This window comes from Kitasatospora sp. NPDC001547 (assembly GCF_042894165.1).
Classification (GTDB): domain Bacteria; phylum Actinomycetota; class Actinomycetes; order Streptomycetales; family Streptomycetaceae; genus Kitasatospora.
In genome coordinates this window covers 57,264-114,736 of sequence record NZ_JBIAVL010000003.1, presented here as the reverse complement: position 1 = coordinate 114,736, position 57,473 = coordinate 57,264, and the positions used below count along the sequence as shown (strand labels likewise).

General features: G+C 73.4%; 46 protein-coding genes and 3 tRNA genes (2 of these 49 cut by a window edge). 11 read left to right on the top strand and 38 right to left on the bottom strand.

What is annotated here, in order from left to right; translation table 11 throughout:
* On the bottom strand, positions 1–1,186 hold the 5' portion of the coding sequence (locus tag ACFY0X_RS06295; protein ID WP_387749561.1) for a sensor histidine kinase. It extends 83 nt beyond the left edge of the window; 1,186 of the gene's 1,269 nt are visible here — the first part of the coding sequence; its start codon is at positions 1,184–1,186; its stop codon lies beyond the left edge, outside the window.
* 259 nt (positions 1,187–1,445) lie between these two features.
* On the opposite strand from ACFY0X_RS06295, the gene ppc reads away from it, so the two are divergent.
* Entirely contained in the window at positions 1,446–4,244 is a 2,799-nt protein-coding gene (gene ppc, locus ACFY0X_RS06290; RefSeq protein WP_387749558.1) for a phosphoenolpyruvate carboxylase, read from the top strand.
* An 87-nt stretch (positions 4,245–4,331) separates the two neighbouring features.
* Here the strand turns inward: ppc and ACFY0X_RS06285 are convergent, their stop codons facing one another.
* The 6 genes from ACFY0X_RS06285 to ACFY0X_RS06260 form a co-directional block, all read right to left on the bottom strand.
* Positions 4,332–4,613 (bottom strand): hypothetical protein, encoded by a 282-nt coding sequence (locus ACFY0X_RS06285; RefSeq protein WP_387749555.1) that lies wholly within the window; start codon positions 4,611–4,613, stop codon positions 4,332–4,334.
* Between the two features lie 185 nt (positions 4,614–4,798).
* Positions 4,799–5,377, bottom strand: a complete 579-nt coding sequence (gene pth, locus ACFY0X_RS06280; protein WP_387749552.1) for an aminoacyl-tRNA hydrolase — start codon at positions 5,375–5,377, stop codon at positions 4,799–4,801.
* Positions 5,378–5,486: 109 nt separating this feature from the next.
* Entirely contained in the window at positions 5,487–6,077 is a 591-nt protein-coding gene (locus ACFY0X_RS06275) for a 50S ribosomal protein L25/general stress protein Ctc (RefSeq protein WP_387749549.1), read from the bottom strand.
* 279 nt (positions 6,078–6,356) lie between these two features.
* Positions 6,357–7,334, bottom strand: coding sequence for a ribose-phosphate diphosphokinase (locus ACFY0X_RS06270; RefSeq protein WP_387749547.1), 978 nt, complete (start codon positions 7,332–7,334; stop codon positions 6,357–6,359).
* Positions 7,335–7,536: 202 nt separating this feature from the next.
* Complete coding sequence (gene glmU / locus ACFY0X_RS06265; protein ID WP_387749544.1) at positions 7,537–8,991, bottom strand: bifunctional UDP-N-acetylglucosamine diphosphorylase/glucosamine-1-phosphate N-acetyltransferase GlmU; 1,455 nt, start codon at positions 8,989–8,991, stop codon at positions 7,537–7,539.
* Positions 8,992–9,134: 143 nt separating this feature from the next.
* Positions 9,135–9,205, bottom strand: a tRNA-Gln gene (locus tag ACFY0X_RS06260).
* A 249-nt stretch (positions 9,206–9,454) separates the two neighbouring features.
* On the opposite strand from ACFY0X_RS06260, the gene ACFY0X_RS06255 reads away from it, so the two are divergent.
* Together ACFY0X_RS06255 and ACFY0X_RS06250 are read left to right on the top strand one after the other, a co-directional pair.
* Positions 9,455–10,534 (top strand): acyl-CoA desaturase, encoded by a 1,080-nt coding sequence (locus ACFY0X_RS06255; RefSeq protein WP_387749541.1) that lies wholly within the window; start codon positions 9,455–9,457, stop codon positions 10,532–10,534.
* Between the two features lie 212 nt (positions 10,535–10,746).
* Complete coding sequence (locus ACFY0X_RS06250; RefSeq protein WP_387749538.1) at positions 10,747–11,349, top strand: TetR/AcrR family transcriptional regulator; 603 nt, start codon at positions 10,747–10,749, stop codon at positions 11,347–11,349.
* 56 nt (positions 11,350–11,405) lie between these two features.
* Here ACFY0X_RS06250 and ACFY0X_RS06245 read toward each other — a convergent pair whose 3' ends face one another.
* On the bottom strand, positions 11,406–12,221 hold the full coding sequence (locus ACFY0X_RS06245; RefSeq protein ID WP_387749535.1) for a methyltransferase domain-containing protein: 816 nt from the start codon (positions 12,219–12,221) through the stop codon (positions 11,406–11,408).
* Positions 12,222–12,332: 111 nt separating this feature from the next.
* On the opposite strand from ACFY0X_RS06245, the gene ACFY0X_RS06240 reads away from it, so the two are divergent.
* Entirely contained in the window at positions 12,333–12,830 is a 498-nt protein-coding gene (locus ACFY0X_RS06240; protein ID WP_387749532.1) for a MarR family winged helix-turn-helix transcriptional regulator, read from the top strand.
* A gap of 80 nt (positions 12,831–12,910) precedes the next feature.
* On the opposite strand, the gene ACFY0X_RS06235 is transcribed toward ACFY0X_RS06240, so the two are convergent.
* The 8 genes from ACFY0X_RS06235 to ACFY0X_RS06200 form a co-directional block, all read right to left on the bottom strand.
* Positions 12,911–13,948, bottom strand: a complete 1,038-nt coding sequence (locus tag ACFY0X_RS06235; protein ID WP_387749530.1) for a LuxR C-terminal-related transcriptional regulator — start codon at positions 13,946–13,948, stop codon at positions 12,911–12,913.
* A 353-nt stretch (positions 13,949–14,301) separates the two neighbouring features.
* Entirely contained in the window at positions 14,302–15,279 is a 978-nt protein-coding gene (gene galE, locus ACFY0X_RS06230; protein WP_387749528.1) for a UDP-glucose 4-epimerase GalE, read from the bottom strand.
* Positions 15,280–15,420: 141 nt separating this feature from the next.
* A complete protein-coding gene (locus ACFY0X_RS06225) occupies positions 15,421–16,089 on the bottom strand; it encodes a LuxR C-terminal-related transcriptional regulator (RefSeq protein ID WP_387749525.1) in 669 nt (222 codons plus the stop codon).
* Between the two features lie 170 nt (positions 16,090–16,259).
* A tRNA-Thr gene (locus tag ACFY0X_RS06220) sits at positions 16,260–16,335 on the bottom strand.
* A 150-nt stretch (positions 16,336–16,485) separates the two neighbouring features.
* Positions 16,486–17,832 carry an MFS transporter gene (locus ACFY0X_RS06215; RefSeq protein ID WP_387749522.1) on the bottom strand — a complete coding sequence of 449 codons (1,347 nt, stop codon included), beginning with the start codon at positions 17,830–17,832 and terminating at the stop codon, positions 16,486–16,488.
* A 147-nt stretch (positions 17,833–17,979) separates the two neighbouring features.
* On the bottom strand, positions 17,980–19,395 hold the full coding sequence (mycP, locus tag ACFY0X_RS06210; protein WP_387749518.1) for a type VII secretion-associated serine protease mycosin: 1,416 nt from the start codon (positions 19,393–19,395) through the stop codon (positions 17,980–17,982).
* A 92-nt stretch (positions 19,396–19,487) separates the two neighbouring features.
* Positions 19,488–21,044, bottom strand: coding sequence for a WXG100 family type VII secretion target (locus ACFY0X_RS06205; protein WP_387749515.1), 1,557 nt, complete (start codon positions 21,042–21,044; stop codon positions 19,488–19,490).
* A 94-nt stretch (positions 21,045–21,138) separates the two neighbouring features.
* A complete protein-coding gene (locus ACFY0X_RS06200) occupies positions 21,139–21,621 on the bottom strand; it encodes a hypothetical protein (protein ID WP_387749512.1) in 483 nt (160 codons plus the stop codon).
* 556 nt (positions 21,622–22,177) lie between these two features.
* Between ACFY0X_RS06200 and ACFY0X_RS06195 the strand changes: the two genes are divergently transcribed.
* A complete protein-coding gene (locus ACFY0X_RS06195) occupies positions 22,178–24,232 on the top strand; it encodes an FUSC family protein (protein ID WP_387749510.1) in 2,055 nt (684 codons plus the stop codon).
* A gap of 66 nt (positions 24,233–24,298) precedes the next feature.
* Here ACFY0X_RS06195 and ACFY0X_RS06190 read toward each other — a convergent pair whose 3' ends face one another.
* The 7 genes from ACFY0X_RS06190 to rsmI all read right to left on the bottom strand — a co-directional run bounded on the left by ACFY0X_RS06190 (position 24,299) and on the right by rsmI (position 32,435).
* A complete protein-coding gene (locus tag ACFY0X_RS06190; RefSeq protein ID WP_387749507.1) occupies positions 24,299–26,170 on the bottom strand; it encodes an ABC-F family ATP-binding cassette domain-containing protein in 1,872 nt (623 codons plus the stop codon).
* 241 nt (positions 26,171–26,411) lie between these two features.
* Positions 26,412–27,329, bottom strand: a complete 918-nt coding sequence (locus tag ACFY0X_RS06185; protein ID WP_387749504.1) for a 4-(cytidine 5'-diphospho)-2-C-methyl-D-erythritol kinase — start codon at positions 27,327–27,329, stop codon at positions 26,412–26,414.
* Complete coding sequence (rsmA, locus tag ACFY0X_RS06180) at positions 27,326–28,246, bottom strand: 16S rRNA (adenine(1518)-N(6)/adenine(1519)-N(6))-dimethyltransferase RsmA (RefSeq protein ID WP_387749501.1); 921 nt, start codon at positions 28,244–28,246, stop codon at positions 27,326–27,328. The genes ACFY0X_RS06185 and rsmA overlap by 4 nt, the downstream gene beginning before the upstream one ends.
* Before the next feature lie 69 nt (positions 28,247–28,315).
* Positions 28,316–29,194 carry a TatD family hydrolase gene (locus ACFY0X_RS06175; RefSeq protein WP_387749498.1) on the bottom strand — a complete coding sequence of 293 codons (879 nt, stop codon included), beginning with the start codon at positions 29,192–29,194 and terminating at the stop codon, positions 28,316–28,318.
* Between the two features lies 1 nt (position 29,195).
* Entirely contained in the window at positions 29,196–30,818 is a 1,623-nt protein-coding gene (gene metG / locus ACFY0X_RS06170; protein WP_387749495.1) for a methionine--tRNA ligase, read from the bottom strand.
* Between the two features lie 86 nt (positions 30,819–30,904).
* Entirely contained in the window at positions 30,905–31,330 is a 426-nt protein-coding gene (locus ACFY0X_RS06165) for a hypothetical protein (protein ID WP_387749492.1), read from the bottom strand.
* Between the two features lie 235 nt (positions 31,331–31,565).
* The gene (gene rsmI, locus ACFY0X_RS06160) at positions 31,566–32,435 is read right to left on the bottom strand and encodes a 16S rRNA (cytidine(1402)-2'-O)-methyltransferase (RefSeq protein WP_387749489.1); all 870 of its coding nucleotides are present in this window, start codon (positions 32,433–32,435) and stop codon (positions 31,566–31,568) included.
* Between the two features lie 97 nt (positions 32,436–32,532).
* On the opposite strand from rsmI, the gene ACFY0X_RS06155 reads away from it, so the two are divergent.
* Together ACFY0X_RS06155 and ACFY0X_RS06150 are read left to right on the top strand one after the other, a co-directional pair.
* A complete protein-coding gene (locus ACFY0X_RS06155) occupies positions 32,533–34,323 on the top strand; it encodes a dolichyl-phosphate-mannose--protein mannosyltransferase (RefSeq protein WP_387749486.1) in 1,791 nt (596 codons plus the stop codon).
* A 187-nt stretch (positions 34,324–34,510) separates the two neighbouring features.
* The gene (locus ACFY0X_RS06150) at positions 34,511–36,268 is read left to right on the top strand and encodes a penicillin-binding transpeptidase domain-containing protein (protein WP_387749483.1); all 1,758 of its coding nucleotides are present in this window, start codon (positions 34,511–34,513) and stop codon (positions 36,266–36,268) included.
* 108 nt (positions 36,269–36,376) lie between these two features.
* On the opposite strand, the gene ACFY0X_RS06145 is transcribed toward ACFY0X_RS06150, so the two are convergent.
* The 4 genes from ACFY0X_RS06145 to ACFY0X_RS06130 form a co-directional block, all read right to left on the bottom strand.
* Positions 36,377–37,819 carry a glycosyltransferase 87 family protein gene (locus tag ACFY0X_RS06145; RefSeq protein WP_387749480.1) on the bottom strand — a complete coding sequence of 481 codons (1,443 nt, stop codon included), beginning with the start codon at positions 37,817–37,819 and terminating at the stop codon, positions 36,377–36,379.
* A 128-nt stretch (positions 37,820–37,947) separates the two neighbouring features.
* Positions 37,948–39,507 (bottom strand): amino acid permease, encoded by a 1,560-nt coding sequence (locus ACFY0X_RS06140; protein WP_387749477.1) that lies wholly within the window; start codon positions 39,505–39,507, stop codon positions 37,948–37,950.
* A gap of 226 nt (positions 39,508–39,733) precedes the next feature.
* A complete protein-coding gene (locus ACFY0X_RS06135) occupies positions 39,734–40,417 on the bottom strand; it encodes an ABC transporter (protein WP_387749475.1) in 684 nt (227 codons plus the stop codon).
* Positions 40,417–41,283: an ATP-binding cassette domain-containing protein gene (locus ACFY0X_RS06130; RefSeq protein ID WP_387749472.1), complete on the bottom strand. Its 867-nt coding sequence runs from the start codon at positions 41,281–41,283 to the stop codon at positions 40,417–40,419. The genes ACFY0X_RS06135 and ACFY0X_RS06130 overlap by 1 nt, the downstream gene beginning before the upstream one ends.
* A 163-nt stretch (positions 41,284–41,446) precedes the next feature.
* Between ACFY0X_RS06130 and ACFY0X_RS06125 the strand changes: the two genes are divergently transcribed.
* Both ACFY0X_RS06125 and ACFY0X_RS06120 read left to right on the top strand, forming a co-directional pair.
* On the top strand, positions 41,447–42,775 hold the full coding sequence (locus ACFY0X_RS06125; protein ID WP_387749469.1) for a VWA domain-containing protein: 1,329 nt from the start codon (positions 41,447–41,449) through the stop codon (positions 42,773–42,775).
* A gap of 2 nt (positions 42,776–42,777) precedes the next feature.
* Positions 42,778–43,659 (top strand): peptidase, encoded by an 882-nt coding sequence (locus ACFY0X_RS06120; RefSeq protein ID WP_387749466.1) that lies wholly within the window; start codon positions 42,778–42,780, stop codon positions 43,657–43,659.
* Positions 43,660–43,724: 65 nt separating this feature from the next.
* On the opposite strand, the gene ACFY0X_RS06115 is transcribed toward ACFY0X_RS06120, so the two are convergent.
* The 10 genes from ACFY0X_RS06115 to ACFY0X_RS06070 form a co-directional block, all read right to left on the bottom strand.
* Entirely contained in the window at positions 43,725–45,344 is a 1,620-nt protein-coding gene (locus ACFY0X_RS06115) for a DUF2079 domain-containing protein (protein WP_387749463.1), read from the bottom strand.
* Positions 45,345–45,387: 43 nt separating this feature from the next.
* Complete coding sequence (locus ACFY0X_RS06110; RefSeq protein ID WP_387749460.1) at positions 45,388–46,587, bottom strand: glycosyltransferase 87 family protein; 1,200 nt, start codon at positions 46,585–46,587, stop codon at positions 45,388–45,390.
* Positions 46,588–46,949: 362 nt separating this feature from the next.
* Positions 46,950–47,023, bottom strand: a tRNA-Ala gene (locus tag ACFY0X_RS06105).
* A gap of 92 nt (positions 47,024–47,115) precedes the next feature.
* Positions 47,116–48,111 carry a hypothetical protein gene (locus ACFY0X_RS06100; protein ID WP_387749457.1) on the bottom strand — a complete coding sequence of 332 codons (996 nt, stop codon included), beginning with the start codon at positions 48,109–48,111 and terminating at the stop codon, positions 47,116–47,118.
* A 150-nt stretch (positions 48,112–48,261) separates the two neighbouring features.
* Entirely contained in the window at positions 48,262–48,846 is a 585-nt protein-coding gene (locus ACFY0X_RS06095; protein ID WP_387749455.1) for a GNAT family N-acetyltransferase, read from the bottom strand.
* Between the two features lie 38 nt (positions 48,847–48,884).
* Positions 48,885–49,418, bottom strand: a complete 534-nt coding sequence (locus ACFY0X_RS06090) for a molybdenum cofactor biosynthesis protein B (RefSeq protein ID WP_387749452.1) — start codon at positions 49,416–49,418, stop codon at positions 48,885–48,887.
* Positions 49,415–49,855, bottom strand: a complete 441-nt coding sequence (moaC, locus tag ACFY0X_RS06085; RefSeq protein WP_387750568.1) for a cyclic pyranopterin monophosphate synthase MoaC — start codon at positions 49,853–49,855, stop codon at positions 49,415–49,417. Before moaC ends, ACFY0X_RS06090 begins: the two co-directional genes overlap by 4 nt.
* Positions 49,856–49,982: 127 nt before the next feature.
* Positions 49,983–51,329, bottom strand: coding sequence for a gephyrin-like molybdotransferase Glp (glp, locus tag ACFY0X_RS06080; RefSeq protein ID WP_387749450.1), 1,347 nt, complete (start codon positions 51,327–51,329; stop codon positions 49,983–49,985).
* A gap of 34 nt (positions 51,330–51,363) precedes the next feature.
* Complete coding sequence (gene galU / locus ACFY0X_RS06075; RefSeq protein ID WP_387749447.1) at positions 51,364–52,284, bottom strand: UTP--glucose-1-phosphate uridylyltransferase GalU; 921 nt, start codon at positions 52,282–52,284, stop codon at positions 51,364–51,366.
* A gap of 51 nt (positions 52,285–52,335) precedes the next feature.
* A complete protein-coding gene (locus ACFY0X_RS06070; RefSeq protein ID WP_387749444.1) occupies positions 52,336–53,256 on the bottom strand; it encodes a GGDEF domain-containing protein in 921 nt (306 codons plus the stop codon).
* Between the two features lie 63 nt (positions 53,257–53,319).
* Between ACFY0X_RS06070 and ACFY0X_RS06065 the strand changes: the two genes are divergently transcribed.
* Positions 53,320–53,910, top strand: a complete 591-nt coding sequence (locus ACFY0X_RS06065; protein ID WP_387749442.1) for a 5-formyltetrahydrofolate cyclo-ligase — start codon at positions 53,320–53,322, stop codon at positions 53,908–53,910.
* Between the two features lie 73 nt (positions 53,911–53,983).
* Here ACFY0X_RS06065 and ACFY0X_RS06060 read toward each other — a convergent pair whose 3' ends face one another.
* Positions 53,984–56,701, bottom strand: coding sequence for a penicillin acylase family protein (locus ACFY0X_RS06060; protein WP_387749439.1), 2,718 nt, complete (start codon positions 56,699–56,701; stop codon positions 53,984–53,986).
* Between the two features lie 238 nt (positions 56,702–56,939).
* On the opposite strand from ACFY0X_RS06060, the gene ACFY0X_RS06055 reads away from it, so the two are divergent.
* Positions 56,940–57,473: the start of a potassium/proton antiporter gene (locus ACFY0X_RS06055; RefSeq protein WP_387749436.1), read on the top strand. It continues 951 nt past the right edge of the window; the window shows 534 of its 1,485 coding nt (coding positions 1–534); its start codon is at positions 56,940–56,942; its stop codon lies off the right edge, out of view.

Below are 57,473 nucleotides of genomic sequence, written 5' to 3'. Positions count from 1 at the left end.
AGGAGAAGGTGCCGCCCAGCGCGATCACCCGCTCCCGCATCCCGACCAGCCCGTTGCCCCCGCTGGGCAGCTTCGCCGCGCCGTCCTCGCCGCCCGGGCAGGCGTTCACCACGGCCACCCGCACCCCGTTGGGCGCATACGAGAGCAGGACGGACACCTGGGCGCCGCCGGCGTGCTTGTGCGCGTTGGTCAGGCCCTCCTGGACGACCCGGTAGGCGGTCTGCTCGGCCTCGCCGCTGAACTCCTGCCGGCTGCCGCTGACGGTCAGGGTGACCGCCATCCCGGCCGCCCTGGACTGGTCCACCAGCCGCGGCAGCCCGGCCAGCGAGTCCGGCTCCGGCTGCCGCTCGTCGTCCATCCGCAGCACCCCGAGGATCTCGCGCAGTTCGTTCAGCGCCTGCCGGCCCACCTCGCCCATCAGCTTGGCGCTCTGCGCCGCCTTGGCCGGGTCCTTGCCGGCTATCCGCTCCAGCGCCCCCGCGTGCACCACCATCAGCGACACCCGGTGCGCCACCACGTCGTGCATCTCCCGGGCGATCCGGGTGCGCTCCTCCAGCCGGGCCCGGCGGGCGCGCTCCTGCGCCTGCTCGGCCAGCAGGTCCAGCTCGGTCTCCAGGCCGTGCGCGCGGTCCTTGAGCGAGTCGATCAGCCGCCGCCGCGCGCCGACGTACAGCCCGGTCACCACCGGGGCGACGGTCAGCCCGACCGACACCAGCAGCGACAGCAGGATCTGACCCCACAGCGGCGGCGGGTCCACCGGCGAGTCCTCGGGCGTCATCAGCGACACCGCCATCACGGCGGCCGCCTCGGCGAAGGCCAGCGCGGACAGCGCCACCACCCGGCGGCGGCGCGAGGGCCACTCCCAGGTCGAGGCCAGCGTGTACAGCGCCACCACCAGCAGCACCACGCCCAGCATTCCGGGCATCACCAGCAGCGTCACCAGCACCGGGACGGCCGGCCAGCGCCGGCGCACCACCAGCGAGCCGCCGGCCAGCGTGCCGAGCACGGCTATGCCGACCGCTCCCGCGGTGGTGACGTGGATCCGGGCGGAGAGGAAGGCGATCGTGCTGGTCGCGCACTCCACCGCGGCGAGCAGGGCCAGCCCGATGTCCAGGAAAGCGCTGCGCGGCCGCTTCCACCACCAGAACGACCGGACCGGCACGCGCTCCCCAGGCGACTTGCTCATGCCCCACAGCGTAAGCGGCAACCCGCTCCCCTCCCCACCGGGATTGCCCGGTACACCCCCCGAAGCCGCCAAGTGGTCCAGACCACAGGTGGTTTTCGGCAGGCCTGTCCGCCATCCGGCCACCTCTCGGACACCGCCCGCCCCGACACCTATGCTGGTCGCGTCGGACAGCGCGGTCCGCACGCGTCACACCCGCCACACGCGTGTGGACCTGTGACGATGAGCCGTTGCCGAACCCCACCACCACAGGGAGCCAGCCGTGACCGCTCCGGTCCCCACCCCGGCGGACAACCCCACGCCCGTCACCGCCGACAACGCCGCCCTGCGTGCGGACATCCGCCGTCTCGGCGACCTGCTCGGCGAGACGCTGGTCCGCCAGGAGGGCCCCCAGCTGCTGGGCCTGGTCGAACAGGTCCGCCTGCTGAGCCGCACCGACGGCGAGGCCACCGCCGAACTCCTCTCCGACATCGACCTGGACACCGCCGCCAAGCTGGTCCGGGCGTTCTCCACCTACTTCCACCTCGCCAACGTCACCGAGCAGGTGCACCGCGGCCGCGAGTTCGCCACCCGCCGCGCCCGGGAGGGCTCGCTGCTCGCGCAGACCGCCGACCAGCTCGCCGAGGCCGACCCCAAGCACCTCCGGGACACCCTGGCCCACCTCGCGGTCCGCCCGGTCTTCACCGCGCACCCCACCGAGGCCGCCCGCCGCAGCGTCCTCAACAAGCTGCGCCGGATCGGCGAACTCCTCGACCGCATCCACCGCGACGAGGTCACCTCCGGCCTGGCCGCCGCCGACCAGGCCCGCACCAGCAGCGCCAAGCGCTCCGCCGACCGCCGCCTGGCCGAGGTCATCGACCTGCTCTGGCAGACCGACGAGCTGCGCATCGCCCGCCCCGAGCCCACCGACGAGGCCCGCAACGCCGTCTACTACCTGGACGAGCTCTACCGCGAGGCCGTCCCCGAGGTCCTGGAGGAGCTGCACGAGGAGCTCGCCCGGGTCGGCCTGAACCTGCCCGACGGCGTACGGCCGCTCACCTTCGGCACCTGGATCGGCGGCGACCGCGACGGCAACCCCAACGTCACCCCGCAGGTCACCTGGGACGTCCTCAACCTCCAGCACGAGTACGGCATCAAGGACGCGCTCGCCGCGATCGACGACCTGCGCAACACGCTCTCCACCTCCGAGCGGCTGGCCGGCGCCTCGGTCGAGCTGCTCGCCTCGCTCAACACCGACCTGCACCTGCTCCCCGAACTCAGCCCGCGCTACAAGCGGATGAACGCCGAGGAGCCCTACCGCCTCAAGGCCACCTGCATCCGGCTCAAGCTGGAGAACACCCGCGAGCGGCTGGCCGGCGGCACCCCGCACGTCGCGGGCCGCGACTACCTCGGCACCCGCGAGCTGATCGCCGACCTGCGGCTGATCCAGGACTCGCTGCGCGCCCACCGCGGCGAGCTGATCGCCGACGGCCGCCTCGCCCGCGCCATCCGCACCGTCGAGGCCTTCGGGCTGCAGCTCGCCACCATGGACGTGCGCGAGCACGCCGAGGCCCACCACCACGCCCTCGGCCAGCTCTTCGACCGGCTCGGCGAGGAGGCCTGGCGCTACGCCGACATGCCCCGCGAGTACCGGCAGAAGCTGCTCGCCAAGGAACTCCGCTCGCGCCGCCCGCTCGCCCCCACCCCGGCCCCGCTGGACGAGGCCGGCACCAAGACCCTCGGCGTGTTCAACACCATCCGCGGGGGCTTCGAGCGCTTCGGCGACGAGATCGTCGAGAGCTACATCATCTCCATGTGCCAGGGCGCCGACGACGTCTTCGCCGCCACCGTGCTGGCCCGCGAGGCCGGCCTGATCGACCTGCACGCCGGCATCGCCAAGATCGGCATCGTGCCGCTGCTGGAGACCACCGACGAGCTCCAGCAGGCCGACCGCATCCTCGACGAGATGCTCTCCGATCCGTCCTACCGCCTGCTCGTCTCGCTGCGCGGCGACGTCCAGGAGGTCATGCTCGGCTACTCCGACTCCTCCAAGTTCGGCGGCATCACCACCTCCCAGTGGGAGATCCACCGCGCCCAGCGCCGACTGCGCGACGTCGCCCACCGCTACGGCATCCGGCTGCGCCTGTTCCACGGCCGCGGCGGCACCGTCGGCCGCGGCGGCGGCCCCTCGCACGAGGCCATCCTGGCCCAGCCCTGGGGCACCCTGGAGGGCGAGATCAAGGTCACCGAGCAGGGCGAGGTCATCTCCGACAAGTACCTGCTCCCCTCGCTGGCCCGGGAGAACCTGGAGCTGACCCTCTCCGCCACGCTCTCCGCCTCCGCGCTGCACACCGCCCCGCGCCAGGCCCCCGAGTCGCTGGCCCGCTGGGACGCCGCGATGGACCAGGTCTCCGAGGCCGCCCACACCTCCTACCGCGCCCTGGTCGAGCAGGAGGACCTGCCGAAGTACTTCTTCGCCTCCACGCCGGTCGACCAGCTCGCCTCGCTGCACCTGGGCTCCCGCCCGTCCCGCCGCCCCGACTCCGGCGCCGGCCTGGACGGCCTGCGGGCCATCCCGTGGGTGTTCGGCTGGACCCAGTCCCGGCAGATCGTCCCCGGTTGGTACGGCGTCGGCTCCGGCCTCGCCGCCGCCCGCGCGGCGGGCCTGGGCGGCGTGCTGGACGAGATGTACGGCGAGTGGCACTTCTTCCGCAACTTCCTGTCCAACGTCGCCATGACGCTGGCCAAGACCGACCTGCGGATCGCCGCCCACTACGTCGAGCAGCTGGTGCCCGGCGAGCTGCACCACGTCTTCGACCAGATCAAGGCCGAGCACGCGCTCACCCTGCGCGAGGTGCTCCGGCTCACCGGCGAGAGCGAACTGCTGGAGCACAACCCGGTGTTGAAGCAGACCTTCGCCGTCCGCGACGCCTACCTCGACCCGATCTCCTACCTCCAGGTCGCGCTGCTGCGCCGCCAGCGCGAGGAGCTCTCGGCCGGGCGCCAGGACGACCCGCTGCGCGCCCGCGCGCTGCTGCTGACCGTCAACGGCATCGCCGCCGGCCTGCGCAACACCGGCTGACGCCCGCCCCCGGCGAGCTCCTCGGCCGGGGCTCGGGAACGACCGAGGGGCCGGTGTCCGGGACACCGGCCCCTCGTCGTCGGGTTCCTACTCCGCGCCGTCGCCCGCGCGCCTGCGCTTCAGCCACAGCGCCGCTCCGCCGGCCGCCACCACCAGGCCGCCGCCGACCGCCAGCAGCCCCGCGTCGGGGCCCATCGAGTCGCCGAGCACCGGCCCGAACTGCGCCGCCGCCGGCTCCGGGGCGACCGCCGGGTCCGACTCGGCGACCGGCTCCGCGTGCGCCACCGCACCGCTCGACAGCAGCACCCCGGCCGCTCCCAGCGCACCGGCCGTACCGACCCGCCGTCCGAGCCGCTTCAGCTCGACCACCCGGCTCCGCCGCACTCGGCGGACCGGACGCAATCCCCGCATCGAGAACTCCCCAGGACTGGTTCGCGTACCAGGCCGACGCTATCCGATCCGGCACGGGGTTCTCACACCGATTCAGGTGCGGACGGGCAAGCGTTGTACGACCGTTGCGTACCCGTGCCCGGTCCTGACGAGCGGTCAGCCGGTCAGGAGTTGTACGTCCCCTGGGCCCGCTCCAGCCCCTCGGACAGCAGCGCCTCCACCGCGTCCGCCGAGCGGTCCACGAACCACTCCAGCTCCTTGCGCTCGGCCGAGGAGAAGTCCTTCAGCACGAAGTCCGCGACCTCCATCCGGCCCGGCGGACGGCCGATCCCGCAGCGCACCCGGTAGTAGTCCGGGCCCAGCGACTTGGTGATCGACTTCAGCCCGTTGTGGCCGTTGTCCCCGCCGCCCAGCTTCAGCCGCAGCGCCGCGTAGTCGATGTCCAGCTCGTCGTGGACCGCGACCAGCGCCGAGGTCGGCGCCTTGTAGAAGTCCCGCAGCGCCGTCACCGGCCCGCCGGAGAGGTTCATGAAGGACATCGGCTTGGCCAGCACCACCCGCCTGCCCGCCAGCCGCCCCTCGGCCACCTGCGCCCGGCTCTTGTGCGCCTTGAACCTGGCGCCCATCCGCTGCGCCAGCAGGTCCACCACCATGAAGCCGATGTTGTGCCGGTTCCGGGCGTACTGCTCCCCCGGGTTGCCCAGGCCCACCACCAGCCAGGGGCCGTCGTAGTCCTCAGCCATTCCTCAGCTCCTCGCCTTCGCGCTTGTCGTCATCATCCCGGACACACCGCTGCCCCGGGCGCTCCGACGGGAGCGACCGGGGCAGCGGCCTCAACTAGCGGTGCGAGGCTCAGGCCTCGGCGGCGGCCTCGGCGGCCTCGGCGTCGGCGTCGGCCTGCGAGGCCTGGGCGCCGATGACCTGCAGCACGACGGTGTCGGCCGTGACGGCCAGCGAGGTGCCCTTGGGCAGCTCGATGTCGCCGGCGGTGATCGAGGCACCGGCCTCCAGGCCCTCGACCGAGACGGTGACGGCCTCGGGCAGGTGGGTGGCCTCGGCCTCGACCGGCAGGGCCTGCAGGACGTGCTCCAGCAGGTTGCCGCCCGGGGCGAGCTCGCCCTCGGTGTGGACCGGGATCTCGACGGTGACGGTCTCGCCGCGCTTGACCAGCAGCAGGTCGACGTGCTCGATGGTGCGCTTGATGGCCTCGCGCTGGACGGCCTTCGGCAGGACGTACTCGTCCTTGCCCTCGATCGGAACGACCAGCAGGGCGTTCGGGGTCTTCAGGGCCATCATCAGGTCGTGGCCGGGCAGGTTCAGGTGAACCGGGGCGTGGCCGTGGCCGTAGACGACACCGGGGACGAAGCCGGCGCGGCGGGCGCGACGGGCGGCACCCTTGCCGAACTCGGTACGGGTCTCAGCGGCAAGACGGATCTCGGACACGACTGCACTCCTCGTGGAAATGGCGCGGGGGTGCAGGCAACGCGAAAAACCGCCGGGACCACACCCTCAGTACGTTCGGGGGTCACTCGGCGGCAACGGCCTGCCGGGCGGACGTTGATCCGGCACCGGCAGCGCGTCGATCACGGAGCGGGCACCCGGCGAGCGGGCGCACGGCATCCCTCGCCGAGCAGTTTCACGAGTCTAACCGCACGGGCGGCCTCTCGCGAAATCGGCGGCGGCCCCGGTCCGTCCGGACCGGGGCCGCCTGCGCGGGCTTCGTCAGTGCACGCCCTCGAAGAGGCTGGTCACCGAGCCCTCCTCGAAGACCTCGCGGATCGCGGCGGCGATCGACGGGGCGATGGACAGCGTGGTGATCTTGTCCAGCTGGAGCGAGGCCGGGGTGGGCAGCGTGTTGGTGAACACGAACTCGCTGACCCGCGAGTTCTTCAGCCGGTCCGCGGCCGGGCCGGAGAGCACACCGTGGGTGGCCGCCACCACGACGTCCGCGGCGCCGTTGTCGAACAGCGCGTCGGCCGCGGCGCAGATCGTGCCGGCGGTGTCGATCATGTCGTCGACCAGCACGCAGACCCGGCCCTTGACGTCACCGACGACGTCGGCCGACAGGATGGTGTTGGCCTGGGTGATGTCGCGGCGCTTGTGGATGATCGCCAGCGGGGCGTCCAGCCGGTCGCACCACTGGTCGGCGACCTTCACGCGGCCGGCGTCCGGCGAGACGACGGTCAGCTTCGAGCGGTCGACCTTCCCGCCGATGTAGTCGGCCAGCAGCGGCAGCGCGAACAGGTGGTCCACCGGGCCGTCGAAGAAGCCCTGGATCTGCGCGGTGTGCAGGTCCACGGCCATCAGGCGGTCGGCACCGGCCTGGCGCAGCAGGTCGGCGATCAGGCGGGCCGAGATGGGCTCGCGGCCGAGGTGCTTCTTGTCCTGACGGGCGTAGCCGTAGAACGGCAGGATCGCGGTGATGCTCTTGGCGGAGGCCCGCTTCAGAGCATCGATCATGATCAGCTGCTCCATGATCCACTGGTTGATGGGAGCCGTGTGGCTCTGCATCACGAAGCAGTCCGCACCGCGCGCGGACTCCAGGAAGCGGACGTAGATCTCGCCGTTGGCGAAGTCCAGGGCCTTGGTGGGGACCAGCTCGGTCCCGAGCGCCTCGGCCACCTCCTTCGCCAGCTCCGGGTGGGCACGGCCGGAGAAGAGCTTCAGCTTCTTCTCACCCGACGTCGTGATCCCGCTCACTGCACCGTCTCCTCGCGTTGCGGACGCTGAACCCTCGACCCGGTGCGGGCAGGCGAGGCCCACGCGCGGTACGGGGTCGGGGGAATGTCGGTACGCCTGGACACGGGCGGTAAGCCCAGTGGCGCACGTATGTCCCCAAGGTTACGCGCCCGCGCAGAAACCGTCCGCCTCGGGACCGGCCCTCGGGCTCCGGCCCGCCCGCTCAGGCCTGCTCGGCCCCGTCCGCCGCCGCCTTCGCGGCCTGCGCGGATGCCGTCCCGGGGCGCTTGCGCTCGACCCAGCCCTCGATGTTGCGCTGCGTGGCCCGGCTCACACCGAGCGCCCCGGCCGGGACGTCGCTGGTGACCACCGAGCCGGCGGCGGTGTAGGCGCCGTCACCGATGGTGACCGGGGCGATGAACATGTTGTCCGAACCGGTACGGCAGTGCGCGCCGATGACCGTGCGGTGCTTGTTCACGCCGTCGTAGTTCACGGTGACCGAGGCCGCGCCGACGTTGGTCCCCTCGCCGATCGTGGCGTCGCCGATGTAGGACAGGTGCGGCACCTTGGCGCCCTCGCCCAGCTCGGAGTTCTTCACCTCGACGTAGGTGCCGACCTTCGCCTTGCGGGCCAGCTTGGCGCCCGGCCGCAGGTAGGCGTACGGGCCGGCGGTGGCCAGCTCGCCCACCTCGGCGCGGTCGGCCGTGGTGTTGCTCACCCGGGCGCCGGCGCCGACCAGGGTGTCCCTGAGGGTCGAGTTCGGGCCCACCTCGCAGCCCTCGCCCAGGTGCGTGGCGCCCTGGAGCTGGGTGTTCGGCAGCACCACGGCGTCCGGCTCGTAGCTGACCTGCACGTCGAACCAGGTGGTCGCCGGGTCCACCACGGTGACGCCCTCGCGCATCGCCCGCTCCAGCAGGCGGTCGTTCAGCAGCCGGCGGGCCTGCGCCAGCTGGACCCGGTCGTTGATGCCCAGGATGTCCCGGTGGTCCTCGGCCACCACGGCGCCGACCCGGTGGCCCGCCTTGCGCAGGATCTCCAGGGTGTCGGTCAGGTACTCCTCGCCCTGCGAGTTGTCCGTGGTGAGCTCGGCCAGCGCCTCGGCGAGCAGCTTGGCGTCGAAGGCGAAGACGCCGGAGTTGATCTCGGTGATCGCGCGCTGGGTGGCGCTGGCGTCCCGCTCCTCGACGATCGCGGCGACGGTGCCGTCCTCGTCCCGCAGGATGCGGCCGTAGCCGAAGGGCTCGGGGACGACGGCGGTCAGCACGGTGACGCCATTCTGCTGGGCGGTGTGCGCGTCGGCCAGCCGGCGCAGGGTCTCCCCGGTCAGCAGCGGCGAGTCGCCGGCGGTGACGATGACGGTGCCGTCCAGCACCACGCCGTCGGCGGTCAGCGACTCCAGCGCGGTGCGCACCGCGTGGCCGGTGCCGTTCTGCTGCTCCTGCACCGCGGTGCGGGTGGCCGGGTAGTGCTCCGCCAGGTGCGCCACGACCTGCTCGCGCTGGTGGCCGACCACCACGACCAGCTGGTCCGGAGTCAGTTCCCGGGCCGCCGAGACCGCGTGACCCACCAGCGAGCGCCCGCACACCTCGTGCAGCACCTTGGGCAGCTTGTTCGACTTCATCCGGGTCCCGCCACCGGCGGCGAGCACGACAACGGCGGCAAGCGAATTGGCACCCATGCGGGGAGGCTCCTCGGTAGGTTCACAGAGAGGGCAGAGCAGGCCCGGCCCGGACCCAGGCCGGTCGCCATTCGCACAGTCCGCCGAGCAGCACCGACAATACCGGCGCGGTGGAAAACGCCCGAACCCGAGGCGTGCAGAGGCTCCGCCGCTAGGATTCGAACCCAGACAAAGGCCTCCAAAGGGCCCTGTGCTGCCATTACACCACGGCGGACAGTCGTGTCAGACCCTACCCGAGTGGGCCCTGCCGTGGGTATCGACTTGCACCGATCCACGGGCCCGTTTCCGTCCCCGGCGACCGAACCCGCCCGGCCCCCGGTTCATCCATCCAGTCGGGTGAATTCACTCGAGCGCCGCGCGGCGGAGTGTTCCCCTGGACACGAAGCGCAACCTACGATGCCGTAGGTTACGCCAACGTAGCTCCGCTTCTGTCCCGTTCCGGGACGTCGCATTAGGGACGCCCATGACCATCCAGGCAGGCGAGGCGCGCGCGGGGAACGCCGCGTCCCGCACTCCGTCTCCCGACTCCGACTCCGACTCCACCGATTCCGACTGTCCCGACGGGACCGCCGAGGCCGCCGATTCCGACGGGACCGCCGAGGCCGCTGGGCCCACCGAGACCGACGCAGCCACCCAGCTGTCCGCCACCCGTGGCGGGGAGAAGCAGGGCCTCGCCGAACGGCTCGCGCTCTCGCTGTTCATCCTGGTGCCGTTCGCCGCCCTGGTGGCCGCCGTCCCGGTGGCCTGGGGGTGGGGGCTGGGCTGGACGGACCTCGCGATCACCGTCGCCATGTACTTCCTCACCTGCCACGGCATCACCATCGGCTACCACCGCTACTTCACCCACGGCGCGTTCAAGGCGAACCGCCCGATGCGGCTGGCCCTCGCGGTCGTCGGGAGCCTCGCGGTCGAGGGCCCGCTGGTGCGCTGGGTGGCCGACCACCGCAAGCACCACCGGTTCAGCGACAAGGACGGCGACCCGCACTCGCCGTGGCGCTACGGGGAGAGCGTCCCGGCGCTGATGAAGGGCCTGTGGTGGGCCCACATGGGCTGGATGTTCGACGAGGAGCAGACCTCGCAGGCCAAGTACGCCCCCGACCTGGTCCGCGACCCGGCCATGAGGCGGATCTCCCGGCTGTTCTGGCTCTGGACCACCATCTCGCTGCTGCTGCCCGCGCTGGTCGGCGGCCTGGTGAGCCTGTCCTGGGAGGGCGCGCTGTCCGCCTTCTTCTGGGGTTCGCTGGTCCGGGTGGCGCTGCTGCACCACGTCACCTGGTCGATCAACTCGATCTGCCACGCCGTCGGCCGGCGCCCGTTCCGCTCCCGGGACCGCTCCGGCAACGTCTGGTGGCTCGCCGTGCTCTCCTGCGGGGAGTCCTGGCACAACCTGCACCACGCCGACCCGACCGCGGCCCGGCACGGGGTGCTGCGCGGGCAGATCGACTCCTCGGCCCGGCTGATCCGCTGGTTCGAGCTGGCCGGCTGGGTGCGGGACGTGCGCTGGCCGGACGCGCAGCGGATCGCCGCCCGCCGCGCCGCATGAGGCGGCGCTTCCAGCATGATGTAGGGGTGAACGGGAGCAGCGCAGACAGCACAGGCGGTCACCACAGCACGCGGACGGACGCGGCGCCCGCCACGGCGCCCGCCCGTCCGCGGGCCGCTGCACCGGCAGCCGGCACCGGCGACGCAGGTCCGGACCGGAGTACCGGCGGCGGCCCGGCCCCGGCCCCGCGCCGCCGGGGCGGCCGGGTCCGGATGACCGGCAAGCAGCGGCGCGAGCAGCTACTGGAGATCGGCCGGACGGTCTTCGCCGAGCGCGGCTACGACGGCACCTCGGTGGAGGAGATCGCCGAGCGCGCCGGGGTGTCGAAGCCCGTGGTGTACGAGCACTTCGGCGGCAAGGAGGGGCTGTACGCGGTGGTCGTCGACCGCGAGATGCAGCTGCTGCTGGACATGGTGACCGGGGCGCTGACCGGCGGGCACTCGCGCGAGCTGCTGGAGCAGGCCGCCTTCGCGCTGATGGACTACATCGACACCTCGACGGACGGCTTCCGGATCCTGGTCCGGGACTCGCCGGTGGCCCAGTCGACCGGCACCTTCGCGTCGCTGATCAGCGACATCGCCACGCAGGTCGAGGACATCCTGGGCCTGGAGTTCAAGTCCCGCGGCTTCGACGCCCGGCTGGCCCCGATGTACTCGCAGATGCTGGTCGGGATGGTCGCGCTGACCGGGCAGTGGTGGCTGGAGGTCCGCAAGCCGGACAAGGCGACGGTGGCGGCGCACCTGGTGAACCTCGCCTGGCACGGGCTGGAGGGCCTGGAGCGGCACCCGAAGCTGGTCGGCGACCGCACGGGCTGACCGGCCGGGGCTGCTCGGCCCGGCCCATCGGGAGCCGCCCGATCGGCCCGGCCGGCTCAGCCCGACTGCCTGGTCCCCGCCGACCGCCTGGTCCCCACCGCGAAGATCCGACGGAACGGGAACACCGTCCCGTGCGGCCCGGCCGGGTAGGCCTCGCGCAGCAGCCGCCCGTACTCGGCCAGGAAGTCGGCCCGGTCGGCCGGGTCGGTGAGCCGGGTGAGGACCGGGCGCAGCGCGGTGCCCTTGACCCACTCCAGGACCGGGTCCGGCCCCGGCAGCAGGGTCAGGTAGGTGGTCTCCCAGACGTCCGGGAGGCAGCCGGCGGCGGCCAGGGCGTCGAGGTAGCGCTCGGGCGGGTGGACGCCGGCCCGGACGCCGTCTCCGCCGAGCGCGTCCCGCCAGCGGGCGCTGCCGCGCAGGTCGGCGAGCAGGGTGTGGCTGGGGGCGTCGAAGTTGCCCGGCACCTGGAAGGCGAGCACCCCGCCGGGTTCGAGGGCGTCCGCCCAGCGCGGCAGCAGCGCCAGGTGCCCGTCCACCCACTGGAGGGTGGCGTTGGAGACGATCAGGTCGGGCCGGGCCGGCGCCGGGTCGTAGTCGCGGGCGTCGGCGAGCAGGTACTCGGCGTCGGGTTCGCCCTCGGTGCGGGCGGTGGCCAGCATCGGGGCGGAGTTGTCGACGCCGGTGAGGCGGGCCCGCGGCCAGCGCTCGCGCAGCACGGCGGTGGAGTTGCCGGGGCCGCAGCCGATGTCCAGGACCACCTCGGCGCCGGGGTGCGGGAGGGCGGGGACGCGGGCGAGCAGGTCGCGCAGCGGGCGGGTGCGTTCGTCGGCGAAGCGCAGGTACTGCGCCGGGTCCCAGACGGGGGTGGTCATGGTTCACCTCGCAGCTATCTCGACATCAAGATATCTCCCGGTAGCCTCGCTGGCACATTTCTCGATGTCAAGAGACTTCACATCGACACATCCACCGATACACTGATCGTCATGGAGGACGAGGTCGACAGGCTGGTCGCAGCGTGGCGCCGGGAGCGCCCCGACCTCGACGTGGAGCCGCTGGAGGTGCTCAGCCGGGTCAGCCGGCTCGCCCGGCACCTCGACCGCGCCCGCCGCGCCGCCTTCGCCGAGCACGGCCTGGAGCCGTGGGAGTTCGACGTCCTGACCGCCCTTCGGCGGGCCGGCTCCCCGTACCAGCTCTCCCCCGGCCAGCTGCTCACCCAGACCCTGGTCACCTCCGGCACCATGACCAACCGGATCGACCGGCTCACCGGCAAGGGCCTGGTCAAGCGCCTGCCCGACCCGGACGACCGGCGCGGCGTGCTGGTCCGGCTCACCGACGACGGCCGCGACCGCGCCGACCAGGCGCTCGCCGGGCTGCTCGCGCACGAGCGCGAACTGCTCGCCCAGCTCACCTCCGGCCAGCAGACCGAACTCGCCGCGCTGCTGCGGCTGCTGGTCGCCCCGTTCGACAACATCCCGGGCTGACGACGGTCCCGGACTGACGAAAGCCCCGGCCTGACGACGGTCCCGGACTGACGACTGCCCCTGGCCCGGCGACCCCGTCCTCAGGGCCGGTCGACGGTGCCGACCGCCGAGGGCGGCGGGGGCACGGCGGGCTCGGCGGGGCTGACCCCGGCCCGGCGGGCGACCGCGACGGCCGCCAGCGTGGAGTGCACCCCGAGCTTGCCCAGCACGTTCTGCATGTGCGTCCGGACGGTGTGCGGCGACAGGTAGAGCCGCTCCGCGACGGCCTGCCGGCCGAGGCCCGCGACCATGCAGCGCAGGATCTGCTTCTCCCGCGGGGTCAGGGTGTCCACCAGCCGCTCGCTCTCGGTGCGGTCCCGCCGGGCGGTGGTGAGCTCACGGATCACCCCGGTGAGCAGCGCGGGCGGCAGGTGGGTCTCGTCCCGCAGCACTCCCCGGACCACCGCGAGCAGCCGGGCCAGCGAACTCTCCTTGGCCACCCAGCCGGTGGCGCCCGCGTGCAGGGCGCGGGCCGCGCGGTGCGGGTCGTCGGCGGCGGCCAGGACGACGGCGCGCAGCCCCGGGTGGGCGCGGCGGAGCCGGGCCAGCAGGGTGATGCCGTCGGGCGGCGGGGCCGCCGGTCTGAACTGGTCGCCGCGCAGCGGGTCCGCCGCGGACCGGGCGCCGGGCGGCAGCCCGCCCGTCGGCGGGACCGGCACCCCCGCCGGTACGGCCGGGCGGCGCGGCTGCGGCACCGGCGGGGCGGCGCGGCCGCGCCGGGCCTCCTCGGGGGGCTCCGCACCGGGCCGGCGGCGGGCGTGCGGAGCGGCCGCTCCGGAGCCACCGGGTAACCCGGCCGTACCGGCCGTTCCGATCACTCCGGCTGCCCCGGCCGCTCCGATCGTTCCGGCCGCGCCGAGAGCTCCTGCCGCGCCGGACGCCTCGGCGCCGAGGTCGGCGTCGATCAGCGCCACGTCGTAGGCCCGGCCCTCGCCGGCCGCCCGTTCCAAGGCCCGCTCGGCGGCGGCGGCACTGCCGGCCGCCCCCACCTCCACGTCCGGCTCGGCGGCCAGCGCCGCGGCCAGTGCCTCGGCGAAGATCCGGTGGTCGTCGACCACCAGGACGCGAATCCGCCCCATCGTCCCTCCCCCTGCTCACACCGCCCGAGCCCGGGGACGGGGACCGGCCCGGCGTCCGCGTTCCGGACCAGCCGTTCCGCCCGCCCACCGGTGGCCGATGAGGCCGAACGGGCGCCGGCCCCCACCGGTACCGCACTCAGCCTACGGGGCGGCAAACGCGCTCGTGGCGATTCGGTGAAGTTTCGCCAGGAGGCCTGCTGCTGACCGGACTTGAACCGTCGAGCGGCCGCCGAGGGGCGCCGTTCCCGGGATCCCCGGGGGCGGCGCGCCCGCGGCGGCAGGAGCCGCCCATGCTCCAACCGGCGTGCTCCGAAGGGCCGTTGCTCAACGGCGGCCGCTCCGGGGGGCGTCGCTCACCGCGCCGTCGCTCCCTGGCCGTTCTTCGCCAGGGTGAACTTCCAGGCGTCGGCGACGATCTCGTCCAGGTCGGCGCGGCGCGGAGTCCAGCCCAGCACCTCGTGGGCGCGGGCGGCCGAGGCCACCAGCACCGCCGGGTCGCCGGCCCGGCGGCCCTCGACCCGTACCGGGATCTCCCGGCCCGTGACGCGCTTGACCGCCTCGATCACCTCGTGCACCGAGAAGCCGCTGCCGTTGCCCAGGTTGCAGATCAGGTGCTCGCCCGGCTGGGCCGCGTCCAGCGCCAGCAGGTGCGCCTCGGCCAGGTCGGCGACGTGGATGTAGTCGCGGATGCAGGTGCCGTCAGGCGTCGGGTAGTCGTCGCCGTACACCGCGATGTGCGGGCGCTGCCCCAGAGCGGCCTGGAAGACCAGCGGGATCAGGTGCGACTCGGGGTCGTGCCGCTCGCCGTACGCACCGTACGCGCCCGCCACGTTGAAGTAGCGCAGCGAGACGGCGGCCAGGCCGTGCGCGACGGCCTCACCGGTGATCAGGTGGTCCACCGCGAGCTTGGTGGCGCCGTAGGTGTTGGTCGGCGCGGTGCGGGCGGTCTCGGCGATCGGCACGGCCTCCGGCTCGCCGTAGGTCGCGGCGGTGGAGGAGAACACCAGCTTGCGCACGCCGGCCGCGCGCATCGCGCTGATCAGCTCCAGCGAGCCGGCCACGTTGTTGCGCCAGTACTTCTCCGGGTCCGCGACCGACTCGCCGACCTGCGAGGAGGCGGCGAAGTGCAGCACGCCGTCGAAGGAGCCGTCCAGCACCTTGTCGGCCTCCTGGATCCGGCCCTCGACGAACTCGGCACCGGCCGGGACGCCCTCGCGGAAGCCGGTGGAGAGATCGTCCAGGACGGTCACCTGGTGCCCCGCCTCCAGCAGGTGGGCGGCGACCACACCGCCGACGTAGCCGGCGCCACCCGTGACCAGGTACTTACTCATGTTGCGACCTCCAGCGAACGACGGTCCGCCCGGGCGGGCGGAAGCCGTCGACGGAATGCGTACGACCGGGGTCATTCTCCCAATCCCACCGGGGTGCTCCGCACCACCCGGACGGCGGCTTCCGGCCTTCCCGCCGACTCCTCAGCCGCCGGCCATCCGTTCCAGCAGGCCGGTGCGGGCCGCCACCGCGGCCGCCTCCAGCCGGGTCCGCGCGCCGAGCTTCATCAGCACCCGCTGGACGTGCGTCCGGGCGGTGCTGGCGGCGATCCGCATCCCCGCGGCGATCGCCGCGGTGTCCTCACCGTCCGCGATCCGGGCCAGCACCTGCACCTCACGGCGGGTCAGCAACCGCAGCAGCCGGACGGCCTCGTCGTCGGGTTCGGCCACCGGGCGCAGCAGTTGGTCGAAGGCGCCGCGCAGGACGTCCACCGCGACCGCGGCCTCGCCCGCGCGCGCCCGTCCGATGGCCCGCTCGACCACCTCGATCCGCTCGTCGCTGGGCACGTACCCGGCCGCTCCGGCCGCGAACGCCCCCGCCACCCCGCGCAGTTCACCCACCGGGCCGAGCACGATCACCGCCACCTCGGGGCGTTCCCGGCGGATCCGGCGCAGCCCCTCGAAGGCACCCGACTCCCCCGGCGCGGCCACTCCCAGCAGACACACCTCGGGCCGCCGTCCGACCACCAGGTCGGCGGCGACACCGGCCGGGGAACCGACCGCGAGCACCCGGTGGCCGCGCAGCTGCAGTGCGGTGGCCAGCGCCTCCGCCAACAGCCGGTGGTCGTCCACCACCACGAGTCGAACACCCATGACGCCCTCCCGGTCGGGGTTCGGCTCGTGCCCGCACCCCTCGGGCGGGCGGCCGATGACGCACCATCACAGCGCATTCCGTACCCGACCCGCTAGGCCGTGGCGTGTCGGCGGTGCGGAACCGGCCGGAGAACGCGAAAGACCCCCGCCATGAGGCGGGGGTCTTCCAGTGGAGCCCCCATGCGGAATCGAACCGCAGACCTTCTCCTTACCATGGAGACGCTCTACCGACTGAGCTATAGGGGCTTGCTCGCTTGCCCGGTGTTTCTCCGAGCCGCTCGAACAAGGAAGACATTACACGGCCCCGGGCCCGGAAGGGAAATCGGCCTCCGCTCCGCCCGCCCCGGCGCTCCCGGCCCCCGCGGGGCGGCTCGGCCACCTCCGTACGCCGCACCGCTACGCCGCCGGATCCGCCCCCCACCTGGGCATCCGGCGGCAGCCGCCGTCCGGCGAACCGTCCACCGCCCCGAGCTCCGCGCCGGTGTTCTCCGGCAGCAGCCGCAGGCACCCCAGGGCCAGCACCCCCAGCGCCGCCAGGTACCAGCCCACCGGCTGCGCCGTCCCGTACGCCCCGGTCAGCCGGGTCGCCACCAGCGGCGTCGTCGCCCCGCCGACCACCCCGCCCAGGTTGTACGTCAGCGCCGCGCCCGTGTAGCGCACCCGGGTCGGGAACAGCTCCGGCAGGAACGCCGCCAGCGGCCCGAACATGCCGCCCAGCACCACCATCGCTCCCGCCAGCCCGACGAACATCAGCGGCCGGCTCACCGTCTCCAGCAGCGGGAACAGCACCAGCGACCAGACCGCGGCCAGGCCCGTCGCCCACCGCAGGGTCCGCCGCCGCCCCCAGCGGTCACTGCGCGAGGCGCTCAGCCACACCGTCGCCGCCATCCCCACCGCGCCGACCAGCAGCATCGACAGCACCAGCGTGCTCGCCACCCCGAGCCCGGCCGTCGCGTACGCCAGCGCGTACGTCGTGGTCAGGTAGAACAGCGCGTACCCCACGGTGATCGCCCCGCCCCCCGCCAGCACCGGGCGCCAGTGCCCGCGCAGCACCTCCAGCACCGGCAGCCGCTCCCGCCGCTCCTCCGCCCGGAACAGCGGCGACTCCTCGAGCCGCAGGCGCACGAACAGTCCCACCGCGACCATGACCAACGAGGCCAGGAACGGCACCCGCCAACCCCACGCACGGAACGCCCCTTCGTCCAGGCCGAGTTGCAGCGCCAGGAACACCCCGTTCGCCAGCGCGAACCCGATCGTCGGCCCCAGCTGCAGAAACCCCCCGTACCGCCCCCGCCGCCCGGCCGGGGCGTTCTCCGCGATCAGCAGCGCCGCTCCGCCCCACTCCCCGCCCAACCCGACGCCCTGACACACCCGCAGCACCACCAGCACCCCCGGCGCCCACCACCCCCACACCGCGAACCCCGGCAGCAGCCCCACCGCCGCCGTCGCCAGCCCCATCAGCAGCAGCGACACCACCAGCGTCGTCCTGCGCCCCACCCGGTCCCCGAAGTGCCCGAACACCACCGCCCCCACCGGCCGGGCCAGGAACGCCACCGCGTACACCGAGAACGCCGCCAACAGCGCCCCCACGGTGCCCAGCCCGGGAAAGAACACCGGCCCGAACACCAACGCGGCCGCCGTCCCGTAAAGGAAGAAGTCGTAGAACTCGATCGCCGTCCCGATCAGCGCCGCGGCCGCCGCCCGCCGCACCTGCCCGACCCGCCAAGCACCCTCCGCATCCATACCGCCAACCCTCACGACCCCCACCCGGCCCCGACCAGCCCCCACCCGAGTGACCGCGGCGCACACCCGCCACCCCACGCCCCCGACACGCGAGGGCGCCAGGTCCCCCTGGCGCCCTCGCATGCGTCGACCACGTCGCGTCCGCGACTACCTCGCGTACGGATTGTCCTCCGGCGGCACGGGCGGCACCGGCGGCTGGAACGACGGCGGGGGCGGGGGCACCGTCCCCGCCGGCTGTTGCGTCGGCAGAGGCGGCACCTGGGCCGCCACCGCAGCCTGCGGCTGCGCGGCAGGCTTCCGTCGGCGCCGCATCACGGCGACCACCACGCCAGCCACCAGCACCAGCCCGGCCACCACACCCGCCACAACCGGCAGCGTGCTGCCCGAACCCGACGACTTCTCCGCCTGAGGCTGCGCCGTCGGCGCGCCCGCCGCCACACCGGTCGGAGTCTCAACCGGGACCGGCACCGCCGACACCGGGGCAGTCGCACTCGCCGAGGGCACCGGGGCCGCCGACGGCACAGCCACGTCGGCCGGCAGCGGCGACACGTTCGCAGGACCGGGGTCCCCCGGTTCCGTCAAGGCAATGCGCGGCCGCACCGCACCGTAACCGATGAGGTCGTTGCGGCCAGCGCCGTCATTCGCCTTCCCAGCGGTATTGATGAGCACCCGCAGGACCTGATTCGCCGTCCAGTCCGGATGCAACGACCACACCAAAGCCGCCGAGGCGGAAACCAAGGCGGTCGCATCCGACGTGCCATGACTCTTGCAGTACCCGGTCGGACCCGTGCAGGCCTCGATCATGTCCACACCGGGAGCGACAAGAGCAACCTGCGGTCCACGCTCGGATTCAGCGGTGACCGTACCGTTCCGATCCGAGGATCCCACTCCGACAACATTGGGCAGGGCTCCCGGGTATTCGACGACATTCCCCTTGTCGCCGGAGTTTCCGACACTGGAGACCACCAGCGAGCCCTTTCCCCGGGCCCATGCCAAGATCCTGTTCAGCTTCTCCACATCAGCCGGAGAAGTCGTGACGGCGGCGGTTCCCTGCGAAATGTTGATGACCTTGGCGCCCTGCTCGACCGCATACGTCACCGCTTGCCCGATCTGGTCCAGGAAGTCAGCCGAAACCACTGCATGCTCGGATCCATTGGCGATCTTCAAGGGCAGGACCTTGGCGCGGGGCGCAAGGCCGTAAGCTCCCTTGCCGCCATCCGATTTCCCGGTCCCCGCAATGAGGCTGGCCATCTGTGTGCCGTGGCCGTCCGCATAGGATCCGACGCCACCCGGGCTACCACTGAAATCCTTGCCCGGAAGAAACTGGCCGACCAGATCCGGGTGGTCCAGCTTGAAGCCATCGTCGATCACGGCAACAGTGACGTTCTCTCCTTTGGAAATGTTCCACATCTCCGGGGCATGCATGGCGTCCAGATGCCACTGATCGTCACGGATCGGGCCACCGGCGAGCGCGGGTGTTGCGACCGGGCCGACCACGATTCCCGCCGCCAGAAGTGCCGCAGCAGCAGCCCGCCAACGCGCTCGCGCGCTCGTCCGCCCCATCACAACTCCTCGTCAATCTCTCGTCGACGCGTGCCCCGAACAGGACTGCCCGGCCACTGGGGATGCCCAGTGGCCGGGCAGTCGTTGCCGTCCTACTCAATCACGTCCGGGTTGCTGTGCGGCGTACCGCTGGTCCAGGTCTCCTCGTCCTCGTGCAGATAGTCGGCCCGCTTGCGGCGGTCGCGCTCGTTGCGGCCGCCGTGGCCCGCCGCTCCGGGGGCCATCATGCCGTTCTGCCTGGACTGGGCGCCGCCCTCGCCGGCTCCCGCCGCGCGGTTGCGCAGACCGGTACCGCCGGGCGTGAACTCCCCGCCGGCGGTCGGTCCCTTGCGACCGCCGACCGTCCCGCCGGTGGTCGAGGACAGGCCCCGGCCACGTGAGCCGCCGCCGGCGCCGACCGCACCACCGTGGGCGCCACCCATACCCGGGTGCATGCCGCCCATGCCGGGCCCACCGGTCCGGCCTCCGCCCGGCCCCGCCTCGCGGTTGCCGAAGACCGTCCCACTGGGAAGACCCGGGGTGCCGCTCTTCGCCTGCCCCGGAGTGCCGCTGAACGGCGTCGTGCGCGGCTGGACCTGGCCGCCGCCCTTGTTCGGGAGGGTTCCGCCGCCCGGTCCGACCGGGAAGCTCATGGACGGACCGTTGTTGGGGAGGCCGGGTCCGCCACCCGGGCCGGTCGGCCCGGTCGGGTAGCCGGGAAGGCCGGTCGGCCCGTCCGTCGGCAGCTGGCCGCCGCCGGGGCCGTACGGACCGGTCTGGGTCGGCAGGGTGGGCAGGCTGTTGATGTCGGTGCCGGGACGGTTGACCGGATCCGACGGGTAGGACGGCGGGATCGAGGCCCCCGGGTCCTGCGGCGCGGGCGGCAGCTGGCCTCCGCCGCTGTGCGGCGGGGGCGTGGTGCGGCCCGGCCCGGACGGGCTGGAGCCACCCGAGCCCGGGTCACGGGGTAGGACCGTCCCGCCGCCGTAGCTTCCGCCGCCGGACGGGCTGGAACCGCCGCCGCTTCCACCACTCAACCGCGGCGAGCGAACCGACCCTCCAGAACCGCCCGTGCTCCCGGAACCTCCGCCCTGGTAGTCCGAGGAGTCGTTCCGGTTGTTCGCACCAGGCGTCCCCGGCAGCACCACGTCCGAGGGAATCCCGTTCAGCGTGGTCGTCGCCGCGTTGTACGCCTGCGCCAGCTTCTCCATCTGGAGAACGGCTTCCTGGTGCTCCTTCTCGACCTTCGCCTTGGCCTGGCTGTATTCCGCCGCGGTCACCCAGTTGGGGTTGACCGACTTCATGTACTGGTCGGCGGTCTGGCCGACGGCGAGCTGGGGGATGCTGAGCAGGTTCGACTGGCTGTTGTGCTTGTTGACCGTCTGGATCTCCGTCTGCGGAGGCTCCGGCACGGCGACCTTGGCGGTGCTGAGCGCCTCGCCGGCCTGGTGCATCGCGTTGCCCGCGGTCGTGGCGTGCTCGCCGATGATCTGCGCCGACTGCTGCAGGTTGTTCACCCAGGTCTTGAAGCTCTCGGCAGCCGGACCTTCCCAGGTCACGTTGCCGACATGCGACTTGAGCGCCGTGCTCAGTTCCTTCAGCACCCGGCCGGCCGACTGCAGCTGGGTGCCGCGGCTGAGGACCGTCGCCGGGTCCGTGCTGGACACCATCTTCCTCAGATGGGCGTGTTCCAAGCTTTCGAAGTTCGTGCTGGCTGACACTACTTGCTCCCCGTCTCCCCGTAGAACTCTCCCCAGGCGGCCATCAGTACCTGCCGTCGCCCGACCCCGGCGCCGGCGTGGTGACACCCGCGTTCTTCGCGACGGAGTTCTGCGCGGCCGTCGTGTGGTCCTCGTTGGTCACGTAGTTGCTCGCGGTCTGCGAGACCGCCGTCTGCATCGCCTGGATCTGCGCCGCGAAGTCCTTGTGCAGCTGGACGAGCTGGCCGTGGACCTTCTCGTAGGCGGTGGTCAGGGCCGTCGCCTCCGCGAACTCCTCGCTCGCGAAGCTCTTGCTCGTCAGCTTCTGCTGCTGGAGCTGGTACGGCGCGGCCGCCGACCCCTCCATCGCGGCGAGCAGCGCTTCGACCTTCCCGGCGAACGTCCTGAGCGTGTCGAGCTCGATCTGGACGTTCTGCTTGCCGAAGGCCGACACCAGGTCACTGGCGCTGCCGTTCGTCTGAATGGTGCTGACGATGGGCGCGATGTTGATCCCGCCCAGCGGCCACGGAAGCTTCTGCTCCAGCATGTACGGAGCCGTGTCGCCGGCGCCCGGGTCGGTGCCCGACGGGCTGGGCGCCGGGCTGGACGACGGGTTGGACGACGGGTTGGACGACGGACTGGGTGCGGGACTCGCCGAAGGGCTGGGCGAGGGGTTCGCCGACGGACTCGGCGAAGGGCTCGGCGAAGGAGTCGCCGTCGGCGACGGACTGGGCGACGGACTCGCCGAAGGAGTCGGCGTCCCCGAACTAGTTGCATTGCCTGCCACAGCAGTTCACCTCTCCCCCGTACGGCCGGTTCGCGCCCGGGCGTCCCGGGCGGCCCCCGCCGCAACACACCGTCAACTTCTGGGTCGTACCGTCCTGGTCGGTGCACCGTCCGCCCTGTGGACGGTTTCCGCCTCAGTCATCGTAGCCACCACCTCTGTCGGCCCGGCAGGGCCCTTGGCCCGCCCGTACGCGATCGGTACGAACTTGACACGTACGAGCCGCCGGGCCCGCCCTGGGTAGACTGGCCCGGTACGCCCCATCTGCCGCGCAATGTCGCACAGCAGCGACCCCAGGCCGCAGAACGGACGTGACCGCGTGAGCTCCCTCGACGCCTCCCCCTCCCCCTGGTGGGCCCGTGCCGTGCGGCCGGCGCGGCCGCCGCTGCCGGTGGCGCTGATGGTGCGGGCGGCGGTGGGCATGGCGGTGCCGTTGGCGGTGGGGCTGCTGGTGCACCGGCTGGACCTGGGGGTGTTCGCCGGGCTCGGGGCGATGCACGCGACGATGAACGACCGGGTGGAGCCGGGCGGGCTGCGGGCCGCCCGGATCGGGACGGCCGTGCTCGCCTCCGCGGTCGGCATGCTGATCGGCACCGCTCTCCAGCACGCCGGTGCGGACGGTCTCGTCCTGGGAGTCGCGCTGACGTCGACCGCCTTCGTCTCGGGCGCGCTGAGTGCGACCGGCCCGCGCGGTTCGGCGGCCGGGATGCTGCTGTCGGTGTCGGCGGCGCTGGGCAGTGGGATGCCGCTGCCGCAGCCGTGGTGGGCGGCGGCGCCGATGCTGCTGCTCGGGGCCGCGTTCGTGGTGCTGCTGGGGCTGCCGGCGGGTGCGCCGAGCCGGCCCGCCGCGGATCCGCGCAACCGGGCGCTGGCGGCCGCGTACGACGCGCTCGGCCGTACGCTCGCCGATCTGGGCGGTCCCCGGGCCGCCGCCTCGCGCCAGGTGCTGACGGCCCGTCTGAACCAGCTCCAAGACCTCCTCGGCACGACGCACCGGACGCCGCGGAACCGCCGGAGCCGTCGAACCCGACAGGACCGCCGCGACCGCCGCGACCGCCGCGACCGCCAGAGCCGACACGACCGCCGCGCCCGGATGTACGAGGCCGCCCTCGCCGCCACCGAGGCGGCGACCGGCCTGCTCTGGGCCCGCCGCCCCGTCCCGCCGGAGGTGGCCGAGGTGCCGAACCGGCTGGCGGCCGCCGTACGGCAGGGCGGCGGCGAGGTCGCCGTCCCCGACTGGCGGCCCGACACCCCATCCCGGCAGGCCCTGGACGTGGCCCTGCGCGCCGCCGCCGACACCGTGGCCGGCCGGGACTCCCGGCTCGGCACCGCCCCCGCGCCGCCGCCGGACCCGTGGCGGCTTCGGGCGCGGCTGCTGTCCCGGGGGTCGGTCCGGTACGGACTGCGGGTCGCGCTGTGCATCGCGGTCGGCTCGGCGGTCACCGCCAACTTCCCGCTCAACAAGAGCTACTGGGTGCCGATGACGATCGCCTTCGTGCTCAAGCCAGACCTCGGCTCGGTGTTCCTGCGTGCGGTGAGCCGGTCGGTCGGCACGGTGCTCGGAGTGGTCGTGACCGCGGCCCTGCTCCTGGCCACCACCGACGAGTGGGCGCTGACCGCGATGGCCGCCGGCTGCGTGGCCCTGCTCCCGTACGCCACTGCGGCGCACTACGGGCTGAACACCGTGGTGATGACGCCGATGGCGCTGGTCCTGCTGCAGCTCGGCGGGCAGAGCAGCGCCGCCGAGTTCTGGCCCCGGGTCCTGGACACCGTGCTGGCCAGCGGGATCGTCCTGCTCTTCGGCTACCTGCTGTGGCCGGAGCGTCCCCGCCACCGGATCGAGCCCGAGCTGGTCGAGGCGGCGACGGCGCTACGGGCCTACCTGGACGCCGTCGCCGAGGACACCACCGCCGAGGACACCGCCGCTGAGAACACCGACACCGCCACCCGGCCCGGCAACGCCCAGGTGTGGCTGCGCCGCACGGCCTACCGGTCACTGGCGGACGCCCGCCAGGAGGTGCGGCAGGGGCTGTCCGAGCCGCCGCCCACCGGCCGGCTGGCCGAGCGGTGGCTGCCGGCGACGGCGGCGCTGGAACGGCTGGGCGGCGCGGTGGCGGCCTTCGCCGCGCAGATCCGCTACGGCGGCCGGGTACCGGACCCGGCCGAGGTCGACCGGGTCCGGCGCGCGCTGGACGAACTGACCGCCGCCGCCCGGGCACACCGCCCACCGACCGCCCCTGCGGTCCCGGCCGCCCCGGCTGCCGCGGCACACCGGGCGGCCGGTCCGACCACGCCCCACGACCCGACGCGCAGCGCGCTGGCCCGGGCCGCGGAGGAGCTCGAAACGCTCCTCCGCACCCGGCCCGACGGGTGACCGGGCTCAGACCTGTTCAGACCTGCTCAGAGCTGTTCAGCGCCACTCAGAGCTGTTCAGAGCCGCTCAGACCTGCTCGGCCAGCTCCAGCCAGCTCATCTCCAGCTCCTCCTTCTCGTCCCGGACCGCCCGCAGCTGCGTGTCCAGTTCGGCGACCTTGGAGAAGTCGGCGGCGTGCTCGGCGAGTTGGGCGTGCAGCTTGGACTCCTTCTCGTCCAGCTTGGCGATCTGCCGCTCCAGCTTCTGCATCTCCTTCTTCGCCGCCCGCAGGTCCCCGCCGGACAGCGCCGGAGCAGCACCCGCGTCGGCCGAGGCACCGGACCCGCCCGCGGAACCCGCAGCACCCCCAGAACCCGCACCCCCAGAACCCGCACCCGCAGCGGGCACCGCCGCGGCCGCGGCGGCCATCCGGGCCCGGCGCTCCAGGTACTCGTCCACGCCGTTCGGCAGCATCCGCATCCGCTTGTCGCCCAGCAGCGCCTGGACGGTGTCCGTGGTGCGCTCGATGAAGAAGCGGTCGTGGCTGATGACGATCATCGAGCCGGGCCAGCCGTCGAGCAGGTCCTCCAGCTGGTTGAGCGTCTCGATGTCCAGGTCGTTGGTGGGCTCGTCCAGGAACAGCACGTTGGGCTCGTCCATCAGCAGCCGCAGCAGCTGGAGCCGGCGCCGCTCGCCACCGGACAGGTCGCCGACCGGCGTCCACTGCTTGTCCTTGCCGAAGCCGAACTGCTCGCACAGCTGGCCGGCGCTCATCTCCCGGCCCTTGCCGAGGTCGACCCGCGAGCGGACCTGCTCGACGGCTTGGAGCACCCGGGTCGCCGGGTCCAGCTCGGCGACCTCCTGCGACAGGTAGGCCAGCCGCACGGTCTTGCCGACCTTGATGACGCCGGACGCCGGCTGGACGTCGCCCTCGCTCGCGTACGCGTCGCGCAGCGCGCGCAGCAGCGAGGTCTTGCCGGCGCCGTTGACGCCGAGCAGGCCGATCCGGTCGCCGGGGCCGAGCTGCCAGGTGACGTTCTCCAGCAGCAGCTTCGGGCCGGCCTTGACGGTCACGCCCTCCAGGTCGAAGACCGTCTTCCCGAGCCGCGCGTTGGCGAACTTCATCAGCTCGGACTTGTCTCGCGGATCCGGCACGTCCGCGATCAGGGCGTTGGCGGCCTCGATCCGGTAGCGCGGCTTGGAGGTGCGGGCGGGGGCGCCGCGGCGCAGCCAGGCGAGCTCCTTGCGGGCCATGTTCTGGCGCTTCTGCTCCTCGACGGCCTCGATCCGGGAGCGTTCGGCGCGGGCGAAGACGTAGTCGGAGTAGCCGCCCTCGTACTCGTGCACCTCGCCGTTCTGGACGTCCCACATCCGGGTGCAGACCTGGTCGAGGAACCAGCGGTCGTGGGTGACGCAGACCAGCGCGGAGCGGCGCTTCTGGAGGTGCTGGGCGAGCCAGTTGATGCCCTCGACGTCGAGGTGGTTGGTGGGCTCGTCGAGGACGATCAGGTCGGGCGAGCCGAGCAGCAGCTTGGCGAGGGCGATCCGGCGGCGCTCGCCGCCGGAGAGCGGGCCGATGACGGTGTCCAGGCCGTCGGCGAAGCCGGGCAGGTCGAGGCCGCCGAAGAGGCCCTCGATGATGTCGCGGATGCGGGCGTCGCCGAGCCACTCGTGGTCGGCCCGGTCGGCGATCACCTCGTGCCGGATGGTGGCCGTCGGGTCGAGCGAGTCGTGCTGGGTGAGGACGGCCATCTGCAGCCCGCCGGAGTGGGTGATCCGGCCGCCGTCGGGTTCCTCCAGCTTGGCGAGCATCCGGATGAGGGTGGTCTTGCCGTCGCCGTTGCGGCCGACGACGCCGATCCGGTCGCCCTCGCTGACGCCCAGGCTGACCCCGTCCAGCAGGGCGCGGGTGCCGTAGACCTTCGTGACGGACTCGATGGTGGCGAGGTTGACGGCCACGTGTGCTGCGCTCCTGGGTTCGGCGGTCGCGGGGCGGCCCGCCGCTCGGCGGTCGGGCACCCCTCTCGGGACACCCCGATCTCTCCAGCCTAATGGGCCCGCCGGATCGGCTTCACCGCGTCGGCTGGGCGACGGACGCGGTGAACCCGCCCGACCCGTCGGCCGACGACGGACGCGGTGGACCCGGCACCACCCCGCCAGCCGACGACGGACGCGGTGACCCCGCACCACCCCGCCGACGTCAACCGACGACCGACGCCCCCGGCACCGGCCCGTGGGTGGCGTGCGCGGTCCGGCAGGTGCCGGAGGCCCGCAGCGCGTCGGCCACCGCGGCGGCGGCCTCGGCGTCCTTGACCAGGAAGGCGCAGGTCGGCCCGGAGCCGGAGACCAGCGCCCCGAGCGCGCCCGCCTCGGTGCCGGCCCGCAGGGTGGCGGCGAGCGCGGGGCGCAGCGAGAGCGCGGCGGGCTGGAGGTCGTTGGCGAGCGCGGTGGCCAGGGCGACGGCGTCGCCCTCGGCGAGGGCGGCGAGCAGGGCCGGGTCGGCGTCGGGGGTGGGGACGTCGGCGGCGCCGGAGCCGGTGCCGGCCTCCTCGCGCAGCCGGTCGCACTCGCGGAACACGGCGGGGGTGGACAGGCCGCCCTCGGCGACCGCGAAGACCCAGTGGAAGGTGCCCTCGACGGCCAGCGGCTCCAGGATCTCGCCCCGGCCGCGGCCCAGCGCCACGCCGCCGAGCAGGGCGAACGGCACGTCGGAGCCGAGTTCGGCGGCCAGGTCGAGCAGCACCGGCAGCGGGGTGTCCAGCTGCCAGAGCGCGTCGCAGGCGACCAGGGCCGCCGCGCCGTCGGCGCTGCCGCCGGCCATCCCGCCGGCCACCGGGATGGCCTTGGCGATGTGCAGGTGCACGCCGGGGTCGGCGATGCCGTGGTGGGCGGCGAGCAGCCGGGCGGCGCGGGCGGCGAGGTTGCCGTCGTCCAGCGGGACGACGGCGGCGTCCGGGCCGGTGCAGCTCAGCGTCACGCCCTCACCCGGGGTGGCGGTGACCTCGTCACCGAGGGCGACGGCGAAGAAGACGTTGGCCAGGTCGTGGAAGCCGTCGGCGCGCAGCCCGCCGACCCCCAGCTGGACGTTGACCTTGGCCGGTACCCGTACGGTGATCACTCGCTGTCCTTACCGGGGTCCTTCGCGGGCTTGTGTTCGGCGATCGCGGCGAACTGCTCCACCGTCAGCATCTCGCCGCGCAGCTTGTGGTCGATGCCGGCCGCGGCGAGCGCCTGCTCGGCCCCGGCGGCGGAGCCGGCCCAGCCGGCCAGCGCGGCGCGCAGGGTCTTGCGCCGCTGGGCGAACGCGGCGTCGACGACCGCGAACACCTCCTCGCGGCTGGCGCTGGTCCTCGGCGGCTCGCGGCGGATCAGCGAGACCAGCCCGGAGTCGACGTTGGGGGCGGGCCAGAACACGTTCCGCCCGATGGCGCCGGCCCGCTTCACGTCGGCGTACCAGTTGGCCTTGACCGACGGGACGCCGTACACCTTGTTGCCCGGCTTGGCGGCGAGCCGGTCGGCGACCTCGCTCTGCACCATCACCAGGGTCCGCTCGATGCTGGGGAAGGTCGCCAGCATGTGCAGCAGGACGGGCACCGCGACGTTGTACGGGAGGTTGGCGACCAGCGCGGTGGGCGCCGGCCCGGGCAGCTCGGTGACCTCCATCGCGTCGCTGAACACCAGGTCGAAGGCGCCCGCCCTGCCGGGCATCCGGGCCGCGACGGTGTCCGGCAGGTGCCGGGCCAGCACCGGGTCGATCTCGACCGCGGTGACGTGCCGCGCCACCTCCAGCAGCGCCAGCGTGAGCGAGCCGAGCCCGGGCCCGACCTCCACCACCGCGTCCTGCTCCGTCACGTCGGCGGCCCGGACGATCCGCCGCACGGTGTTGCCGTCGATGACGAAGTTCTGCCCGCGCTGCTTGGTCGGCTTCACGCCGAACGCGGCGGCCAGCTCCCGGATGTCGGCGCTGCCCAGCAAGGGGGTCCCCCCGGCCGGAGGCTGGGGGCGGCTGTCAGGGGTGGGGTCGGTGGTGCTCACGCGCCAAGGATACGGGCGCGGGGGCCGCCGTCCGGACGCGCCGATCCGGACGGGGCCCCGACCTCGTGCTCAGTACCCGAAGGCGCGCGCGGTGTTCTCCGCGACGGCCGCCGACAGCTCGTCCTCGTGCAGCCCCAGCGTCGCCGCCATCGAGCGCACCGTGACCGGGATCAGGTACGGGGCGTTGGGGCGGCCGCGGTAGGGGTGCGGGGTGAGGAACGGGGCGTCGGTCTCGACCAGGATCCGGTCCAGCGGGGTGGCGAGCAGGGCGTCGCGCAGCGGCTGGTTGGCCTTGAAGGTGACCGGGCCGGCGAAGGAGAGGTACCAGCCGTGCTCGGCGCAGGTCTTGGCCATGTCGGCGTCGCCGGAGTAGCAGTGGAAGACCGTCCGCTCCGGGGCGCCCTCCGCCAGCAGCAGGGCGATGACGTCGTCGTGGGCGTCCCGGTCGTGGATGACCAGGGCCTTGCCGTGCCGCTTGGCCATCTCGATGTGGCGGCGGAACGACTCCTTCTGGATCTCCACGCCCTCCGGGCCGGTGCGGAAGTAGTCCAGGCCGGTCTCGCCGACTGCCAGCACCTGCGGCAGGGCGGCGAGCCGGTCGATCTCGGCGAGCGCCTCGTCCAGCGCGTCGGCGCCGCCGGCCTTCCGCTGCTGCCCGGACCAGCCGTCCGCGTCGCCGAGGAAGATCCGCGGCGCCTCGTTCGGGTGCAGGGCGACGGCCGCGTGCACCTGCTCGTACTGCGCCGCCAGTTCGGCGGCCCAGCGCGAGCCGGGCACGTCGCAGCCCACCTGGACCACCGTGGTGACCCCGACCGAGGCGGCCTTGGCCAGGCCCTCGGCCGGGGTGCCGGACTGCATGTCGAGGTGGGTGTGCGAATCGGCCACCGCCACCGCCAGGGGTTCCGGCAGCGGCGGCGGGGTCGACCGGGCGTCGTCCTTGGCGGCCATGTCAGGCGGCCGGCTTCTCTTCGAGGCGCGGGAAGAGGATCTCGCCCTTGGTGACGGTGGCACCGGCGGGCAGCCGGCCCCAGTCGGCGGCGGTGGCGACGGTCTGCGCGCAGAGCGCGCCCAGGCCGGCGGCCTCGGCGCCCAGCGAGGTCCACAGCTTCTCGGCGGTGGACGGCATCACCGGGTTGAGCAGGACGGCGGTGGCGCGCAGCGCCTCGGCGGCGGTGTAGAGGATGGTCGCGAGACGGGCCCGGCCCTCCTCGGAGTCGTCCTTGGCGACCTTCCACGGCTCCTGCTCGGTGAGGTAGCCGTTGACCTGCTTGACGAACTCGAAGATCGCCGCGAGGCCGCCGGCGAAGTCCAGCTCCTCGCCGATCTTCCGGTCGGCCGTGTCGACGGCCCTGGCGAGCCCGTCGGCGATCGCCTGCTCGGCCCCGCCGTGCGCGGCCGCGGCCGGCAGCGCCCCGTCGAAGTACTTGCCGACCATCGCGGCGACCCGGGAGGCCAGGTTGCCGAAGTCGTTGGCCAGCTCGGAGGTGTACCGGGCGGTGAAGTCCTCCCAGGAGAACGAGCCGTCGGTGCCGAACGGGATCGCCCGCAGGAAGTAGTAGCGGTACGCGTCCACGCCGAAGTGCGAGGTGAGGTCGGTGGGCGCGATGCCGGTCAGGTTGGACTTGGACATCTTCTCGCCGCCGACCATCAGCCAGCCGTTGGCGACGACCCGCTTGGGCAGCGGCAGCCCGGCGGCCATCAGCATGGCGGGCCAGATGACGGCGTGGAACCGCAGGATGTCCTTGCCGACCAGGTGGACCGAGGCGGGCCACAGCTCGGCGAAGCGCTCCGGGTCGCTGCCGTAGCCGGCCGCGGTGATGTAGTTCTGCAGCGCGTCGACCCACACGTAGAGGACGTGCTTCTCGTCCCAGGGCAGCGGCACGCCCCAGTCGAAGGTGGACCGGGAGATCGAGAGGTCCTTGAGGTCCTGCTCGACGAAGCGCAGCACCTCGTTGCGGGCCGAGTCGGGCTGGATGAAGTCCGGGTTCGCCGCGTAGAACTCCAGCAGCCGCGGGCCGTAGGCGGAGAGGCGGAAGAAGTAGTTCTCCTCCTCCAGCCACTCGACCGGCCGCTTGTGGACGGAGCAGAGCTTCTCGTCCTCGGTCGCGCCGTCGAGCAGCTCGGACGGGAGCTTGAACTCCTCGCAGCCGACGCAGTACGGGCCGGAGTAGCCGCCCTTGTAGATCTCGCCCTTGTCGAACAGGTCCTGGACGAACTCCTGCACCCGGGCGGTGTGCCGCTCCTCGGTGGTGCGGATGAAGTCGTCGTTGGCGATCTCCAGGTGCTCCCAGAGCGGCTTCCAGGCCTCCTCGACCAGCTTGTCGCACCACTCCTGCGGGCTGACGCCGTTCGCCTCGGCCGTCCGCATGATCTTCTGACCGTGCTCGTCGGTGCCGGTCAGGTACCACACCTTCTCGCCGCGCTGGCGGTGCCAGCGGGTGAGGACGTCGCCCGCCACGGTGGTGTACGCGTGGCCCAGGTGGGGGCGATCGTTGACGTAGTAGATCGGGGTGGAAACGTAGTACGCCGGGGCGCTCGCCCCGGTGGTGCTGTGGTCTGCAGTGGCCGCCATGGTCGGAAAGCTTAGTCGGGCGGGCGGGCCGCCCTCGACCGAGTTCTCTCCCGGCCGGGGGCGGTCCCTTCCACGTCGCCCCGGTGTCAGCCCAGCAGCCGCGACCAGAACCGGGCCCAGCGTCCGCGCGGCCGCACGGGCTCGGCCACCGGGGTCGCCCCGGCCGGCTCGGCGTGCGCCGGGTAGCCGGGGGCGTGGTGCCACGACTGGTCCGCGGAGGCCACCCGGCCCTCGCGCATGATCCGTACGGTGTGGCCGCCGCATCCCGGGCAGGTCGGCTTGAGCAGCGGGGACGGCACCCGGACGCCGTTGGCGTGGTACTCGAACACGACGTGCCCGTCCTTGGCCACGTGGTGCTCGATGTCGTACGCCTGCTCCCAGCCGTACCCGCAGCGCAGGCACGCGAAGGAGTAGGCCTCCCGTACGGTCTCGACGGGAGTGTGCGGCCGGCCGGCCAGACCGGCGGTGCTCAGTGCGCTGCCACTGCGGGGGCTACCGACAACATCACTCATGGCCGTCTCCCAGCGCCCGCCGGACGCTCGTCCGGCTGGGTCTTTCCGTTCCAGGAAATGCCCGGACCGCCCCGGCCGACGCCCCACTTGTGAAGACTTGGATGCGGGTTGGGGAGCCCTATACGCAGGGCCCTCCCAGGACCGGAAACCGCGACCGAAACTTCAGCTCAGCGGGTGTTTACCGAGGCCTTCTCTCCACGGTACGACTCCCCGTGGGCAACGCAACCCCCGGGATTCACGGCTTCCCCTGGCGCCCCTCCAGGCCTTCCCGCTTGGCCGCCACGACCGCGTCGAAGACCTCGCGCTTGGGCAGCGAGAGTTCCACGGCGACGGCCGCGATGGCCTCCTTGCGCCGCTCCCCGGCCTCCTCGCGGAGGGCCACCAGCCGGGCCAGCTCGGCCGGGGTCAGCGCCTGGGGCGCGGCCGGCGGGGCGCCGGCGACCACGACGGTGATCTCGCCCTTGACGCCGTCGGCCGCCCAGACCGCCAGCTCGCCGATCGGTCCGCGCCTGACCTCCTCGTAGGTCTTGGTGAGTTCGCGGCAGACGGCGGCCGGCCGCTCCGGCCCGAACGCCTCGGCCATCGCCGTCAGCGCCTCGGCGATCCGGTGGGGCGCCTCGAAGAAGACCATGGTGCGCGGCTCGGCGGCGATCGAGGCGAGCTGCCGGGCCCGGTCGCCGCTCTTGCGCGGCAGGAAGCCCTCGAAGGTGAAGCGGTCGACCGGCAGGCCGGACAGCGCGAGCGCGGTGAGCACCGCCGAGGGCCCGGGCACCGCGGTGACCTTGACGTCGGCGGCCACGGCGGCGGCGACCAGCCGGTAGCCGGGGTCGGAGACCGAGGGCATGCCGGCGTCGGTGACCAGCAGCACCCGGGCGCCGCCGAGCAGCGCCTCGACCAGTTCGGGGGTGCGGCCGACCTCGTTGCCCTCGAAGTAGGAGACCACCCGCCCGGCCGGGGTCACCCCCAGCGCCTGGGTGAGCCGGCGCAGCCGCCGGGTGTCCTCGGCGGCGATCACGTCCGCCGTCGCCAGTTCGTGGACCAGCCGGGGCGGGGCGTCCGAGACGTCGCCGATGGGGGTGCCTGCGAGAACGAGTACTCCTGTCACGGTCCCCATCCTCGCAGCTGTGGAGCGCCCGGGGTTTTTGGTGACGATTCGGTCAGCTTCCGAGGGAGCGGACACGCGTACGAAGAGCGCCCCTACGATGTGGCGGATGAACGGCGACACGGCGGCGCAGACGCCCACTGGTACGGACCACTCCGCGTACGGCGGCGTCGGCCTGCCGTCCCCCCGCTCACCGCAGGCCGGACCCGCCGGCTGGCGCGGACGCCTGGCCCGGTACGGCTACGCCGCCCGCCCCACGGCGACGCTCACCGAGCGCCTGGCGCCGCCGATGCCGGACGGCCCCCGGGTGACGCCCCGGGACGTGCCGCAGTCGCCGCTGCTGTTGCGGCTGGGCGTCTCGCTGCCGCAGGGCCTGTGGTCCTTCCTCTGCCGGTGGGCCGGCTGGCTGGGCCCGGTCGCGGTGGCGGTCTTCGCCGGCCTGCTGCGGTTCACCGGCCTCGGGCAGCCGCACGCGATCATCTTCGACGAGACGTACTACGCCAAGGACGCCTACGCGCTCTGGCACGGCGGCTACGAGATCAGCTGGCCGGAGGACGCCAACGCGACGATCATGACGCCGGGCGCGGCCGTCCCGTACCGGCCGACGCCCTCGTACGTGGTGCACCCGCCGGTGGGCAAGTGGATCATCGGCGCGGGCGAGCAACTGTTCGGCATGAACCCGTTCGGCTGGCGGTTCGCGGTGGCCCTGCTCGGCACCCTGTCGGTGCTGATGCTGGCCCGGATCGCCCGCCGGATGTTCCGCTCCACCCTGCTGGGCTGCGTGGCGGGCCTGCTGCTGTCGGTGGACGGCCTGCACCTGGTGCTCAGCCGGGCCGCCCTGCTCGACCTAGTGGTGATGTTCTGGACCCTCGCCGCCTTCGGCTTCCTGCTGCTGGACCGCGACCGCACCCGGGCCCTGCTGGCCCGGCGGCTGGGCGGGGTCGAGGACCCGCGGCTCGCCCAGCGGCTGAACCTGGGCTGGCGCCCGTACCGGATCGCGGCCGGCGTCTGCGTCGGCCTGACCTGCGCCACCAAGTGGAGCGGCCTGTACGTCGCGGCGGCCTTCGGGCTGATGACCGTGCTCTGGGACGTCGGCGCCCGCCGCCTGGCCGGCGCCCCGCACCCGCTCCGGGCGGCGCTCGCCCGGGACGTGGTGCCGGCCTTCGTCTCGGTCGTGGTGGTCCCGGTCGGCGTCTACATCGCGTCCTGGTGGGGCTGGTTCGCCAGCAGCACCGCCCCCGGCCAGGGCGGCTGGGGCCGGGACTGGGCGGTCGGCCGTTCCACCGACTTCCCGTGGATACCCGAGGCCCTGCGCTCCCTGTGGCACTACCACTCGACGGTCTACGACTTCCACGTCGGCCTGAGCGACCCGCACACCTACCAGTCCAACCCGTGGTCCTGGCTGGTGCTGGGCCGGCCGGTGTCCTTCTACTACGAGTCCCCCAAGTACGGCCAGGCCGGCTGCACCGTCGCCGACTGCGCCCGCGAGGTGCTGGGCATCGGCACCCCGCTGCTGTGGTGGACGGCCGTCGCGGCGCTGGCCTACTGCCTGTGGCGCTGGGCGGCCCGGCGGGACTGGCGGGCCGGCGCCCTGCTCTGCGGCCTGGCCGCCGGCTACCTGCCCTGGTTCGCCTACCAGCAGCGGACGATCTTCCTCTTCTACGCGGTGGTCTTCGTCCCGTTCCTGGTGCTCGCGGTGACGATGCTGGTCGGCGCCCTGATCGGCCCGGCCGGCGCCTCCCGGGACCGCCGGATCATCGGCTCGGCGGCGGCCGGGCTGCTGGTCCTGCTGATCGTCTGGAACTTCCTCTTCTTCTACCCGCTCTTCACCGGGCAGACCATCCCGCTGGAGGACTGGCGCCGCCGGATGTGGTTCAACACCTGGATCTGACCGTCCGCCGGGTCCGCACCGCGTTCCCGCGAACCGTCCGTACGCGGTGCACACCACGTACCAGATCCGTCACAAGTCCGGGGCGATTCGCCGACGCACCGATCCGGGCTGCCTAGGGTGGGGGGGTACCGCGTTTCCGGCCCCGGCCGGTTGCGCCCGGCCGCGAGACCCCTGGGGGAACTGCACCATGCGCAGTGGCGCGAAGATCGGCATCATCACCGGCGTGTCCATCGCCGTCCTCGCGGGCGGCGGCTACGGCGCGTACAGCCTGATGAGCGACTCGGGCGGATCCGAGGGCAAGAAGCCCCGCACGGTCGTCGCCGAGCCGCCGTCGGCCGAGCAGGCGGCAGCCGGCCTGAAGGACTTCCTGGCGGCGTGGGCGGCCGGCGACATCGCCAAGGCGGCCTCGCTGACCGACGATCCGGCCGCGGCCACCACCGCGCTGACCGCCTTCCGGGACCAGGTCAAGCCGAGCGCGCTGACCCTCACCCCGTTCGGTCCGACCACCCAGCAGGTCTTCTCCGCCGCCACCGGCACCCCCGCCCCGGCCCCCAAGCCGTCCGCCGCCGCCTCCGGGACGCCCGGCGCCCCCGGCGCCGGCGACTCGCCGTCCCCGACCGCCACCCCCGGGCCCACCGGCACGCTGATGTCCTACAAGGCGCGCGCGGAGTTCGCGGGCACCAACCGGGCCTGGGACTACCAGGGCTTCCTGGGCGTCGTGAAGATGAGCGACAACACTCCGGCCGTGCACTGGGCACCCTCGGTGATCCACCCCCACCTGTCCGGCAACGAGACCATCGCCGTCCAGCCGGTCTTCTCCCCGCCGTCCACCGTGGTCGACCGCAACGGCAAGCCGGTGCAGGGCGCCTCGCTCACCCCGGCGCTGATGACCACCCTCCAGGAGAACGCCAACAAGCTGCTGCCGCCGGACCCGAACAAGGACCAGGACGCGGGCAGCGCGGTGGTGATCTCCGACCCGGCCGGCAAGGGCTCCCAGGACAAGCTGTTCACCATCGTCGAGCCGAAGCCCGGCAAGCCGTTCAAGGTGACCATCGACAACACCCTCCAGGCCGCCGCCGAGAAGGCGATGACCGACCTGGGCGGCAAGCCCGGGTCCATCGTCGCGATCGAGCCGAGCACCGGCCAGGTGCTGGCCTTCGCCAACTCCCCGGCCAACGGCCAGAACCGGGCCTTCACCGGGCTGCTCGCGCCGGGCTCGACGATGAAGATCGTCACCTCGGCGTCGCTGCTGGAGGCCGGGATCAACCCGGACACCGTGGTGGCCTGCCCGGAGAAGAGCGGCAACGCGCACCCGATCCCGAACTCGTTCCCGGGCGCGTTCCCGGGCAACACGCTCCAGCAGGACTTCATGATGTCCTGCAACACGGCCTTCATCAACCAGGGCCTGGCCAGCCTCAAGCCCGAGACGCTGTCCGGCACGGCCAAGGACGTCTTCGGCATCGGCCTGGAGTGGAAGACCGGCCTGCCGAACGCGGACGGCAAGGTGCCGGCCACGCCGGGCAGCAAGGACGAGCAGGCCATGAACTACATCGGCCAGGGCAAGGTCCAGATGAACCCGCTGGCCATCGCCTCGATCACCGCCACCGTGCAGAACGGCGAGTTCAAGCAGCCGGTCCTGGTCGCCGAACTGCCGCAGCAGAAGGCCGCCCGCCCGCTCTCCCCGGACGTGGCCGCCAAGCTGAAGGCGATGATGGCCGCCACCGCCACCGGCGGCACCGCCAAGGACGTGATGGCCGGGATCACCGACAACGCGGGCGCCAAGACCGGCTCCGCCGAGGTCGCCGGCGTCGACGTCACCAACAGCTGGTTCACCGCCTACCGCGGCAACATCGCGGTGGCCGCCGAGGTGCAGGGCGGCGGCCACGGCGTGGACGCGGCCGGCCCGGCCGTCGCCTCCATCCTGAAGGCCGCCGGCGGCCGCTGAGAACCCCCGAGCCTCCGGGCCCAGCGCGCCCGGAGGCGAGCGGCCGAGTCACGCCCCGAGCCGCCGGGTCCGGAACGCCCGGAGGCGAACGGGCGAGTCACTTCCCGCTCAGCCCCGCGGCAGGGCGGGCTGCGGCCTTCCCCGCACCCGGCCGGGCGGGACCGGGCGCCGGCTGCTCCAGCGCCGGGCCGCCAGCCGCGGCCAGATCAGCAGCACCGCCGGCAGCGCCAGGTACCCGAACCGCCCGGCCGGGGCCAGCATGAAGGCGATGGCGAGCCCGGCGGCCAGCAGGTCGGCCGCGGCGATCGCGGAGACCGGCGGCCGGGCCAGCAGCCAGATCGCCACCGCGACCAGGGCGATGGTCATCAGCGCCAGCGAGACCGCGTGCCCGGTCGGCCCGAAGCCGGCCAGCACCTTGCCGGGCAGCGGGCTGCCCGCCGGGGTGCGGATCGCCGTCATCCCGAGCGGGAAGCGCACCACCTGCTCGCGCAGCGCGTCCGCCTGGGCCAGTACGGAGGGCAGGATCACCAGCGCGCTCGCCCCGACCCCGATCAGCGCGGTCCGGGCGGCGGGCCGCCGGCCGTACAGCCGCCAGAGCAGCAGGACGGCGACCGGCAGCGCGGGCCAGGCCGTCCACTTCAGGGTGCAGGCGAGGGCGAGCACCAGCCCGGCGCCGACGGTGCGGTCCCGCTCGGCGAGCGCCATGGCCAGGCAGCAGACCCCGATCAGCGGCAGGTCCACCCCGCCGACCACCAGGGCCAGCGCGATCAGCGGCGAGGCGGTGAGGACCGCCAGCGGCAGCAGCGGCGCCCGCCGGCCGCTCGGGCCGGGGCCGGAGGGCCGCAGCAGCCGCCAGGCGGCCAGCAGGCAGGCGAAGAAGGTCAGCGCGAACCAGATCCGGGCGTCCCCGGCGACCCGCGCGAAGGCGGTGGAGTCCCCGAGCAGCTGGCGCGGCATCCCGAACAGGGACATCGCCGGCAGGTACGGGTTGTAGTCGGTGACCACCACCGGGTGCGGCAGGTACGCGGTGCCGGTGGTGAGCAGCAGGTGGGCCGAGCGTTCGACCACCATCACCTCGGACTGGTGGCGGCCGTGCAGGGCGAGCAGTCCGAGCGGGACGAGGACGGCTCCGACGAGGGCGACGCAGGCCGCCGCGTGGGCCGCGAAGCGGCGCGGCAGGGTCAGGCAGAGCAGCCCGGCCAGGGCGTAGGCGGGGGCCGCGATCAGGCCCCAGAGCCGCTGGTTGGGCAGGTCGGAGACGAGCGGGAAGGCGGCGGCCCAGCCGGCCGCGACCAGGCAGCCGAGCAGTTGGACGGTCCGCGTCGAGGAGAGCCGGGCGAGCCGGGCGAGCCGGGCGGCGTTCAGCCGATCGGGCGTGGGCGGAAACGTGCTCTCACCACGCTGACGGGGGAAGGGCCGGGTGGAGAAGCCGCGCGGCGGCCGTCCGGATCCGGACGGCGCCTCGGTCGTGGAGGTCTGGGCCGGCGTTCTGCTGCGGCCGGTGAAGCGGCCGCGCGGGCGGGAGAAGCCGGGCGTGCGGGTGCTCACCATGGTGGAAGGTTATGGGTGTGGGCCGGGCCCTGTCGCCATGGCGTAGGACACCGGACGGGCGATGGCGCGAAAAGGGCCGCCGGGTGCCTCGGCGGTCGGCGGCCCTTCACGCGGGGTTCGCCTCCGGATCAGCCGACGGCGCTGTCCGAGGGCACGGACTGCCGCTCGGCCTGCTCCAGCCGGGAGTGCTTGATGCTGTAGCCGAAGTAGACGACCACGGCGACCACGAGGGCGATCGCGCCGGCCCGGAAGGTGTCGGCGTGCAGGCCGGTGATCAGGTAGGCGCAGAAGCCGACGCTGACCAGCGGGACGACCGGGTAGCCGGGCACCTTGAAGCCGCGCGGCAGGTCGGGCTGGGTGCGGCGCAGCACGATCACGCCGATCGAGACCACCGAGAAGGCGATGAGCGTCCCGAGGCTGGTGATGTCGGCCAGGATGTTCAGCGGGACGAACGCGGCCAGCGCGCCCACGCCGAGGCCCACCACGAGGGTGTTCCACACCGGGGTGCCGCTGCGCGGGGAGAGCTCGGCGAAGCGCTTGGGCAGCATGCCGTCGCGGCCCATCGAGTAGAGGATGCGGGTCTGGCCGTAGATCACCACGAGGGTGATGCTGAAGATCGAGATGATCGCGCCGACCGCGAAGAGCATCGCGGGCCAGCTCTGGCCGGTGATGTCCTGGAGGATCTGTGCGAGGCCGGCCTCCTGGCCGTCGAACTTCTGCCAGGGCTGGGCGCCGATGCCGGCCAGGGCGACCAGGATGTAGAGCAGGGTCACCACGACCAGCGAGATGATGATCGCCAGCGGCAGGGTGCGGCGCGGGTTCTTGACCTCCTCACCGGCGGTGGACACGGCGTCCAGGCCGATGAAGGAGAAGAAGATGCTGGACGCGGCGACCTGCACGCCGCCGATGCCGAGCGGCATGAACGGGGTCAGGTTGCCGGAGTGGAAGCCGGTGAGCGCCACGCCGACGAACAGGATCAGGATCAGGATCTTGATCGCGACCATCGCCGCGTTGACCTTCACCGACTCGCTGACGCCGCGGATCAGCAGGACGCAGACCATGGCGACCAGCAGCAGCGCAGGCAGGTTGAACCAGTGGCCCCCGCCCGGCGCGCCGGACAGCTGCTCGGGGATCGTGATCCCGAAGGCCAGGTCGAGGAACTTGTTCAGGTACTCGGCCCAGCTGACCGCGATCGCGGAGGCGGAGACGCCGTACTCCATCAGCAGGCAGATGCCGACGCCGAAGGCGACGCCCTCGCCGAGGGTGGCGTAGGCGTAGGAGTACGAGGAGCCGGAGACCGGGATCGCGGAGGCCATCTCGGCGTAGCAGAGCGCGGTGAGCCCGGCGGTGATCGCGGCGATCACGAAGGACAGGATGACGGCCGGCCCGGCCGAGGGCACGGCGGTGTTCAGCACGAAGAAGATGCCGGTGCCGATGGTGGCGCCGATGCCGATCGAGGACAGCTGCCACAGGCCGATCGAGCGGCGCAGGTGGATGCCGGAGCGCCCGCCCTCCTCGGGCGCGCCGGCCGGGAGGGCGTCCTTGCCTTCGGACTCGGCGATCAGTGTCGAGACGGGCTTGCGTCGCAGCAGACGCGCACCAAGGGTGTTGCTGGCCAAAACTGCGGTCCTTCTAGGCGGGGGAGGGTGTCCTAGCGGCTGGTCACCCGGAACCCTTCCGGGTGTCATCGGGGGACCAACCGAACAAACATGGGACAGTACCCGGCGAAAGCACCAGTGTCGCAAACGAACAGTCCCAACCGGCGCATTGTCCGAATTGGCGCATAGTGCTGTACAAACCGGACACTTCGTAAACGGCGCTTCTCCCACTCGGTGGTCGAAGCAGCAGCTCAGCGCCCTGCGGCGATCGTCCGCCGAGCCCCTCCGCCCGTCGCTCCGCCCGTCGCTCCGCCCGTCACTCCGGCCGGCGCCCGGCCAGCACCGCCGTCCCCGCGCCGACCGCCGCCAGCAGGACGGCGGCGGCCAGCAGGCTCGCCCACGGCACCGCGATCCGGCCGGTCCGGGCCGCCGACACCAGCTCGCGCACCGCCGTGTTGGCCGGCGAGACCGGCACCACCAGCAGCAGTACGGCCAGCGCCAGCGCCGTCGGGATGCCGTACTGCGGGCGGCCCAGCACCGGACGGTTGGCCAGCGCCCCGGCCAGCACCCCCAGCAGCGCGCAGGCCACCGAGGCCACCAGCCCGGCCAGCACCGCCGCCCCGGCCGACGGCTGCCGCTGCGCCCCCGGGCCGGCCACCGCACCACCGACCCACCACACCGCCGCCACCTGGCCGACCGCCAGCACCAGCGACGCCGTCAGCGCCGCCAGCAGCGCGCCCAGCTGGACCCGCACCGGGCCCGCCGCCGCCACCAGGCAGGCCCGCGAGGCCGGCGGCTCCGCGTTCAGCGCGCCGCGCACGTACCAGGCGCTCACCGGCAGCAGCACCCCCGCGCCGTAGCCCAGGCCGCCCAGCAGCGGGTCGCCCACCGGCACTCCGACCACCAGCAGCAGCGCGTACGCCAGGAACGGCGGCAGCCAGGCGTGCGAGCGCAGCAGCAGCTCCAGGTGGTACCTGGTCAGCGCACCGGTCCGGGTCATCACCGCTCCCCCTCCTCGCGCCGCCGCACCGCCAGCACCCGGACGGCCGGGCGGCCCAGCAGCAGCCGGCGCAGCAGCGCGTCCGAGTGCGCGGCCGGCACCGCCAGCCGCACCGCCGTCCCGGCCAGCGCGGTGACCTCCGGCGCCCCCGGCAGCAGCGGCGGCAGCGGGGCGCCGTCCTCGACGTCCACCTCGACCTCCATCACCGGGCCGTCCGAGACCGGGCCGCCCGGCACCGGCTCCTGCGCCCCGCCCTCGACGGCGCGCAGCCCGCCGTCCGCGCCGACCCGGTACGCGGCGGTGGTCAGCCCGGCCAGCCGGGCCGGGTCGTGGTCGACGAACAGCACCGTGCCGCCCGCCGCCGCCCGCTCGGCGGCCGCCTCGTCCAGCACCGCCCGGGCCTGCGGGTCCAGCCCGGTCCACGCCTCGTCCAGCAGCAGCACCCGCGCCTCGGGGAGCAGCGCCTGGGCGACCGCGACCTTCTGGCAGGTGCCCTTCGACAGCCGGCTCAGCGGCGTGCCCGCCCGGTCCGCGACCCCGAACCGGTCCAGCCACTCCGCCGCCCGCCGCCGCGCCCGCTCCGCCGACAGCCCGTGCACCCGGCCGACCCGCAGCAGGTAGGTGGCGGCGTCGAAGGGCAGCGCCGGCGGGAAGCGTTCGGGCACGTACGCCGTCGGGCCGGGCCGCAGCACCCGCCCGGTGCTCGGCCGCTCGATCCCGGCGACCAGCCGCAGGAGCGTCGACTTGCCGCTGCCGTTGCGCCCGGCGATCCGCACCAACTCGCCCGGCCCGACCGCCAGATCGACCCCGCGCAGGATCCACCGCTCCCGCCGCCCGTACCGTTTGCCGACCGCCGTCAGTTCCATCCCGCCCCCGTCGCCGTCGCGTGCGTACGGAAGGCTATCCAGCCGCGGTAAGGGCGGCGTCAGCGAATTCCTCGTCCGCGCGCCGGAGTTCACGCCTCGGCTGGTCGAGGCACGATCCGGCCTCGTTTCGCCATCGTCAACTGATGCTCCCTAGGATCGGCGGGTGACTACCGGACGACGACCACAGACCAGGCTCGGCAGCCTGTTGGCGGCCCTGGCGATAACCGGCGCCTCGCTGCTGCTCGGCCTGCCCGCCCATGCCGACGAACCATCAGCCGGCGCCGCTCCCACGACCAAGGAGGCCCCCCGGGTCGACCTCGTCCTGGACGTCAGCGGCTCCATGCGAGAGGCCGACATCCAGGGCAAGAGCCGCATCGCGGTGGCCCAGCAGTCGCTGAACGAGGTGATCGACGCGTTGCCCGCGGAGACCGAGTTCGGCATCCGCACGCTGGGCGCGACCTACCCCGGCAACGACAAGGCCCAGGGCTGCCTGGACACCAAGCAGCTGTTCCCGGTCGGCAAGACCGACAAGGTCGAGGCCAAGACCGCCGTCGCCACCCTGCGGCCCACCGGCTTCACCCCGATCGGCCTGGCCCTGCGCGGCGCCGCCCAGGACCTCGGCAAGGGCGAGACCACCCGCCGGGTGGTGCTGATCACCGACGGCGAGGACACCTGCACCCCGCCCGACCCCTGCGACGTCGCCCGCGAACTCGCCTCCCAGGGCATCCACCTGGTGGTCGACACCCTGGGCCTGGCCCACGACGACAAGACCCGCCAGCAGCTGCTCTGCATCGCCAACGCGACCGGCGGCACCTACACCGACGTCCGCACCCAGGAGCAGCTCACCGACAAGGTGAAGCAGCTGGTCGACCGTTCCAACGACACCTACACGGTGACCCCGGTCAAGACCTCCGGCACCGACAGGTGCGAGAGCGCCCCGGTGCTCGCCCCGGGCGTCTACACCGACCGCGAGAAGTTCTCCGAGCACCGCGTCTACAAGGTCCCGGTCAAGTCCGGCCAGGAGCTGCGCGCCTCGGTCAGCGTCGCCCTCGACCGCCCGGTGGCCCGGGACTACGGGGTCCTGCTCCAGGCGACCAGCGCGACCGGCCAGGAGCTGGTCCGCGGCACCGACGCCGGCAGCGGCCGCACCGACGTGGTCTCCACCGGCCTGCGCTGGTCCACCGACGACTCCAAGGGCTACGTCACCGCGAGCCCCACCGCCACGAAGGGCTCCAAGGAGAAGCCGGAGACCACCGTCTGCCTGGTCGTCAGCAACTCGCTGGCCCCGCAGACCGGCGTCCTGGCCGACCCCGGCATGCCGCTGGAGCTGACCGTCGACCTGGCCTCCGCCTCGCCCGCTCCGGAGGGCGCCGCGATGGGCCTCGGCCGCGGCTGGATCCTGCTGCTCACCCTCACCCTGGCCGGCCTGGCCTTCGGTCTGGTCCTCGGCTGGATCGCGCGCTGGCGGATCGCCGTCTGGCGGGAGAACTGACCATGCGTACGACGCTCCGCGGCACCCTCGCCGCCCTCGCCCTGCTGCCCGCCCTGGCCCTGAGCGCCCTGGGCGCCCCGGCCGCCTCGGCCGCCTCGCCGTCCCCCTCGGCCGGCGCGAAGGGCACCCCGGCCCCGGCCACCAAGGCCGGCACCTCCTTCCTGACCGCGGTCAACCTCTCCCCCGGCCAGGACGCCAAGGTCGCCGTCTCCACCGGCGACTACCTGTACTGGGCGTTCGGCGCCTCCGAGGGCCAGACCCCGACGGTCGACCTGACCGTCGACCTGGCCCCCGCGGCCGACCGGCACGGCCCGCAGACCTGGTCCGTCGAGGTCTTCGACGGGCTGCGCCGCCGCCAGTCGTGCACCGCCGGCACCCAGAACGCCACCGCCGAGCAGAGCGCCGCCACCCTGGCGCTGAACTGCACCCTGCGCGAGGTCCGCACCTGGGCCGAGCCGTGGTCCGGCGACCCGCTGCCCGGCACCTACTACGTGCGGCTGTCGGTCAGCGACGTCCCGCAGCCGGACCTCGGCCTGGCCTCCTCGGTCCGGCTGCACGTCGCCGCCAAGGGCGACGCCGACAACGCCCAGCCGGAGGGCGGCGAGCTGAAGGCCCCGCTGGTCCCGCCGGCCGGCGGCGGCGCGAGCACCGCCAAGGCGGCCGCCCCGGTGGCCGAGGAGGAGCACTGGTACACCGGCTGGTTCTCCGGCTGGAACAGCCGCTGGTACTGGACGATCGGCGGCGGCTTCCTGGCCGCGCTGGCCGGCGTCCTCGGCTACAGGCTGACCCGCCACCCGCGCGGTCGGCGGCCGGGCCACTACGGCGCCGTCCCGCCCCAGGGCTCCCCGCAGAGCGGCAGCTACGCCGGCTCGGACCGCCCCTGAGGCACTCCCGGAGGGCCGGCCGGACGTCGTTCCGGCCGGCCCTCCGGCGTGTCCGGGGGTCGTGCTCAGCCGCGGAACAGGTTGTGCCCCACGTCGGACGGGACCTCGTCCTGGACCGGCTCGTCGCCCGGCCCCGGCACGTGCTCGCCGGGGACCGGCTGATCGCCCTCCCGGTGCAGCAGCACGACCCCGTCCTCGGCCCACAGCTGCCGGTAGCCGTGCGCCAGCAGCAGCTGGATCCGCTCGGCCTGCTCCTTGTCCGTCTTGAACGGGAAGGACCGCTTGTCGCCCCGGGTGAGCACGTACTCGCGCCCGCGCGGCGTGCCGTCGACCAGCACCACGTCCGCCCGGGCGGTCAGCCGCGGCGCGATCTGGTTGTCCGCCTCGACGGACGCCCCGTCCGGGATCAGCGCGGCCGCCCGCACCAGCGCCGCCTCACTCGTCTTCGGCGCCCAGGAGGACGGTACGGCGAGCGGCAGCAGCCCGATCGGCACCGCGGCCACCAGCGCGATCCCGGCCGCGCCGAGGCCCAGCCGGCGGGCCCGCCGCACGGTCCGCTCCGGCCGCCCGGTGGCGCTCAGCCGGCCCAGCACCTCGATCGCGGCGGTGAGCAGGATCGGCCACAGCAGCGAGTCGTAGTGCCGGGCGATCGACCAGTGGTTGGGGTTGCTGGACAGGATCCGCTCGGCCAGCAGCGGCAGCGCGCACAGCACGGTGGCCGAGCGCAGCGGCAGCAGCAGCGTGGTGCCGAACAGCCAGAGCAGCAGCAGCGGCTTGAGCGGCTGGTCGAAGGCGGCCTGCACCAGCAGGAACGGGTCGTGCAGCAGGTTGCGCAGCGCGTCCCCGCCGTCGGTGCCGATCGAGCCGTAGTTCCAGTAGTAGCCCGGCTCCCCGCCCATCGCCGGGATCAGCCAGGTGATGGCGGCCGCCGAGGCGACCGGCCCGCCCAGCAGCAGCCCCAGCCCCGTGCGGCGGCCCGCCCGGTCGCCGGTGCGGCGGGTGCGCAGCAGCAGCACCAGGCCGTACGCCGCGACCATCAGGCCGAGGTCCTCCTTGGTGCAGCACAGCAGCACGGCGGCGAGCAGCACCGTGCCGTACCGGCGGGCCAGCCCGCGCTCCAGCATCAGCAGGGTCAGCGGCACCGCGAAGGCGACCTCGTGGAAGCCGACCCGGGCGGCGACCAGCAGCGGCCAGCCGAGCGCGTGGACCAGGCCGGCCAGGTCGGCGGCCCGGCGGGCGGTGCGCGGCTCGGCGTCGCCGAAGGCGTACCCGGCGATCCGCCGGATCAGCGGCACCCCGGCGGCGAACAGCAGCGACTGCCCGATGATCAGCGAGCGCGGATCGTCCCAGATCCAGTACAGCGGCGCGAGCAGCGCCAGCACCGGCGAGAAGTGGTCGCCCAGCAGCGAGAAGCCGGGCGGGAACTCGTGGTGGAAGCTCTTCAGCGTCGAGACGGGCAGCCCGAAGTGGGCGTAGCCGCGCACGCCCTGGTCGAAGATGCCGAGGTCGAAGCCGCCGAGCGACACGGACGTCCAGCCCTGCAGGCCGATCGCGCAGGTCACCGCGAAGCAGAGCGCGGTGAGCAGCGCGGTGCGCCGGGCCGGGCCGAGCAGCACGGCCGCGGCCAGCCGGCGGGCGGCGGGCCCGGCGGCGGCCGGCGGCGGGGGTGCGGTCTGGGTGGTCACGTCAGGTCTGATCCGTCCGGTCTGGGTCCGTGGGTCCGGGCCGTCAGGTCCGGTTCGTCAGCTCGGGGTCGCGGTCCGGCCTGTCGGCCGCCAGGGCCCGGGCCCCGCCGGTGGCGTCCACGGCCTGTCGCCGGGCGCGGCGCAGCCGTAGGCCCACGACGACCAGGACGGCGATCGCGATCGGCGGGTAGATCGCCCCGGGCAGCTGCCAGTACCAGGCGACCCCGCGGCCCCAGCGGTGCGGCACCGTCCACATGACGTGGGAGAGGAACACCAGCAGGGCCAGGCCGAACAGCACCTTCCGGGCCGTGGTCCTGGCCTCCACCGCCAGCAGGGCGAGGAGCGGGACGCACCAGACCCAGTGGTGGGTCCAGCTGATCGGCGAGACCAGCAGCGCGGTGAGGGCGGCGCAGACCGCGCCCCAGGCGTCGGCCCGCCGCAGCACCCGCGCCGAGCGCCCGGCCAGCACCGCCACCCCGAGCCCGCCCGCCCCGACCAGCGCCGAGGCGACGAGCCCGACCAGGCCCGGGTCGTTGACGTCGAGCAGTCGGCAGACGGCACCGCGCAGCGACTGGTTGTCCACCAGGACGGTCACCCCGACCCGGCTCGGGTCCCAGAGGTAGTCGGTCCAGAACCCGTACGAGGCGTCCGGCAGCAGGGCCCAGCCGATCAGGCCCGCCGCCAGGAAGGTGCCGGCCGAGACCAGCGCGGCCCGGACCCGCCCGGTCAGGAAGAGGTAGACGGCGAACAGGCCGGGGGTGATCTTGATGGCGGTGGCCAGGCCGATGCCCACGCCCTTGAAGCGGTCGCGGTCCGAGCGGGTCAGGTCCCACAGGACCAGGCAGAGGATGCCCAGGTTGACCTGGCCGTACTGGAAGGTGGTGAAGACCGGCTCCAGCCAGATGCCGAGGCCGGTCGCCAGGACCACCACGGCCGCGCGGTGCTGCCTGGGCCAGCCGGCCAGCTTGAGCGACAGGTGCACGGCCGCGGCGAGCAGCGCGTAGTTGAGGAGCATCACCAGGACGCGCAGGGTGCTCACGTCGAACCAGGTGCTCGGCACGAAGAGCATCGCCGCGAACGGCGGGTAGGTGGCCGGCAGGTCCCAGCCGGGCAGCCGCATCGCGTACAGGTCCTCGCCGCGGACGACGGCCTGGCCCTCGGCCCGGTAGACCAGCATGTCGACCATGGTGGCCCCGTGGGTGTGCCGGAACCAGGCGAACACCGCCAGTGACACCGCCGCCACGCAGGCCGCCTGGAGGGTCCGGGGACTCGGTCTTCCGGTTTCCGCCGCGCCGCCGGATTCCTCCGGGCCCGTCCGCCGCCCCCACCGTTTCAGACCGAGCTCGCGCACCGCGATGGCACCCCGTTGAGATAGACCAGATCGTTCCCTCGTCAGCGTCTGGGCCCACCCACCATAACCGACCCCCCTGAGCCCCAAACCGCGTCAGAAACGGGCCCGGAAGGGTGATGTGATCCGCCCCACATCCGGTCGGGGGGCGGCCCGCGGTCGGGCCCGGCACCGGCCCGGGGACCCAAAACGCGAAATCCCGCCGGGAGTTGCCTCCCGGCGGGATTTCGTCGACCGGCCTGAGCCGGTCCGTTGGGTGGAGCTGAGGGGATTCGAACCCCTGACCCCCTCGATGCGAACGAGGTGCGCTACCGGACTGCGCCACAGCCCCAACGAGAAGAAACTCTAGCACCTTTCGGAGGGGGCCTGTGACCACCCCCGGATCGCGGTGCCGGTCGGGGGGTGGCCGGGGCCTCCCCCGGGCTACTCGTTGGCCGCGCGCGGGCGCGATTCGGGGGCCTGGGGGTCGGCGTACTGGTCGAAGAGCGGGGTCTTGCGGGGTTCGGCGGGGCGGCCCGCGGTCCAGGTGCCGGGCGCCGACAGGTCGAGGCCGCGGGAGACCCGGGGCGCGACCGGGGCGGTCACGTAGGTCGGCAGCGGGACGGGCACCGGCTCCCAGGAGTCCGGGCCGGCCGCACCGCGCTCGCGCATGCCGTCCACCCACTCCTCGTGCTCGGTCGCCTCGGCCACCGCGGAGGCGGAGGGCACCGAGACGGTGGCCTGCTCCGGGTCGGCCGCCAGCCGCAGGTGCGGACGGCGGACGGCCCGCTCCTCGGCGGGCGCGGCCGGAGCCGGCTCGGCGGAGGCCTCGGCCGGGGCCGCGCCGGGAGCCGGGGCCCCGGCCCGCTGCTGCTCGCGCTTGCGCAGCCGCTCGGCCGCCTGGGCGGCCCGGACCCGGTCGAGCTTCACCTCGTACCGCTGGCGCTCCAGCTTGCGCAGGTGGCCGATGTACAGGGTGAGGAGCACCGCCGGGACCGCCGGGACCCAGAGGAAGGCCAGTCCGGCCACCGCGGCGACCACCGCGCCGAGCGCGAAGGAGAGGAACAGGGCGGTGACCATCCGGCGCCGGCGGGCCAGCAGCTGCGCCCGGCGCTCGGTGCCGGCCCTCGACTCGGGGACCGGCCGCTCGGCCGGACGCTGCGCCGGGGGTTCGGGCTCCCGTGCGGGGTCGTCGGAGGCGGTCCCGTCCCGTTCGGGAGGACCGTCGTCGCTCTGCTCGTCGTCACGCGGTTCGTCGCCCAGGGCCCGGGCTGCCCGCCGCTCCAGCGCCGAACGCCCGGCCAGCAGGCGGATGGCGGTGCTGAAGCGTTCCGTCGGGCGCGCCTCGTTGAGTTCGTCCTGCCTGCGGAGCCACATCGGCACCAGATAGGCGGCCCAGGCCCCTACGATGACGGCGTAGATAAGGCCGCTACTGCTCACGATTCACACCGTACGGGCGCCGGGGAAGGCCTGGCAGCAATTTGGCACGGCGTGTCGTGTGATCAAGCTGATTCTCCGACTATTTTGCCGCCATTTGTGGGGGTCCGGTGCCCCGCCGATGCCATATCGATATTTCTTTCGAACATATATTCAATTACTCAGCCCGCGCCCGGAACTGAGCGCCCGCCAGCGCTCCAGCATCCCCTCCGGGACCTCCTCGTCGGTCAGCGCGTACACGAGGTGGTCGCGCCAGTCCCCGTCGATGTGGAGATAGCGCGGACGGATTCCCTCCGAGCGGAAGCCGAGCTTTTCCACCACCCGCCGGCTCGGGGCGTTCTCCGGGCGGATGCAGACCTCGATCCGGTGCAGTCCGAGCGTGCGGAAGCAGTAGTTCACCGACAGCGCCACGGCGGTCGGGATGATGCCCCGGCCGGCCACCGACTCGTCCACCCAGTACCCGATGTTCGCCGAGCACATCGACCCCCAGGTGATCCCGCCGACGGTCAACTGGCCGACCAGCCGGCCCTTGTAGAGCACGACGAAGGGCAGCATCCGGCCGGCCGAGGCCTCGCCGCGCAGGAAGCGGACCATCTGCCGGTACGTCGGCCGGGACCCGGCCGCCTGGCCCGCCGCGCCGGGCGGCACGGTGGCCTCCCAGCGGCGCAGCCAGTCCCGGTTGCGGCGGCTCACCTCCTGCCACTCGCGCTGGTCGCGGGCCCGGATCGGGCGCAGCACGACCTCCCCCTCGTGGAGTTCTACCGGCCAGCCGGCGTTCAGTGCCCTCTCCTGGATGCTGGAGCCCCGGGGTCCGGGGCGTCGGTCCGGGGGTGGTCCCCGCCGCCGAGCTGGTCGACGGCGTGGGCGAGCAGCGGCTCCAGGACGGCCAGGCCGTCCTTGACGCCGCCGGTCGAGCCCGGCAGGTTGACGATCAGGGTACGTCCGGCGAGCCCGGCGAGCCCGCGGGAGAGCGCCGAGGTGGGCACCTTCTCCCGGCCGTACGCGCGGACGGCCTCGGCGATGCCGGGGATCTGGCGGTCGATCACCCGGGCGGTCATCTCGGGGGTGAGGTCCATCGGCGAGATGCCGGTGCCGCCGGTGGTCAGCACCACGTCGTAACCGGCCGCGACGGCCTCGCGCAGCACGGCCTCCACCGGCTCGCCGTCCGGGACGACCCGGGGGCCGTCGGCGGCGAAGCCCATCGCGGTCAGGCCGGCCACCAGCAGCGGGCCGCCCCGGTCCTCGTAGACCCCGGCCGAGGCCCGGTTGGACACGGTGACGGCCAGCGCCCTCCCCGCCGTGCCCGTCACGCGTCCACCTCCGGGGCGAACCAGTCGCCGCTCTTGCCGCCGGTCTTGCTCAGCACCCGGACCGACTCGATCGTGGCGCCCTTGTCCACCGCCTTGACCATGTCGACGACGGTCAGCCCGGCCACCGCGACGGCGGTCAGCGCCTCCATCTCGACGCCGGTGCGGTCGGCGGTCTTCACGGTGGCGGTGATCTCCACCGCGTCGTCCGCGACGGCGAGGTCGACCTTGACGCCGGAGACCGCGATCGGGTGGCAGAGCGGGATCAGGTCCGGGGTCTTCTTGGCGCCCATGATCCCGGCGATCCGGGCCACCGCGAGGGCGTCGCCCTTGGGCACACCCTCGCCGCGCAGCAGCTCGACCACCTGCGGGGAGACCCGCACCCGGCCGGCCGCGACGGCGGTGCGCGCGGTGGTGGCCTTCTCGGAGACGTCGACCATCCGGGCCGCGCCCTGGTCGTCGACGTGGGTGAGGCGGTCGCCGGGGGGAGGTGTCGTCACGGGTAACTCCAGGGGCGCGCAGGTCGAATACCGCGCTACCGTACCGTTCCCAGGTCCTCGGGGCCGATCAGGAGTCCAGCAACACCACGTCCACCTCGCTGCCGGCGGGCAGTTCGGTGGTGTCCTCGGGGACGGTGATCAGACAGTTCGCCCGGGCCAGCGCGCCGACCAGGTGCGACCCGGCGCCGCCCACCGGCTCGACCGTGCCGTCCGCGGCCGAGTAGCGGCCGCGCAGGAACTGCCGGCGGCCGGCCGGGGAGCGCAGCGCCGCCGGGCAGAGCGCGCGGACGACCGGGCGGTGCACGTCGGCGGCGCCGAGCATGGTGCGGATGACCGGGCGGACGAAGAGCTCGAAGGAGATGTAGGCGCTCACCGGGTTGCCGGGCAGGGCGAGCAGCGGCACCCCGGGTGCCCCGCCGATCCGGCCGAAGCCCTGCGGCTTGCCGGGCTGCATCCGCAGCTTGCGGAACTCGACGTCGGCGGCTCCGCCGTAGGTCTCGAAGACCTCCTTGACCACGTCGTACGCGCCGACGCTGACCCCGCCGCTGGTGACGATCAGGTCGGCCCGGCCGAGCTGCTCGTCCAGGACGGCGCGCAGCCGGTCGGCGTCGTCCGGGACGGCGCCGACCCGGTAGGCGATGGCGCCGGCCTCCCGGGCGGCCGCGGTGAGGGTGAAGCTGTTGGAGTCGGCGATCCGCCCGGGGCCGACCGGTTCGCCGGGCTGGACCAGCTCGCTGCCGGTGGACAGCACCACGACCCGCGGGCGCGGGCGGACCTTCACGGTGGGGCGGCCGATCGCGGCGAGCAGGCCGAGCTGGGCGGGGCCGAGCCGGGTGCCGGCCTCCAGCACCCGGGTGCCGGCCGCGACGTCGCTGCCGCGGCGGCGGATGTGCGCGCCCTCGGCGACCGGGCGCAGGACCCGGACCTCCTCGTCCGGGACCGGCGCGGTCATCGCGGCGGCGGCCACCCCGGTGCCGGTGCCGCCGTCGGTCCACTCGACCGGGGCGACGGCCCGGGCACCGGGCGGCAGCGGGGCGCCGGTCATGATCCGGGCGGCCTGGCCGGGGCCGACCCTGGGCAGCTCGTCGGCGCCGGCGGCGATGTCGCCGACCACCGTGAGCACCGACGGGTAGGTGTCGGTGGCGCCCTCGGTGTCGGCGGTGCGGACCGCGTAGCCGTCCATCGAGCTGTTGTCGAAGGGCGGCAGGTCGCCGTCGGCGACCACGTCCTCGTCGAGCCGGCAGCCCTGGGCGTCGAGCAGTCCGAGCTCGATCGCGGGCAGCGGGCGGACCGAGGCCAGCACGTCGGCGAGGTGCTCGTCCACGGTCCAGAGGCGGGGGGCCGCCGGGGCCGGGTCCGCTCCGGCGTCGCAGCAGGCGCTGGGCGTGGTGCTGTGCTCGGTGGACCCGGTCATCGGCGACTCGCTCTCTGTCGTGGTCGGTCCTGCGTCAGGCCTGCATCTCGGAGCCGACGAACTCCCGCAGCCAGGAGCGGAACTCCGGGCCCAGGTCCTCGCGTTCGGCGGCCAGACGGACGATAGCGCGCAGGTAGTCGGCGCGGTCGCCGGTGTCGTAGCGGCGGCCCTTGAAGAGCACGCCGTGCACCTGGCCGCCGTCCGCGGCCTCGCGGTCGGTCAGCTCGCGCAGGGCGTCGGTGAGCTGGATCTCGCCGCCGCGGCCGGGCAGGGTCTCCCGCAGCACGTCGAACACCAGCGGGTCGAGCACGTAGCGGCCGATCACGGCGTAGTTGGACGGGGCCTCGCCGGGCTCCGGCTTCTCGACCAGGTCGGTCACCTGGAAGACGTCCTCGCCGAAGCCGTTGGCCTTGACGGCGGCGCAGCCGTAGAGGTGGATCTGGGAGGGGTCGACCTCCATCAGGGCGACGACCGAGCCGCCGAGCTGCTGCTGCACCTCGATCATCCGGGAGAGCAGCGGGTCACGCGGGTCGATCAGGTCGTCGCCGAGCAGGACGGCGAAGGGCTGGCCGGCGACGTGCTGCTCGGCGACCGAGACGGCGTGGCCGAGGCCCTTCGGGTCGCCCTGGCGGACGTAGTGCATGTTGGCCAGCTCGACGGACTCGCGGACCCGGGCGAGGCGCTGCTCGTCGCCCTTGCGGACCAGCAGCTCCTCCAGCTCGTAGGCACGGTCGAAGTGGTCCTCCAGCGCCCGCTTGTTGCGGCCGGTGACCATCAGTATGTCGGACAGGCCCGCGGCGGAGGCCTCCTCGACGACGTACTGGATCGCCGGCTTGTCGACGACCGGGAGCATCTCCTTCGGGGTGGCCTTGGTCGCCGGGAGGAAGCGGGTGCCCAGTCCGGCCGCGGGTACCACGGCCTTGGTTACCGGAACTCGGGAGTTGGTCGTCGTCATGCGTTTACCTTACTCAGGCACGTTTTTGCCCGGCCGAGCGCGGGCGGACGGCTAGGACAGCACGTCGCGGTGCCCGGCCACGGTGGCTGGCGTATGGGTCGCGACCGGCTGGGCGAGGGGGTCCCTGCCGACACAGGCCGACAGACTACCCGTCTTTCCCGAAGGGTCACGATCGGCCTCCGCTCCGTGACCGGCGGTACGGCCGCCCTGTCCGGGGCGGTCCCCGCGGGGCCGGTCGACCTCCCCCGCGGGCTGGGCGGAGAGCCGCCAGCAGTCACCGCCGGCCGCCCGGGCCGCGGCGAGCGCCGCGTCGGCGGCGCGCAGCAGGACGGCCGCGTGGGTGCCGTCCTCGGGCAGCACGGCGATGCCGGCGGCGGCGGTCAGGCCGTTGCCGGCGGCGGGGCGGGACTCGCGCTGGCCGGAGGACCAGTCCAGCAGCAGGTGCCGGCGGACCGACCAGACCAGCCGCTCGGCGACCTGCGCGGCGCCCTCGGCGCCGGTGTCCGGCAGCACCACCAGGAACTCCTCGCCGCCGTACCGGCCGAGCGTGTCGGCCCGGCGGATCTCCATCGCGAGCCGCTGGGCGAGGTCGCGCAGCACCGCTCCGGCCCGGCCCCGGCCGTGCTCGGCGACGACCGCGTCGAAGCCGGTGATGGCCAGCATCAGCACGGCGAGCGGGCGCGGTCCGTCGGCCTGCTCGGTGTGCTCGGCCCGGCGGGCCCGTTCGATCTCCCGGTCCAGGGTGAGCTGGAGGTGGCGGTAGTTCCACACGCCGGTGAGCGGATCGCAGGAGGCGGTGCGCTCCAGTTCGGCGCAGCGCTCCTCCAGTTCGGCGATCCGCCCGCGCAGCCGCTGCGCCCCGGCGGCGGCCCCGGCCCGCGCCCGCCGTCCGCGCAGTCCGAGGACGGTGGCGCCGACCAGTGCGGGGACGCTCAGTGCGGCCAGGGCCTGGACCAGCAGCGGGGTGGTCAATGGGGGGTGCCCCTTCGCGTGTCAGGCTCTGCGCGTCGACGGTGCGCAGGCCAGGAGGATCGGATGAACGAGGATCGGTTGCCCAACGAGAAGAGCGGCCTGAGGACACGGCTGCTGGCGGAACGGCGCGAACTGGCCGCCGGGGAGCGCGCGGCGGCGGCCGACGCGTTGGCCGGGCACGCCGGGGAGCTGGCCGCCGCGGGCGCCACGGTGGCCGCGTACGTCTCGATGGGCGCCGAGCCCGGGACGCGGCCGCTGCTGGACGCGCTGCTGGCACGCGGGGTTCGGGTGCTGCTCCCGGTGCTGCTGCCGGACAACGACCTGGACTGGACCGAGTACGCGGGGCCCGACGCGCTGACCCCGGCCGGGCGCGGGCTGCTGGAGCCGGTCGGCCCGCGGCTCGGGCCGCAGGCGGTGACGGAGGCCTCGGTGGTGCTGCTGCCGGGCCTGGCGGTGGACCGCTCCGGGCTGCGGCTGGGCCGGGGCGGCGGCAGCTACGACCGGGTGCTGGCCCGGCTGGCGCGGGCGGGCGCGCGGCCGGTGCTGGCGGTGCTGCTGTACGAGCACGAGCTGCTGGAGCGGGTGCCGGCCGAGCCGCACGACCGGCCGGTGGACCTGGCGGTGCTGCCCTCCGGGGTGCGCAGGCTCGGGTGAGGGGTGGAGGCGGGGACGCCGGCGGCCCCGCTCCCTCGGGGGGAACGGGGCCGCCGGACGGGCCGTACGGGCGTCAGCCGGTGGTGAGCACCAGCCTGTGCTTGGTGGCCTTCTCGACCGCGTCCGGCGAGTAGGCCCAGGTCAGCAGCTTGCCCTTGAGCCAGAGGTCGGTCTGGTCGTTGTAGTTGTCGTGGAAGGCGTGGCCGGAGGCGCCGCCGACGTTGACCCAGCGCGAGGAGTCGAGGTCGTTCAGGTCGACCACCATGCGCATCGACGGGATCCAGTCCACCCGGTAGCCGGCCGCCGCGTTCCAGCCGGCCGCGTCGACCGCCGCCGAGCCGCCGGAGAGGCGGTACGGGCCGCGGTTGAGCAGCTTGTGCACCACGCCGGAGGCGATCGACGAGTCGTCGGTGCCGAGGGTCTGCTCGCGCAGCTCCAGCTTGTGCAGGCGGCCCCAGCTCCAGGTGGAGACGTCCTTGCTGAGCAGCGAGGTCAGCTCCTGGCGGGCGTTCTTCATCGCCTCCTGGAGCAGGTTGTCCAGGCCCTTCTGCTCCTTGTGCTGGTCGTCGATGTACGTCCACCACGAGCTGTCGGGCTTCTCCAGCTGCTGGCGCACCACCTCGGTCCAGCGGTCGCCGCCGTCCGGCTGGGCCTTGCCCGGCTCGCGGGTGCCGCACTCGGTGACGATCTTGGTGGAGCTGTCCGGCTTGGTGGGGTCGTCCTGCTGGCGGACCAGCAGGCAGTTGTCCTTGGCCCGCAGGTCGGCCGGGAACTTCTGGCCGAAGGCCAGGATCAGCAGCTGGCGCCAGACACCGTTGTAGTAGGCGGCGGCGGCCGAGTCGGCGTCCTGGTGGAAGTTCCAGTCCTTCAGCAGGTCCTGGGCCTCGCGCACGTACGGATCGCTGATCGGCTGCTTGAGCAGCAGCGGGACCAGCGTCTTGGCCATCACGCTGGTGTTGTCCAGCTGGAGGGTCTGCATGTCGTCCGGCGAGATCTTGCCGTTGTTCTTGAGCAGGCCCTCGATCTGGTCGGTGATCTCCTTGGCGCGGGTGCCGTACTCCCAGTCCTTGGTCAGGCTGTACTTGTAGGCCGGGTCCACCACGGCCTGGTTGGCGGTGACGATGTAGCCGGCCGAGGGGTTGAGGCTCCAGGGCAGCGCGGTGAAGGGGATCGGGTCCTTCCACTGGTACGCGGAGTCCCAGCCCGGCGCGGGGAGGGTGCCGTCGCCCTTGCCGCGGACCGGGATGGTGCCCGGGGCCTGGTAGCCGATGTTCTTGGCGTCGGCGTAGACCAGGTTCTGCGCGGGGACGGTGAAGTCCTTGGCGGCGGCGCGGAACTCGTCCCAGTTCTTCGCCCGGTCCAGTTCGAAGACGGCGTCCATGGTCTTGCCGGGGCTGAGCGCCGTCCACTGCAGAGCGACGCCGTAGCCGCTGGTGCCGCGGTCGGGGGCGGACTGGCCGTTGGGGGCGTACTTGCCGACGTTCTGCTGCTCGCTGCTCTGGTCGGAGATCAGCGGGGCGCCGGTCTGGGTGGTGCGGACGGTGATGGTGCGGTCCTCCCCGCCGGCGACCTTGATGGTCTCCTTGCGGAGGTCGAACTTCACGTCCTTGCCGTCGACCTGGTAGGTCTCCGGGCCGGTGACCTTTTCCAGGAAGAGGTCGGTCACGTCGGCGCCGAGGTTGGTGAAGCCCCAGGCGATGTCCTTGTTGTGGCCGATCACCACGCCGGGCATGCCCGCGAAGGTGAAGCCGGAGACGTCGAACTGGCAGGCCGGGGAACTGGTCCGGCAGTGCAGGCCCATCTGGTACCAGACCGACGGCAGGCCGGGGCCGAGGTGCGGGTCGTTGGCCAGCAGCGGCTTGCCGGTGGTGGTGTGCGAGCCGGCGACCACCCAGGAGTTGGAACCGATGCCCTGGCCGGGGCGGCCGAGCAGCTGCGGCATCGAGTCGACCCGGTCGGTCAGGCCCTGCAGCATCGCCTTGGTGGTGGCCGCGCCCTGGGCGGTGGCGGTGCCGGCGGGCGCGCCGGACTGCGGGGAGCCGTCGGCGGGGCGGTAGTTGTCGCCGGCCACGGTGCCGGTCTTCACGATGGTGCCGTTGCGGGCGAACGGGTAGTCCGGGTACAGCTCGGCGATCTTGTCCGGGCCGAAGTCCTGGGCCAGCAGCGAGCGGTCGATCTCCTCCTGGAGGTTCCCGGAGAGGTTCCAGGCCATCGCCTTGAGCCAGGCCACCGAGTCGACCGGGGACCACTGCTCGGGCTGGTAGCCGCTGTTGACGACGCCGAGCAGGCTGTACTCCAGCGAGGCCTTCGCACCGCCGGGGTGCTCGGCGAGCCAGGCGTTCACGCCGTCCGAGTAGGCCTGGAGGTACTTCTTCGTCTCCGGCGACAGCTTGGTGTCGAACTCCTTCTGCGCCACCTGCCGCCAGCCCATGGTGCGGATGAAGGCGTCGGTGTCGACCTGGCCGTCGCCGAACATCTCGGAGAGCCGGCCCGCGGTGATGTGCCGGCGGACGTCCATCTCCCAGAAACGGTCCTGCGCCTGGACGTAGCCCTGGGCCCGGAACAGGTCCTCGTTGCTGTCGGCGTACAGCTGCGGGATGCCGTTGGCGTCCCGCTTGACGTCGACGGGCGCGCTCAGGCCCGCCACCTTGACACTGCCGTCGACCTCCGGGAAGGAGGCGCGGACCGCGGAGACCCCGCGGTAGCCGCCGTAGCCGGCACCGGCCACCAGCAGCACGACCAGCACGATCACGATCAGACGGGCGCGCCGGAACTTCTTCGAGCGGGGCATCTGGGTCCTTGCGGTCCTGACTTCGGGGCGGGCGGGCGTGTCCAGGGCCTGCGGCCGTGACAGGGCACCACATTAGGCCGAGTCGGCCGGGCACCGTGAACGGGGGACCAAGCTAAAGATATGGCAAAATGTTAGACTGCGTAACGATCCGCAAGGGGAGCATTGACGACTTCTTAACGGGTCACCCCCAGCACCACCAGACACCCCGCCCGCCCATGCCTGCCCGAGGTGCCCCTGCGTGAACGTCTCCCATCTGAACCAGCTCCTGCTTGAGTCCTCCGTGATCCTGCTGTTCGCGGTGGGCGCCGTACGCCTCTCCACCCGATCAGGGCTGCCCAGCCTGCTGATCTACCTGGGGATCGGCGTGGCGCTGGGCCAGAACGGGATCGGCATCACCTTCAACAACGCCGAGCTGACCCAGGTGCTCGGCTACGCGGCGCTCGTGGTGATCCTCGCCGAGGGCGGCCTCAAGACCAGCTGGCGGGAGATCAAGCCGGTGGTGCCGGCCGCGACGGTGCTCGCCACCCTCGGCGTCGGCGTCAGCGTGTTCACCACCGCGGCGGGCGCCCACTGGCTGGTCGGCCTGGACTGGCGGACCTCACTGCTGCTCGGCGCCATCGTCTCCTCGACCGACGCGGCCGCCGTCTTCTCGGTGCTGCGGATGGTCCCGCTGCCGCACCGGCTCACCGGCCTGCTGGAGGCCGAGTCCGGCTTCAACGACGCCCCCGTGGTCATCCTGGTCGTCGCCTTCGCCACCACCGGGGAACTGGAC

Bases quoted from the DNA above. Each gene is read 5' to 3' on its own strand.
- pth (WP_387749552.1), bottom strand. From the start codon at position 5,377: ATGGCTGAGGACTACGACGGCCCCTGGCTGGTGGTGGGCCTGGGCAAC.
- glmU (WP_387749544.1), bottom strand. From the start codon at position 8,991: ATGGGTGCCAATTCGCTTGCCGCCGTTGTCGTGCTCGCCGCCGGTGGC.
- ACFY0X_RS06255 (WP_387749541.1), top strand. From the start codon at position 9,455: ATGACCATCCAGGCAGGCGAGGCGCGCGCGGGGAACGCCGCGTCCCGC.
- ACFY0X_RS06250 (WP_387749538.1), top strand. From the start codon at position 10,747: ATGACCGGCAAGCAGCGGCGCGAGCAGCTACTGGAGATCGGCCGGACG.
- ACFY0X_RS06245 (WP_387749535.1), bottom strand. From the start codon at position 12,221: ATGACCACCCCCGTCTGGGACCCGGCGCAGTACCTGCGCTTCGCCGAC.
- ACFY0X_RS06240 (WP_387749532.1), top strand. From the start codon at position 12,333: ATGGAGGACGAGGTCGACAGGCTGGTCGCAGCGTGGCGCCGGGAGCGC.
- ACFY0X_RS06235 (WP_387749530.1), bottom strand. From the start codon at position 13,948: ATGGGGCGGATTCGCGTCCTGGTGGTCGACGACCACCGGATCTTCGCC.
- galE (WP_387749528.1), bottom strand. From the start codon at position 15,279: ATGAGTAAGTACCTGGTCACGGGTGGCGCCGGCTACGTCGGCGGTGTG.
- ACFY0X_RS06225 (WP_387749525.1), bottom strand. From the start codon at position 16,089: ATGGGTGTTCGACTCGTGGTGGTGGACGACCACCGGCTGTTGGCGGAG.
- ACFY0X_RS06215 (WP_387749522.1), bottom strand. From the start codon at position 17,832: ATGGATGCGGAGGGTGCTTGGCGGGTCGGGCAGGTGCGGCGGGCGGCG.
- mycP (WP_387749518.1), bottom strand. From the start codon at position 19,395: ATGGGGCGGACGAGCGCGCGAGCGCGTTGGCGGGCTGCTGCTGCGGCA.
- ACFY0X_RS06205 (WP_387749515.1), bottom strand. From the start codon at position 21,044: ATGGTGTCCAGCACGGACCCGGCGACGGTCCTCAGCCGCGGCACCCAG.
- ACFY0X_RS06200 (WP_387749512.1), bottom strand. From the start codon at position 21,621: ATGCTGGAGCAGAAGCTTCCGTGGCCGCTGGGCGGGATCAACATCGCG.
- ACFY0X_RS06175 (WP_387749498.1), bottom strand. From the start codon at position 29,194: ATGGCCGCCAAGGACGACGCCCGGTCGACCCCGCCGCCGCTGCCGGAA.
- metG (WP_387749495.1), bottom strand. From the start codon at position 30,818: ATGGCGGCCACTGCAGACCACAGCACCACCGGGGCGAGCGCCCCGGCG.
- ACFY0X_RS06165 (WP_387749492.1), bottom strand. From the start codon at position 31,330: ATGAGTGATGTTGTCGGTAGCCCCCGCAGTGGCAGCGCACTGAGCACC.
- ACFY0X_RS06155 (WP_387749486.1), top strand. From the start codon at position 32,533: ATGTGGCGGATGAACGGCGACACGGCGGCGCAGACGCCCACTGGTACG.
- ACFY0X_RS06150 (WP_387749483.1), top strand. From the start codon at position 34,511: ATGCGCAGTGGCGCGAAGATCGGCATCATCACCGGCGTGTCCATCGCC.
- ACFY0X_RS06145 (WP_387749480.1), bottom strand. From the start codon at position 37,819: ATGGTGAGCACCCGCACGCCCGGCTTCTCCCGCCCGCGCGGCCGCTTC.
- ACFY0X_RS06140 (WP_387749477.1), bottom strand. From the start codon at position 39,507: ATGACACCCGGAAGGGTTCCGGGTGACCAGCCGCTAGGACACCCTCCC.
- ACFY0X_RS06135 (WP_387749475.1), bottom strand. From the start codon at position 40,417: ATGACCCGGACCGGTGCGCTGACCAGGTACCACCTGGAGCTGCTGCTG.
- ACFY0X_RS06130 (WP_387749472.1), bottom strand. From the start codon at position 41,283: ATGGAACTGACGGCGGTCGGCAAACGGTACGGGCGGCGGGAGCGGTGG.
- ACFY0X_RS06120 (WP_387749466.1), top strand. From the start codon at position 42,778: ATGCGTACGACGCTCCGCGGCACCCTCGCCGCCCTCGCCCTGCTGCCC.
- moaC (WP_387750568.1), bottom strand. From the start codon at position 49,855: ATGGTCGACGTCTCCGAGAAGGCCACCACCGCGCGCACCGCCGTCGCG.
- glp (WP_387749450.1), bottom strand. From the start codon at position 51,329: ATGACCGGGTCCACCGAGCACAGCACCACGCCCAGCGCCTGCTGCGAC.
- galU (WP_387749447.1), bottom strand. From the start codon at position 52,284: ATGACGACGACCAACTCCCGAGTTCCGGTAACCAAGGCCGTGGTACCC.
- ACFY0X_RS06065 (WP_387749442.1), top strand. From the start codon at position 53,320: ATGAACGAGGATCGGTTGCCCAACGAGAAGAGCGGCCTGAGGACACGG.
- ACFY0X_RS06060 (WP_387749439.1), bottom strand. From the start codon at position 56,701: ATGCCCCGCTCGAAGAAGTTCCGGCGCGCCCGTCTGATCGTGATCGTG.